57 protein-coding genes and 1 tRNA gene (1 of these 58 only partly in view) are annotated in these 55,728 nt (G+C 70.5%); 27 read left to right on the forward strand and 31 right to left on the reverse strand.

All coding sequences use genetic code 11. From position 1 onward, the window contains the following. On the reverse strand, positions 1-793 hold a 793-nt coding region (locus EDF24_RS00450), incomplete at its 3' end, for an epoxide hydrolase family protein (protein ID WP_260233319.1). A 44-nt stretch (positions 794-837) separates the two neighbouring features. On the opposite strand from EDF24_RS00450, the gene EDF24_RS00455 reads away from it, so the two are divergent. Continuing rightward, positions 838-1,242, forward strand: coding sequence for a heat-shock protein HtpX (locus EDF24_RS00455; protein WP_260233320.1), 405 nt, complete (start codon positions 838-840; stop codon positions 1,240-1,242). Here the strand turns inward: EDF24_RS00455 and EDF24_RS00460 are convergent. The 4 genes from EDF24_RS00460 to EDF24_RS00475 all read right to left on the reverse strand — a co-directional run bounded on the left by EDF24_RS00460 (position 1,232) and on the right by EDF24_RS00475 (position 4,787). After that, complete coding sequence (locus EDF24_RS00460; protein ID WP_123700784.1) at positions 1,232-1,705, reverse strand: DUF1648 domain-containing protein; 474 nt, start codon at positions 1,703-1,705, stop codon at positions 1,232-1,234. The genes EDF24_RS00455 and EDF24_RS00460 overlap by 11 nt on opposite strands. Positions 1,706-1,900: 195 nt before the next feature. Next, entirely contained in the window at positions 1,901-2,395 is a 495-nt protein-coding gene (locus tag EDF24_RS00465; protein ID WP_123656283.1) for an HNH endonuclease, read from the reverse strand. Positions 2,396-2,733: 338 nt separating this feature from the next. Continuing rightward, positions 2,734-3,807, reverse strand: a complete 1,074-nt coding sequence (locus EDF24_RS19600; RefSeq protein ID WP_148070765.1) for a C40 family peptidase — start codon at positions 3,805-3,807, stop codon at positions 2,734-2,736. A gap of 284 nt (positions 3,808-4,091) precedes the next feature. Continuing rightward, entirely contained in the window at positions 4,092-4,787 is a 696-nt protein-coding gene (locus EDF24_RS00475; protein ID WP_123656285.1) for a metal-dependent transcriptional regulator, read from the reverse strand. 123 nt (positions 4,788-4,910) lie between these two features. On the opposite strand from EDF24_RS00475, the gene serC reads away from it, so the two are divergent. Next, complete coding sequence (gene serC / locus EDF24_RS00480) at positions 4,911-6,029, forward strand: phosphoserine transaminase (RefSeq protein ID WP_123700786.1); 1,119 nt, start codon at positions 4,911-4,913, stop codon at positions 6,027-6,029. Between the two features lie 81 nt (positions 6,030-6,110). Here serC and EDF24_RS00485 read toward each other — a convergent pair whose 3' ends face one another. Both EDF24_RS00485 and EDF24_RS00490 read right to left on the reverse strand, forming a co-directional pair. Further along, positions 6,111-6,725, reverse strand: coding sequence for a DUF3027 domain-containing protein (locus EDF24_RS00485; protein ID WP_123700787.1), 615 nt, complete (start codon positions 6,723-6,725; stop codon positions 6,111-6,113). Next, complete coding sequence (locus EDF24_RS00490; protein ID WP_123656288.1) at positions 6,722-7,099, reverse strand: cold-shock protein; 378 nt, start codon at positions 7,097-7,099, stop codon at positions 6,722-6,724. The genes EDF24_RS00485 and EDF24_RS00490 overlap by 4 nt, the downstream gene beginning before the upstream one ends. Before the next feature lie 50 nt (positions 7,100-7,149). On the opposite strand from EDF24_RS00490, the gene EDF24_RS00495 reads away from it, so the two are divergent. The 6 genes from EDF24_RS00495 to EDF24_RS00525 all read left to right on the forward strand — a co-directional run bounded on the left by EDF24_RS00495 (position 7,150) and on the right by EDF24_RS00525 (position 14,671). Next, positions 7,150-7,452 carry a multidrug ABC transporter ATPase gene (locus tag EDF24_RS00495; RefSeq protein WP_123656289.1) on the forward strand — a complete coding sequence of 101 codons (303 nt, stop codon included), beginning with the start codon at positions 7,150-7,152 and terminating at the stop codon, positions 7,450-7,452. Between the two features lie 28 nt (positions 7,453-7,480). Then, on the forward strand, positions 7,481-9,250 hold the full coding sequence (locus tag EDF24_RS00500; protein WP_132047715.1) for a helicase-associated domain-containing protein: 1,770 nt from the start codon (positions 7,481-7,483) through the stop codon (positions 9,248-9,250). Positions 9,251-9,280: 30 nt separating this feature from the next. Further along, positions 9,281-10,978, forward strand: coding sequence for a DNA repair helicase XPB (locus tag EDF24_RS00505; RefSeq protein WP_123700789.1), 1,698 nt, complete (start codon positions 9,281-9,283; stop codon positions 10,976-10,978). A 62-nt stretch (positions 10,979-11,040) separates the two neighbouring features. Then, the gene (locus tag EDF24_RS00510; RefSeq protein ID WP_123656292.1) at positions 11,041-11,736 is read left to right on the forward strand and encodes a response regulator transcription factor; all 696 of its coding nucleotides are present in this window, start codon (positions 11,041-11,043) and stop codon (positions 11,734-11,736) included. Between the two features lie 97 nt (positions 11,737-11,833). Continuing rightward, on the forward strand, positions 11,834-13,531 hold the full coding sequence (locus EDF24_RS00515; RefSeq protein WP_123656293.1) for a cell wall metabolism sensor histidine kinase WalK: 1,698 nt from the start codon (positions 11,834-11,836) through the stop codon (positions 13,529-13,531). A 225-nt stretch (positions 13,532-13,756) separates the two neighbouring features. Next, the gene (locus tag EDF24_RS00525; RefSeq protein ID WP_132047713.1) at positions 13,757-14,671 is read left to right on the forward strand and encodes a hypothetical protein; all 915 of its coding nucleotides are present in this window, start codon (positions 13,757-13,759) and stop codon (positions 14,669-14,671) included. A gap of 163 nt (positions 14,672-14,834) precedes the next feature. Here EDF24_RS00525 and groL read toward each other — a convergent pair whose 3' ends face one another. The 6 genes from groL to EDF24_RS00555 all read right to left on the reverse strand — a co-directional run bounded on the left by groL (position 14,835) and on the right by EDF24_RS00555 (position 19,652). Beyond that, entirely contained in the window at positions 14,835-16,457 is a 1,623-nt protein-coding gene (gene groL / locus EDF24_RS00530) for a chaperonin GroEL (RefSeq protein WP_123656295.1), read from the reverse strand. A 247-nt stretch (positions 16,458-16,704) separates the two neighbouring features. Continuing rightward, positions 16,705-16,908, reverse strand: a complete 204-nt coding sequence (locus EDF24_RS00535) for a cold-shock protein (RefSeq protein WP_056120541.1) — start codon at positions 16,906-16,908, stop codon at positions 16,705-16,707. 285 nt (positions 16,909-17,193) lie between these two features. After that, a complete protein-coding gene (locus tag EDF24_RS00540; protein WP_123656296.1) occupies positions 17,194-17,778 on the reverse strand; it encodes a LytR C-terminal domain-containing protein in 585 nt (194 codons plus the stop codon). After that, on the reverse strand, positions 17,775-18,077 hold the full coding sequence (locus tag EDF24_RS00545; protein ID WP_243698209.1) for a DUF3263 domain-containing protein: 303 nt from the start codon (positions 18,075-18,077) through the stop codon (positions 17,775-17,777). Before EDF24_RS00545 ends, EDF24_RS00540 begins: the two co-directional genes overlap by 4 nt. 106 nt (positions 18,078-18,183) lie before the next feature. After that, positions 18,184-19,173, reverse strand: coding sequence for a DUF2332 family protein (locus tag EDF24_RS00550; protein WP_123700792.1), 990 nt, complete (start codon positions 19,171-19,173; stop codon positions 18,184-18,186). After that, positions 19,170-19,652, reverse strand: a complete 483-nt coding sequence (locus EDF24_RS00555) for a GNAT family N-acetyltransferase (protein ID WP_123656298.1) — start codon at positions 19,650-19,652, stop codon at positions 19,170-19,172. The genes EDF24_RS00550 and EDF24_RS00555 overlap by 4 nt, the downstream gene beginning before the upstream one ends. A 55-nt stretch (positions 19,653-19,707) precedes the next feature. Here EDF24_RS00555 and msrB point away from each other — a divergent pair, with 55 nt between their 5' ends. The 3 genes from msrB to EDF24_RS00570 all read left to right on the forward strand — a co-directional run bounded on the left by msrB (position 19,708) and on the right by EDF24_RS00570 (position 21,793). After that, positions 19,708-20,118 carry a peptide-methionine (R)-S-oxide reductase MsrB gene (msrB, locus tag EDF24_RS00560; RefSeq protein WP_123656299.1) on the forward strand — a complete coding sequence of 137 codons (411 nt, stop codon included), beginning with the start codon at positions 19,708-19,710 and terminating at the stop codon, positions 20,116-20,118. A gap of 42 nt (positions 20,119-20,160) precedes the next feature. Continuing rightward, positions 20,161-20,236: transfer RNA gene (locus tag EDF24_RS00565), tRNA-Thr, on the forward strand. 33 nt (positions 20,237-20,269) lie between these two features. Then, positions 20,270-21,793 (forward strand): glycosyltransferase family 39 protein, encoded by a 1,524-nt coding sequence (locus tag EDF24_RS00570; RefSeq protein ID WP_123700793.1) that lies wholly within the window; start codon positions 20,270-20,272, stop codon positions 21,791-21,793. Positions 21,794-21,988: 195 nt separating this feature from the next. Here the strand turns inward: EDF24_RS00570 and EDF24_RS00575 are convergent, their stop codons facing one another. Continuing rightward, a complete protein-coding gene (locus EDF24_RS00575) occupies positions 21,989-23,020 on the reverse strand; it encodes an aldo/keto reductase (protein WP_123700794.1) in 1,032 nt (343 codons plus the stop codon). Between the two features lie 198 nt (positions 23,021-23,218). Next, positions 23,219-24,007 (reverse strand): alpha/beta fold hydrolase, encoded by a 789-nt coding sequence (locus EDF24_RS00580; protein WP_123700795.1) that lies wholly within the window; start codon positions 24,005-24,007, stop codon positions 23,219-23,221. A 34-nt stretch (positions 24,008-24,041) separates the two neighbouring features. Here EDF24_RS00580 and EDF24_RS00585 point away from each other — a divergent pair, with 34 nt between their 5' ends. Next, positions 24,042-24,740: an NAD(P)H-hydrate epimerase gene (locus tag EDF24_RS00585; RefSeq protein WP_243698208.1), complete on the forward strand. Its 699-nt coding sequence runs from the start codon at positions 24,042-24,044 to the stop codon at positions 24,738-24,740. Between the two features lie 31 nt (positions 24,741-24,771). Here the strand turns inward: EDF24_RS00585 and EDF24_RS00590 are convergent, their stop codons facing one another. Then, the gene (locus EDF24_RS00590) at positions 24,772-25,713 is read right to left on the reverse strand and encodes a 2-deoxy-5-keto-D-gluconate 6-phosphate aldolase domain-containing protein (RefSeq protein ID WP_123700796.1); all 942 of its coding nucleotides are present in this window, start codon (positions 25,711-25,713) and stop codon (positions 24,772-24,774) included. A 24-nt stretch (positions 25,714-25,737) separates the two neighbouring features. Next, the gene (locus EDF24_RS00595; protein WP_123656305.1) at positions 25,738-26,883 is read right to left on the reverse strand and encodes a glycerol dehydrogenase; all 1,146 of its coding nucleotides are present in this window, start codon (positions 26,881-26,883) and stop codon (positions 25,738-25,740) included. Positions 26,884-27,015: 132 nt separating this feature from the next. Between EDF24_RS00595 and EDF24_RS00600 the strand changes: the two genes are divergently transcribed. Beyond that, positions 27,016-27,909, forward strand: coding sequence for a neutral zinc metallopeptidase (locus EDF24_RS00600; RefSeq protein ID WP_123700797.1), 894 nt, complete (start codon positions 27,016-27,018; stop codon positions 27,907-27,909). Positions 27,910-27,944: 35 nt separating this feature from the next. On the opposite strand, the gene EDF24_RS19605 is transcribed toward EDF24_RS00600, so the two are convergent. Then, positions 27,945-28,901, reverse strand: coding sequence for a thioredoxin domain-containing protein (locus tag EDF24_RS19605; protein WP_123700798.1), 957 nt, complete (start codon positions 28,899-28,901; stop codon positions 27,945-27,947). Between the two features lie 279 nt (positions 28,902-29,180). On the opposite strand from EDF24_RS19605, the gene EDF24_RS00610 reads away from it, so the two are divergent. Together EDF24_RS00610 and EDF24_RS00615 are read left to right on the forward strand one after the other, a co-directional pair. After that, the gene (locus tag EDF24_RS00610) at positions 29,181-30,281 is read left to right on the forward strand and encodes an ABC transporter ATP-binding protein (RefSeq protein WP_123656308.1); all 1,101 of its coding nucleotides are present in this window, start codon (positions 29,181-29,183) and stop codon (positions 30,279-30,281) included. 119 nt (positions 30,282-30,400) lie between these two features. Continuing rightward, complete coding sequence (locus EDF24_RS00615; protein ID WP_123700799.1) at positions 30,401-31,711, forward strand: DUF4032 domain-containing protein; 1,311 nt, start codon at positions 30,401-30,403, stop codon at positions 31,709-31,711. Positions 31,712-31,816: 105 nt separating this feature from the next. Here EDF24_RS00615 and rlmB read toward each other — a convergent pair whose 3' ends face one another. The 4 genes from rlmB to EDF24_RS00635 are packed head-to-tail and all read right to left on the reverse strand — an operon-like array spanning position 31,817 to position 36,033. After that, positions 31,817-32,827, reverse strand: a complete 1,011-nt coding sequence (gene rlmB, locus EDF24_RS00620) for a 23S rRNA (guanosine(2251)-2'-O)-methyltransferase RlmB (RefSeq protein WP_123656310.1) — start codon at positions 32,825-32,827, stop codon at positions 31,817-31,819. A 22-nt stretch (positions 32,828-32,849) separates the two neighbouring features. Then, positions 32,850-34,259 (reverse strand): cysteine--tRNA ligase, encoded by a 1,410-nt coding sequence (cysS, locus tag EDF24_RS00625; RefSeq protein WP_123700800.1) that lies wholly within the window; start codon positions 34,257-34,259, stop codon positions 32,850-32,852. A 33-nt stretch (positions 34,260-34,292) separates the two neighbouring features. Further along, positions 34,293-35,528, reverse strand: coding sequence for a 2-C-methyl-D-erythritol 4-phosphate cytidylyltransferase (gene ispD, locus EDF24_RS00630; RefSeq protein WP_123700801.1), 1,236 nt, complete (start codon positions 35,526-35,528; stop codon positions 34,293-34,295). A 22-nt stretch (positions 35,529-35,550) separates the two neighbouring features. Then, entirely contained in the window at positions 35,551-36,033 is a 483-nt protein-coding gene (locus tag EDF24_RS00635; RefSeq protein WP_017888066.1) for a CarD family transcriptional regulator, read from the reverse strand. 146 nt (positions 36,034-36,179) lie between these two features. Here EDF24_RS00635 and EDF24_RS18960 point away from each other — a divergent pair, with 146 nt between their 5' ends. Further along, positions 36,180-36,791, forward strand: a complete 612-nt coding sequence (locus EDF24_RS18960; RefSeq protein ID WP_185021528.1) for a hypothetical protein — start codon at positions 36,180-36,182, stop codon at positions 36,789-36,791. Positions 36,792-36,886: 95 nt separating this feature from the next. Here the strand turns inward: EDF24_RS18960 and EDF24_RS00640 are convergent, their stop codons facing one another. Beyond that, the gene (locus tag EDF24_RS00640) at positions 36,887-37,567 is read right to left on the reverse strand and encodes a response regulator transcription factor (RefSeq protein ID WP_123656313.1); all 681 of its coding nucleotides are present in this window, start codon (positions 37,565-37,567) and stop codon (positions 36,887-36,889) included. Beyond that, positions 37,564-38,730: a cell wall metabolism sensor histidine kinase WalK gene (locus EDF24_RS00645; protein ID WP_123700802.1), complete on the reverse strand. Its 1,167-nt coding sequence runs from the start codon at positions 38,728-38,730 to the stop codon at positions 37,564-37,566. Before EDF24_RS00645 ends, EDF24_RS00640 begins: the two co-directional genes overlap by 4 nt. 156 nt (positions 38,731-38,886) lie before the next feature. Between EDF24_RS00645 and phoU the strand changes: the two genes are divergently transcribed. Both phoU and EDF24_RS00655 read left to right on the forward strand, forming a co-directional pair. Then, on the forward strand, positions 38,887-39,546 hold the full coding sequence (gene phoU, locus EDF24_RS00650) for a phosphate signaling complex protein PhoU (RefSeq protein ID WP_123656315.1): 660 nt from the start codon (positions 38,887-38,889) through the stop codon (positions 39,544-39,546). 66 nt (positions 39,547-39,612) lie between these two features. Beyond that, entirely contained in the window at positions 39,613-40,152 is a 540-nt protein-coding gene (locus EDF24_RS00655) for an AAA family ATPase (protein WP_123700803.1), read from the forward strand. A gap of 64 nt (positions 40,153-40,216) precedes the next feature. Here the strand turns inward: EDF24_RS00655 and EDF24_RS00660 are convergent, their stop codons facing one another. After that, positions 40,217-40,963, reverse strand: coding sequence for a phosphoglyceromutase (locus tag EDF24_RS00660; RefSeq protein ID WP_123700804.1), 747 nt, complete (start codon positions 40,961-40,963; stop codon positions 40,217-40,219). 43 nt (positions 40,964-41,006) lie between these two features. Here EDF24_RS00660 and EDF24_RS00665 point away from each other — a divergent pair, with 43 nt between their 5' ends. Further along, entirely contained in the window at positions 41,007-41,780 is a 774-nt protein-coding gene (locus tag EDF24_RS00665) for a class I SAM-dependent methyltransferase (protein ID WP_123700805.1), read from the forward strand. A 17-nt stretch (positions 41,781-41,797) separates the two neighbouring features. Here the strand turns inward: EDF24_RS00665 and EDF24_RS00670 are convergent, their stop codons facing one another. From EDF24_RS00670 to EDF24_RS00680, 3 genes are all read right to left on the reverse strand, one after another. Beyond that, on the reverse strand, positions 41,798-42,862 hold the full coding sequence (locus tag EDF24_RS00670) for a folate-binding protein YgfZ (RefSeq protein WP_123700806.1): 1,065 nt from the start codon (positions 42,860-42,862) through the stop codon (positions 41,798-41,800). Beyond that, positions 42,862-43,470, reverse strand: a complete 609-nt coding sequence (locus tag EDF24_RS00675; protein WP_123656320.1) for an FABP family protein — start codon at positions 43,468-43,470, stop codon at positions 42,862-42,864. Before EDF24_RS00675 ends, EDF24_RS00670 begins: the two co-directional genes overlap by 1 nt. A gap of 137 nt (positions 43,471-43,607) precedes the next feature. Beyond that, entirely contained in the window at positions 43,608-43,889 is a 282-nt protein-coding gene (locus EDF24_RS00680) for a hypothetical protein (protein ID WP_123656321.1), read from the reverse strand. Positions 43,890-43,971: 82 nt separating this feature from the next. Between EDF24_RS00680 and EDF24_RS00685 the strand changes: the two genes are divergently transcribed. The 8 genes from EDF24_RS00685 to pstB all read left to right on the forward strand — a co-directional run bounded on the left by EDF24_RS00685 (position 43,972) and on the right by pstB (position 52,998). Then, positions 43,972-44,655: a response regulator transcription factor gene (locus EDF24_RS00685; RefSeq protein WP_123656322.1), complete on the forward strand. Its 684-nt coding sequence runs from the start codon at positions 43,972-43,974 to the stop codon at positions 44,653-44,655. Beyond that, on the forward strand, positions 44,656-45,465 hold the full coding sequence (gene mshD, locus EDF24_RS00690; RefSeq protein ID WP_123700807.1) for a mycothiol synthase: 810 nt from the start codon (positions 44,656-44,658) through the stop codon (positions 45,463-45,465). It begins immediately after the preceding gene. A gap of 68 nt (positions 45,466-45,533) precedes the next feature. Next, entirely contained in the window at positions 45,534-47,699 is a 2,166-nt protein-coding gene (locus EDF24_RS00695; RefSeq protein ID WP_123700808.1) for an RNA degradosome polyphosphate kinase, read from the forward strand. Next, positions 47,696-48,691 carry an NUDIX domain-containing protein gene (locus EDF24_RS00700; RefSeq protein WP_185021529.1) on the forward strand — a complete coding sequence of 332 codons (996 nt, stop codon included), beginning with the start codon at positions 47,696-47,698 and terminating at the stop codon, positions 48,689-48,691. Before EDF24_RS00695 ends, EDF24_RS00700 begins: the two co-directional genes overlap by 4 nt. Before the next feature lie 255 nt (positions 48,692-48,946). Then, positions 48,947-50,056: a phosphate ABC transporter substrate-binding protein PstS gene (locus tag EDF24_RS00705; RefSeq protein ID WP_123700810.1), complete on the forward strand. Its 1,110-nt coding sequence runs from the start codon at positions 48,947-48,949 to the stop codon at positions 50,054-50,056. Positions 50,057-50,142: 86 nt separating this feature from the next. Then, complete coding sequence (gene pstC, locus EDF24_RS00710; protein WP_123700811.1) at positions 50,143-51,093, forward strand: phosphate ABC transporter permease subunit PstC; 951 nt, start codon at positions 50,143-50,145, stop codon at positions 51,091-51,093. A 14-nt stretch (positions 51,094-51,107) separates the two neighbouring features. After that, positions 51,108-52,187 carry a phosphate ABC transporter permease PstA gene (gene pstA / locus EDF24_RS00715; RefSeq protein ID WP_123700812.1) on the forward strand — a complete coding sequence of 360 codons (1,080 nt, stop codon included), beginning with the start codon at positions 51,108-51,110 and terminating at the stop codon, positions 52,185-52,187. A gap of 31 nt (positions 52,188-52,218) precedes the next feature. Further along, complete coding sequence (gene pstB, locus EDF24_RS00720; protein ID WP_123700813.1) at positions 52,219-52,998, forward strand: phosphate ABC transporter ATP-binding protein PstB; 780 nt, start codon at positions 52,219-52,221, stop codon at positions 52,996-52,998. 201 nt (positions 52,999-53,199) lie between these two features. Here pstB and EDF24_RS00725 read toward each other — a convergent pair whose 3' ends face one another. The 3 genes from EDF24_RS00725 to EDF24_RS00735 all read right to left on the reverse strand — a co-directional run. After that, positions 53,200-54,093, reverse strand: a complete 894-nt coding sequence (locus EDF24_RS00725) for an anti-sigma factor domain-containing protein (protein ID WP_123700814.1) — start codon at positions 54,091-54,093, stop codon at positions 53,200-53,202. Next, a complete protein-coding gene (sigK, locus tag EDF24_RS00730; protein WP_123700815.1) occupies positions 54,090-54,689 on the reverse strand; it encodes an ECF RNA polymerase sigma factor SigK in 600 nt (199 codons plus the stop codon). Before sigK ends, EDF24_RS00725 begins: the two co-directional genes overlap by 4 nt. Positions 54,690-55,187: 498 nt before the next feature. Further along, positions 55,188-55,728 carry the 3' portion of a DNA-directed RNA polymerase subunit beta gene (locus EDF24_RS00735; RefSeq protein ID WP_123656332.1) on the reverse strand. 89 nt of this gene lie beyond the right edge of the window, so the window shows 541 of its 630 coding nt (coding positions 90-630); the start codon falls outside the window, past its right edge — the gene reads right to left on this strand; the stop codon is at positions 55,188-55,190.

A 55,728-nucleotide genomic window follows, 5' to 3' on the forward strand; every position in this document is an offset into this window, starting at 1 on the left:
ACACGGACCAGAGGTCCCCGTCGCAGTCGCTCCACGAGCGGAGCTTCTCGACGATCCACGCTGCGAGTCCCGAGGGCGAGTCGTTCAGCCCGACCGCGGCGGTCTGCGGCTTCGTCCGGTGCATCATCGCGTAGGCACCCTCTGCGTTCCGCCACGCGGTCGTCGCGGCCACGAACGCCTGCTCCGGGGCCGAGAGCGTGTCCACGTCGATCCCCGGCCACGGCAGTCCGCCGTCGATCCGGTGCACGGCGACGACCCGGTCGGGGTGGTCGAGCGCGAGGAACCGGGCGACGTGCGTGCCGATGTCACCGCCGGCGACGGCGAACCGCTCGTACCCGAGCTCGGTCATGAGCGGCGCCCAGAGCCCGGCGACCTGACGGGCGTCCAGGGGCGAGGGCGGGGCTTCGGAGAAGCCGTACCCGGGCATGTCCGGCACGACGACGTCGAACCCGGCGGCGGTCAGGAGCGGCAGCACCTTCCGGTAGCGCCAGTTGGAGTCCGGCCAGCCGTGCGCGAGCAGCAACGGGGATCCGTGTCCGCCGTCAGCCGGCGCGACGAGGACGTTGATCCCGAGACCGTCGACCTGGACGGTGCGGCTCGGCAGCGCGGCCAACGCGTTCCGGTGGGCGTCGAAGTCGAACCCGTCCGCCCAGTACGCGACGAGGTCGCGGAGCTCGTCCACGTCGACGCCGAGCGACCACCCGGTGCCGGCGGGCGCGTCCGGCCAGCGGGTGGCGCGGAGCCGCGCACGGAGGTCTTCGATGGTGTCGTCGTCGATCCACATCCCGGTCATGCCCCGACGCTACGCACCGCCACCGACACGCGATGATGGACACCGTGACCTCCTCGAAGCCCGCCGTCCTGTTCGTCTGCGTCCACAACGCCGGCCGCTCGCAGATGGCCGCAGGCTACCTACGGCACCTCGCGGGTGACCGCATCGACGTGTTCTCCGCCGGCTCCGAGCCCGCGGACCGGGTCAACGCCGTCGCGGTCGCAGCGATGGCCGAGGAGGGCATCGACCTCCTCGGTGCGCAGCCGGCGATCCTCACCACCGACGCCGTCCGGCGGGCCGACGTGGTGGTCACGATGGGGTGCGGCGACGCGTGCCCGGTCTTCCCGGGCAAGCGCTACGAGGACTGGGAGCTCACCGACCCCGCGGGACTGCCCCTGGAGGCGGTGCGCCCGATCCGCGACGACATCCGCCGCCGCGTCGAGGACCTCGTCGCCGAGCTCACGGCGTAGCGGACTGCGGGGCGAGCGACGCTGGTTCGCGGCGGAGCAGGCACACCGCCGCCACGAGCCCGCCCCACACGAGGGCACCGAACACCGGCAGCAGGGCTCCGGCGACCCCCTCCGCGCTCAGGACCATCGTGAACCACACCGTGGCGATCGCACCGGTCACCGCGGAGACGACGCCGATCGCGAGCGCTGCCCTGCCCCGTGTGGTGTCGGTCGCGAGCGTCACCGCCAGCACCGCACAGATCAGCGCCCCCACGACACCGGGCACGAGCAACGCCCAGAACACGGCGCCCGACGAGCCCCAGCCGTCCGCGACGCCGGCGCCACCCCAGTGCGTCGGCACCCGCGCCGGCACGTCGGTCCACCGGAGCCGGGCCACCACGAGGACGACGGGCGGCACCCACGACATCACCGCTCCGGCGACGAGCGCCGGGCTCAGGGCCCGCCGACCGACGATCACGTCCATGCTCGGACCCTACCCCCGACCGACACGCGTACTGGTCGCTACGAGACGCGCGTGTGCGCAGCGCCCTGGTCGCTACCGGACGCGGACGGGAGGCACGGATCGGCCCGGCACCGCGCCTCCCGTCCGGAACGGCGAACGGACACCGCACCACGCGACTCCGCGGTGCCGTGTCCGTTCCCCGGTGTGGTGACGCCGCTACGCGGCGACCAGGAACTCGTCCCAGTCCGGCTCCGTCCGCTCCATCCCGCGCACCACCCAGCTCGAGCCGTGCGGGGCCTTCGGACGGAACCGCAGGTTCCAGCCCATCTCCCGCGGGGTGCGGTCCCCCTTGGTGTTGTTGCAGGCGAGGCAGCACGCGACGAGGTTCTCCCACGAGTCCTCACCCCCGCGCGACTTCGGCTGGACGTGGTCGATCGTGGTCGCATGCCGATCGCAGTACGCGCACCGGTTGGCGTCCCGGCGGAGGACCCCGCGTCGGGACACCGGCACGAGCCTGGAGTGCGGGATGCGCACGTACCTGGTGAGGATGATGACGGACGGACGGTCGAAGCTCGACGTCGACCCGGTGACCGGGTGTTCGATGTCGGCGGCGACGATGGCGGCCTTCTGGTTCATGACCAGCACGAGGGCCCGACGGAACGAGATGACCGCGAGGGGCTCGTAACCGGCGTTGAGGACGAGAGTGCGCATGGGTTCCCTTCCGACGAGCCTGGACGGCTTCCAGGCGGTGCGGGGCACCGGACCGGACGACGACGAACGAGTGACCGCGAACCGGTCCCGGAACGAAGAAGAGCACCACCCCTGGGGGCAGTGCTCTCCGTCACGCTGGGGCGTGCAGGTGCACGCAGGTCGTGGTCGACCATATGTCGAAGTGCGCGCGCCGACCCATGGTGCGGGTCGTGCGTGACGATGACATGGGGTCTCCTGTTCGGGCCGTGTCGGGCCGATGCGCTCAGGCTAAACCAGAAACCGGCCCAGCACGAGGTGTGCTGGGCCGGTTCTCGGACTGTTCAGATGCCGGTCGGGCGTCAGCCCATCCGGACGATGTGGTAGTCGCTCGTCCAGATCGGGCGGATCGACACGGAGCCGCCGGGCTTCGGCGCGTCCATGATCATGCCGTTGCCCATGTAGAAGCCGTCGTGCGCTTCGTTGTTGAAGATGACGACGTCGCCGGGCTGGGCCTGGGACTCCGGGATCGTGGTGCCGGCCTGGTCCTGCAGCGGCACCGAGTGCGCGAGGTTGATGCCGTACTGCGCGTAGACGAACATCACGTAGCCCGAGCAGTCGAAGCCCGCGGGGGTGGCGCCGCCGAAGACGTACGGGGTGCCGATGTACTGCTTCGCGGTGGCGACCACGGCGGGCAGCGAGAACGGCGTCCCGGGGGCGACGGTGGTGGCCGTGCTGGCGGCGGTCGACGTCGTCGAGGAGGACGCGAGGTAGTCGGTGGCCGTCGGGCCGGAGTACGACGCGTACTGCTTGGCGGTCGCGGCGCGGGCCGCCTGGACCTCGGCGGCGTGCTTCTCGGACGCGAGCGTCGCGGTCGACGTCGCGGAGTAGCCGTCGCGGCTGGTGTCGGCGAGGGCGGCCGCGTCGGAGACGGACAGCTGCTGGCTCTGGGTGGTGCGGATCGCCTGCTGGGCGGTCGCGGTGTCGGAGGCACCGGTCGCCTGCGTGCTGGCGAAGGCTGCGGGGACGGCCATCGTGCCGAACATGCCGGCGGCGACCGTCAGGACGATCGGGGCCATGAACTTGCGCTTGCGCGAGCTCGACGTGGGCTTGTCCGACGCGGTGCGGGCGGTGGCGGCAGCGGGGCGCGCGGCGTGGGTGCCGGTGGCACGCATCGCACCGGCGACGTTCGCACCGCGGGGCGACTCCGCGCGGGCAGCGGTCGTGCTGCGGCGGGCCGGCGTCGTCGCGCTGCGGCGGCTCGACTTGGCTTCAGCGTCGCGGGCAGCCCGCCGGGTGAGCGGGGCGTCGGTGTGGCCGGTGTTCGGAAGGCCTGAGTTCGTCGGGTTCGCGGGCGTCGTGTCCGCGGCGGAACCGGTCTGCGTCAAGGGTGGGGTCTCCGGCGTCTCGTCATCACCCGCCCGGCAGATCGTCATGTGCTGATCGCCGTGCGTGCGCAACCCCATCCGTTCGTCATCGTTTCCGATCGAGGCAGGAGACGGGTTCGAGACGTCCTGCCACGGGTTCCCGGGTCGTTGTCAGCCCAGGGACTCGTCGAGTGTACGGGCGCGTCGTTACCTTGTCGAGACGAAAACGCCGCTTTGTAACAGAACGGTAAAGAAGCCCTGGTCAGAGCCGGAGTTTGATTTTGCGACAGGCGCCACGTCAAGCGGTCGACGTCGTCCCCCGGAGCTGTACCCCGACGGGGTCGGTGACGCTGTTACGCGGCGTCGATGTAGACGTGCTGGGCGACCTCGGTCGGGAGCTCGATGCCGGCGTCTTCGCCGTCGACACGCACCGCCACGTAGGCACCGGCGCGCTGGACGCTCGCGAGCCGGCCGGGCATCACGCCCGCCGATCGCAGCTGGTGCAGGAGCTCCGGCTCGAACTGGACGGGCTCACCCAGGCGGCGGATGACACCGGTCGCGACGGCGTCGGTTCCCTCGGTCGCGGACACGATGTTGCGGACGCCGTCGAGGAAGCCGCCGGCGTCGGGCCCACCGATCTCGGCGAGGCCGGGGATCGGGTTGCCGTACGGGGACTCCGTCGGGTTGCCGAGCATCTCGAGCAGGCGCACTTCCACCTGCTCGCTCATCACGTGCTCCCAGCGGCACGCTTCGTCGTGGACGAACGCCCAGTCGAGGCCGATGACGTCGGAGAGCAGTCGTTCGGCGAGGCGGTGCTTGCGCATCACGTGGGTCGCGCGGGAGCGGCCTTCGCCGGTGAGTTCGAGGTGGCGGTCCCCGGAGACGACGACGAGTCCGTCGCGTTCCATCCGGGCGATCGTCTGCGAGACGGTCGGACCCGAGTGCCCGAGGCGCTCGGAGATGCGCGCGCGCAGCGGGACGATCCCCTCTTCCTCGAGGTCGAGGATCGTCCGCAGGTACATCTCCGTGGTGTCGACGAGATCGGTCACGGTCCGCCTCTCCTGTCTGGGCCCAGCGCGACCCACCCTACTTGTTCGGGCCGACACGGAACGACCAACTCTTGCACGGCGCAAGGAATCGAGTGGGATACCAGCGATCGGTAGGATCGATCCATGGCAGACATCGTCATCCCGGCCGAATTCCTCCCCACCGACGGACGCTTCGGCTGCGGTCCGTCCAAGATCCGTGGCGCCCAGCTCGAGTCCCTGGTCACCCGCGGGGCGACGATCCTCGGGACCTCCCACCGGCAGAAGCCCGTGAAGGACCTCGTCGGCTCCGTGCGCTCCGGCCTCGCCGACCTCTTCCAGGTGCCGGACGGCTACGAGGTCGTCCTCGGCAACGGCGGCTCGACCGCGTTCTGGGACGCCGCAGCGTTCGGGCTCATCGAGCAGCGCGCCGAGAACCTCTCCTTCGGTGAGTTCGGGTCGAAGTTCGCGAAGGCCGCCGCCGCGCCGTGGCTCCAGGCCCCGCACGTGGTCGAGGCACCGGGCGGCTCGCGCTCCGAGCTCGAGATCGTCGACGGTGTCGACGTCTACGCCTACCCGCACAACGAGACCTCGACCGGCGTCATGGCGCCGGTCGTCCGCGCCGAGGGCGACCCCGGTGCGCTGACCGTCGTCGACGCCACGAGCGCTGCCGGCGGCGCCCTGTTCGACGTCAGCGCGACGGACGTCTACTACTTCGCACCGCAGAAGAACTTCGCCTCGGACGGCGGGCTGTGGCTCGCGCTGTTCTCCCCCGCCGCGATCGAGCGCGTGGAGCGCATCGCCGCGTCCGGCCGGTTCATCCCGGAGTTCCTGTCGCTGAAGAACGCGGTGGACAACTCGCGCCTGAACCAGACGCTGAACACCCCGGCGATCTCGACGCTGCTGCTCCTCGACGACCAGATCTCGTGGATCAACAACTCGGGCGGCCTGGCGTGGGCGGACACCCGCACGAAGACCTCGTCCTCGACGCTGTACGACTGGGCGGAGTCGGTCGACTGGGCCACGCCGTTCGTCACGGACCCGGAGCACCGCTCGCAGGTCGTCGCGACGATCGACCTCGACGACTCCATCGACGCGAAGGCGGTCGCCGCGACCCTCCGCGAGAACGGCATCGTCGACACCGAGCCGTACCGGAAGCTCGGCCGCAACCAGCTGCGCGTCGCGACGTTCACCGCGATCGACCCCGACGACGTGCAGAAGCTCGTCGGCGCGATCACCTACGTCGTGGGCGCGCTCAAGGGCTGAGACGCCGCACACAACGCGAAACGCCGCCGGATCCGGCGGCGTTTCGTCGTTCGTGCGGCGTCTCGGCAGGACGGCGGTGTGTCAGCGCTGGTCGTCGAGCTCGTCGACGTCGACGCCGTCGATCTCGTCGTCGTCCGACTCGGGGAGGTCGTCCTCGTCGTCGTCGAAGTCGTCGTCGTCCGACTCGTCGTCGTCGTCGTCCTCGTCGTCGTCCGCGTCGTCGTCGTCATCCGCGTCGTCGTCGTCATCCGACTCGTCGTCGTCATCCGACTCGTCGTCGTCGTCCTCGTCGTCGGACTCGTAGTCCTCGTCGTCCTCATCGGACTCGTCAGCGTCGTCGTCCGCGTCAGCGTCGTCGTCGGAGTCGCCGTCGCCGTGTTCCTCGCCCTCCTGCGCGGCGCGGTAGTCGGCCAGCCGCTCCGACCACGGCACCCAGTCCGGCGCGAGCAGCGACCCGTCACCGGGCATCAGCTCGACCTCGAGCACGGTCGGCTCCTCGCCCTCGACCTGGGCGATGCTGACGGTCCAGCGCCACCCCGGGTACCCGGGCATCCGGTTCGCGAACAGGACCGAGACGACCCCGTCGCCCTCGTCCGTGGTGCCGACGGAGGACCCGACGGTCGACTCCTCGGTGACCTCGAGCAGCGCCCTGCGGGCGAGTGCGGTCAGGTCGGTGTTGTCGGTCGTCATGGTCATGCGTCCAATTGGTCTGCGACGTGCCGCAGGATCGCGGCGATGCGTGTGCCGTTCTTCGGGTAGCGACCGTGGCGGAGGTCTCCGCTGATCCGGTCCAGTTCCTTCACGAGGTCCTCGACGATGACGGCCATGTCGTCCGCCGAGCGGCGGGACATCTTCGACAGCGACGGCTTCGGGTCGAGCAGGCGGACGGACAGCGCCTGCGATCCCTTGTTGCCCTGGACCACGCCGTACTCCAGGCGCGCACCGGCCTTCACGGTGGTCACGCCGTCGGGCAGCGAGGAGGCGTGCAGGAAGACCTGGTCGCCGTCGTCTCCGGTGATGAACCCGAAACCCTTCTGGTCGTCGTAGAACTTGACCTTGCCGGTGGGCATGCGTGGACTCCTCGATAGGTGTGCGGCCGTGGTGCGGATATCCTGGGGCGATGGCCAAGCCGACCCGATCCACCGAGGACACGCGGAACTCCGCGGAATCCCCGGCGACGTTCAATCGTACCGAACGCACCCTCGCGTTCATGATCGGCGGCATCGTGTTCTTCACGGTCCTCTGCTTCGCGGCGATGATCATCGGCTGGCTGACCCTCGGGACGATCCCGGGCACCGGCATCTGGCCCGTGGTCCTCGGCATCCTGTACTTCGGACCGCCCATCGCGCTGGTCCTGATCTTCGTGCTGCTGGCCGTCACCTGGACCCGCAAGGCACGCGCACACCGGAACGAGGCCCGCTGACGTCCGCTCCGGACGCATGCGGAGGACGATGACGACCACCGCCGACCTCGCCGCCCGACTGCGGGCGATGCCGGACGACGACCTCGAACGGCTCATCATCGCGCGCGGGCTCCCCGCGGCGGTGCTCGGTGAGACGGGCCCCCAGAGCATCACCGACTTCTTCGACCTGGCCGAGGCGTTCCGCGCCGACGCCGCGGTCGACGCCGCCGTCGAACGGCTCCCGCGCCGGGCGCTGGTCGCGCTCCGCGACGGCGAAGCCGGTGACGCACTCGCCCCGGCGGTCGCGCTCGGCCTGGCCGAAGCGGACGGCCGGGTCGACGACGCGGTCGCGCTGCGTGTGGCGGCGCACCCGGACCTCACTGCGCTGACGGGAGGCCCGGCACCGGTCCGCCAGGCCGCCCCCGACGCGGGGACGGGGACGTCCGGTGCCGCACGTGCGACGGGCGCGGAACACGCGTTCGCGACGATGACGGTGCTGGCCGAGCTCCTCCGTTCCGTGGACGACGGCGGCGTGCGCGAACTCGTCAAGGGCGGCATCGGCTCACCGCTCGCCCGTGCCCTCGCGGAACGCTCCGGCGCCGACCCCGAGGTGGTGCCCGGCCGCCTGGAGCTGCTCGAGCGGATCCGCTTCACCGGCACGGACGACGGCACGTGGTCCCTGACCGACGCCGGGCGCGCCTGGCTGACGACCGCGTGGCCGGACCGGTGGGCGGACCTCGTCGAGCGCTGGCACGACGAACTCGACGACGCCGTCCGTGAAGTCCTCGACGTGGCCGGCGACGACTGGCGCGACCTGCCGAGCCTCGGCCGTTGGGCGTACCCCGCCGGCGCGCGATGGCTCGACGCGACCCTGCTCGACGTCGCCGGCACGGCGAACGCGCTCGGCCTCACCGTCGACGGCATCGTCACCGAGACCGGTCGCACGCTCCTCGGCGCGGACCGCGACGCTGCGGAGCGCGCGGCGACCGCCGACCTCCCGCACACGGTCGAGGGCGTCTACCTCCAGCACGACCTCACCGTCATCGCACCGGGGCCCCTCGCGCCGGACGCCGACGCCGAACTCCGGAGCGTCGCCGACCTCGAGTCGCCGGGGCTCGCCGCCCGGTACCGCGTGTCCGAGGACTCGCTCCGCCGTGCCCTCCGCGCCGGGAGCACCCGCGACCAGGTCGTCGCACTGTTCGAGCGGATCGGGCTCGCCGGCGTCCCGCAGCCCCTCGCCTACCTGGTCGACCAGGTCGCCGCGCGGGACGGCAGCATCGTGGTCGACCGCGCCGAGGACGGCCTCGGATCGGTCGTGCGGGGCACCGCCGACCAGCTCGATCTCATCGGGGTCGACGCCGAACTCCGCCAGCTGGCGTGGGAGCGCCCCGACCTGACGACCCTGGTGACCCGCTACCCACCGCACGTGGTCCACGCGGCGCTGGAGGACCAGCGCTACCCGGCCGTCCTGCAACCCGGCGCCCGCCCCGAGACGCACCACGGGCCTCCAGGCCGTCGCCGTCTGCCGCAGCGCACCCCGGAAGCCGCAGCGCGCGCCGTCGTGGGTCGGCTCCGACTGACGACGGAACGCGGTGCTGCCGAACCGGAACAGGAGTGGCTCGGTCGACAGATCGACCTCGCCGTGCGCGGTCGCACGCCGATCCGGGTGACGGTCCGGATGCCGGACGGCTCGGAGCGGCCGTTCTCGATCGTGCCGACCTCGGTCGCCGCCGGACGCATCCGGGGGAAGGACACCGCCGCCGACGTGGAGCGCACACTGCCCCTGTCGTTGGTCGTGTCCGTCGACAGCGAAGCCTGACCCAGGCGGCGACGGCTAGGCTGGAAGGCCATGAACGGACCGCTGATCGTCCAGAGCGACCGCACCGTGCTGCTCGAGGTGGCGCATCCCGACGCCGAGGACGCACGCCACGAGCTCGCCGTGTTCGCCGAACTCGAACGCGCCCCGGAACACGTGCACACCTACCGGGTGACCCGCCTCGGCCTGTGGAACGCGCGCGCCGCGGGCCACGACGCCGAGAGCATGATCGACACCCTCGAGCGCTTCGCGAAGTTCCCGGTCCCGCAGAGCGTCACCGTCGACATCCGCGACACCGTCGCCCGGTACGGCCGGCTCGTGATCCGTCGTGAGGACCCGGCCGACGCGCCGGTCATCGCGAACTCCCCCACCGAGGAACTCGAGCGCCAGCCGACGCTGCTGCTCACCGCGACGGACCCGACGGTCCTCGCCGAGGTCGTCCGCTCCAAGCGCATCAAGCCGCTCCTCGGGAACAAGCGCTCCGACACCGCGATCGAGCTGCAGCAGTGGGCGCGCGGACAGATCAAGCAGGAGCTCGTGAAGATCGGCTGGCCGGCCGAGGACCTCGCCGGGTACACGCCGGGGCAGCCGCACGCGATCGACCTCGACAACAGCGAGTGGGACCTGCGGCCGTACCAGCAGGACGCCGTGCAGAGCTTCTTCGCACAGGGATCCGGCGTCGTCGTGCTGCCCTGTGGCGCCGGCAAGACGCTCGTCGGCGCCGGGGCGATGGCCACCGTGAAGGCGACCACGCTCATCCTCGTGACGAACACCGTGTCCGCGCGGCAGTGGCGGTCCGAGCTGCTCCGCCGGACCTCCCTGACCGAGGACGAGATCGGCGAGTACTCCGGCAGCGTCAAGGAGATCCGGCCGGTCACGATCGCCACCTACCAGATCCTCACCGCACGACGGAAGGGCGAGTACACGCACCTGTCGCTCCTCGATGCACTCGACTGGGGACTCGTGGTCTACGACGAGGTGCACCTGCTCCCCGCCCCGGTCTTCAAGCTGACCGCCGACCTGCAGGCCCGTCGACGCCTCGGCCTGACCGCGACCCTCGTGCGCGAGGACGGGCGCGAAGGCGACGTGTTCTCCCTCATCGGGCCGAAGCGGTACGACGCCCCGTGGAAGGAGATCGAGGCGCAGGGGTACATCTCCCCCGCGTCCTGCTTCGAGGTCCGCATCGACCTGCCCCACGAGGACCGTCTGGAGTACGCGGCGTCGAGCGACGACGAGCGCTACCGGCTCGCGGCGACGACCCCGGCCAAGACCCCGGTCGTCCGGGAACTCATCGAGAAGCACCGGGGCGAGCAGATCCTCGTGATCGGGCAGTACATCGACCAGCTCGACGACCTGGCCGACTCCCTGGGCGCGTCGAAGATCACCGGAGCGACGCCGATCGACGAACGGGAACGGCTGTACCAGGCGTTCCGCGACGGCGCGATCGACGTGCTCGTCGTGTCCAAGGTCGCGAACTTCTCGGTGGACCTGCCCGACGCCACCGTGGCGATCCAGGTCTCCGGGTCCTTCGGCTCCCGGCAGGAAGAGGCGCAGCGCCTCGGCCGGCTGCTCCGCCCGAACAAGGACGGCCTGCCCGCGTCGTTCTACACGCTCGTCACGCGGGACACCGTCGACCAGGACTTCGCACAGAACCGGCAGCGGTTCCTCGCCGAGCAGGGGTACTCGTACACGATCCTCGACGCCGATCAGGTCCAGGCCGCGGTGGGCTGACGCCCGTCCTGCTCTCGCGTCGCTCCCAGGTAACACTTAGGGAACGGCCAGAAGATAGGACCATGACCGATGGCCCCAAGATCCTGATCGTCGACGACGAGCCGAACATCCGCGATCTCCTCACGACCTCGCTCCGCTTCGCCGGGTTCGCCGTGCGCGCGGTCGGCAACGGGGCGCAGGCGATCTCGGCCGTGCTCGAGGAAGAGCCGGACCTCATCATCCTCGACGTGATGCTGCCCGACATGAACGGCTTCGGCGTGACCAAGCGCCTCCGATCCTCCGGCTACACCTCCCCGATCCTGTTCCTCACCGCGAAGGACGACACCGAGGACAAGATCACCGGCCTCACGGTCGGCGGCGACGACTACGTCACGAAGCCGTTCTCGCTCGACGAGATCGTCGCGCGCATCAAGGCGATCCTCCGCCGCACGATGAACGACGAAGAAGACGCGATCATCCGCGCCGGCGAGCTGACGATGGACCAGGACACGCACGAGGTCACCATCGGCGACGCGCAGATCGAGCTCTCCCCGACCGAGTTCAAGCTGCTCCGCTACCTCATGCTCAACCCGAACCGTGTGCTGTCGAAGGCGCAGATCCTCGACCACGTGTGGGAGTACGACTTCAACGGCGACGCCGGCATCGTGGAGTCCTACATCTCGTACCTGCGTCGGAAGCTCGACCAGTACTCGGCCGAGCCGATCATCCAGACCAAGCGCGGGTTCGGCTACATGCTGAAGGCGTCGAAGGCCTCCTAGGCTCCGTCGGGCCGGCCCTCGTGGTCGTTCGTCTGGCCCGTCTTTCTCGGCGGTCGTCCGGTTTCACCGGGCGGCCGCCGTCTACCGTTGAGGCAGCATGCACTCCAGAATGAACCGCTGGTGGGACGGCATCTCCCTGCGCACCAAGATCACCGGCATCACGGTGCTCCTGGTGGCGCTCGGCCTGCTCGTCGCGGGGCTCGGCACCATGACGGTGCTCTCCACCTACCTGGTGTCCCGCCTGGACAACCAGGTCACCACGACGACGTCGCAGCTCGAGGGGCAGAACGTCTCCGACGGTGAGCAGTACTGCAAGCTCTCCGTGGTGCTCGAGAAGAGTTCCTACGTCGCGGCGTACGACAGCGACGGCAAGCAGATCTGCGACACCCAGTCCACATCGCAGCCTGACATCTCGTCGGTCGACTTCGCCGCGGCCACGAAGACCAGCAACCCGTTCAGCCTCTACGACAAGCAGCACAACCACGAGTGGCGTGCCCAGGTCATCCCGGCGAACCTCCAGAACATCTCCACCGGCGCCACCGAGACCGGTTACGTGCTCGTCGCGGTGTCGAGTGCGGACACCGACCAGACCATCGCCCGGTTCACGGTGATCTTCCTCGGGTTCGGCATCTCCGTCATCCTGCTCGGCGCGATGCTCACCCGGTTGCTCGTCACCGCGACCTTCGACCCGCTCCGCGACGTCGAGGACACCGCCGCCCGGTTCGCCGCGGGTGACTTCAACCAGCGACTCGAGGACGACACCCCGAACACCGAGGTCGGGCGCCTGAACCGCTCCCTCAACGCCATGCTCGAGCGGATCGACAGCGCGTTCGAGGACCGGCAGCGCACCATCGACCAGATGCGCCGGTTCGTCGGCGACGCCTCACACGAACTCCGCACCCCGCTGGTCTCGCTCCGCGGGTACGCCGAGCTGTACCGGATGGGTGCTCTCCGCAAGGAAGAGGACGTCGCGCAGGCGATGGAGCGCATCGAGAAGGAAGCGCAGCGGATGGGGCTCCTCGTGCAGGACCTCCTCCAGCTCGCCCGCATCGACGAGTCGAAGCCGCTCGAGCTCGGCCCGGTCGACCTCGTCGCGATCGCCCGCGACTCCGCGCTCGACACGATGGCGTCGAACCCCGACCGCGAGATCCAGGTCCTCGTCGAGGACGTGCCGCAGGCCGTGCGTGCACCGTCGTCGTTCGGCCCCGCGGTCACCCCGTCGTCGTCGGAGAACCCGCCCGTGTCCCCGTCGGCGAACACCACCGGGCCGATCGCGTTCTCCCGGCAGACCCTGGCGCGGCTGCGCGCCCGGCGGAGCCGCGCCATGAACGTCGACGCGCCGGTCTCCGACGAGACGACGCCGCTGCCCACCGTCGTGATGCCGAAGCGTCCCCCGATCGTCCTCGCCGAGGAGAACAAGATCCGGCAGGTCGTGACGAACCTGATGGGCAACGCGATGCGGTTCACGCCGCACGACGACCCCATCGAGATCGGCATCGGCGTGGACGACGACCGGGGCATGGCGCACATCGACGTCATCGACCACGGCGAGGGCATCCCGCCGCAGCTCCGCGAGAAGATCTTCCAGCGCTTCTGGCGTGCCGACACCTCGCGCGCACGGGACACCGGCGGGTCGGGCCTCGGGCTCGCGATCGTGTCGGGCATCGTCGCGGCGCACCAGGGCTCCGTCGAGGTCATCGACACCGAGGGCGGCGGTGCCACCTTCCGCATCTGGCTCCCCCTCCTCCCCCGCGACTACACCCCGCAGCCCCCCGCGGGCTCCGCCGCCGCCTGACGCGGGCGCGCGCCCGCGCCCGCGCGCCCGCGCACCCGCGCGCCCGCGCACCCCCCGTCCCCGCCCCCACCCCCGGTGAGATCGCACTCCGTGTCACCTCCCCTCTGAGCCTTCCGACACAAAGCGCGATCTCGCGGCTCCTGCACAGCCGGTTCCGGGCGGGTCCTCCTCCACAGGAACGCGGGCGCGGCCCCCTGGCTGTCAGTGGCTCGGCACGCTGGCGTCATGCCAACGGACCCTCAGCCACTCCCGTCCAGGTTCCTGCGGACGCCGTTCCTCGTCGCCGACGCACTCGAACAGGGCGTCGGACGGGAACGCCTTCGGAGGAAGGACCTGGCCGCTCCGGCCCGCGGAGTTCGGGTCCCTGCCGACCGGCTCGCCTTCATCGACACGGCACTCGCCCACGGCCTCTTGCTCCGCCCCGATCAGCACTTCAGCCACACGACGGCCGCCAGGCTCTGGAGTGCCCCGCTCCCCCGTTTGTTCGCTGCTCCGAACAGCGAGCTCCACGTGTCGACCACCGGGTCGGGACCCGTGGAACGCCGGCAGGGCGTGATCGGGCATCGCGTCCGGCCCTCACGCGCCGATGTCACCACGGTGTTCGGCGTGCGGGTCAGCACACCGGCCGCGTTCTGGTACGAATGTCGGATCCTGCTCAGTCTCCGCGCACTGGTGATCCTCGGCGATCACCTCGTCGGCGTCGGGCGGCTGGCATCTCCAGCGCAACTCGCCGCGACCATCCACCCTGGGGATCGCGCTGTCGTGCTCGTCCGCGCCGCTCTCGATCTCGTCCGAGTCGGAGCTGAATCGCCGATGGAGACGATCGTGCGACTGATCGTCGTGGAGGCCGGATTCCCGGAGCCCGACCTGAACGCGGACGTCTTCGACGCATCGGGGCGCTTCATCGGGCGCGTCGACATGGCCTGGGTCGAACTCCGCATCGCCCTCGAGTACGACGGCGACCACCACCGGACGGACCGCGACACCTTCAGCCACGACCGCACGCGTGGCAACGCCTTCACTGTCGCGAGCTGGCTGACCATCCACGTCACCGCGAAGGACGCGCACCACCCATCCGACTTCCTGGAGCGTCTCCGCGAGGCGTTCGCATTGCGTCAGCGCAGCGGGGTACCGCGATGAGATCGCACTTCGCGTCGGTTGAGCGAAGATCAGCCGACACGAAGTGCGATCTCACCGGCGGAGGCGCGCCGGACGCGCACGCGCCGCGCGCGCAGCGCGCGCGCGGCGCACGCGGAAGGGCCCCCGCACGCGCAGCGTGCGAGGGCCCTTCCGGAACGACGGACTAGAAGTCCATGCCACCCGTCGGGTCGCCGGCCGGAGCGGCCGCGGCGCGCTCGGGCTTGTCGGCGACGACGACCTCGGTCGTGAGGAACAGACCGGCGATCGACGCAGCGTTCTGCAGCGCCGAGCGCGTGACCTTGGCGGGGTCGATGATGCCGGCAGCGATCAGGTCGACGTACTCACCGGTCGCGGCGTTGAGGCCCCAGCCCGCTTCGAGCTCGCGGACCTTGGCGGCCACGACACCCGGCTCGAGACCGGCGTTGAGCGCGATCTGCTTGAGCGGTGCGTCGATGGCGACGCGGACGATGTTCGCGCCGGTCGCCTCGTCGCCCTCGAGCGTGAGGGAGTCGAGCGCGACCTTGCCGGCCTGGATCAGGGCGACGCCACCGCCGGCGACGATGCCCTCTTCCACAGCGGCCTTGGCATTGCGGACGGCGTCCTCGATGCGGTGCTTGCGCTCCTTGAGCTCGACCTCCGTTGCAGCGCCCGCCTTGATGACGGCGACGCCACCGGCGAGCTTCGCGAGGCGCTCCTGGAGCTTCTCGCGGTCGTAGTCGGAGTCGGTCGCTTCGATCTCGGAGCGGATCTGACGGACGCGGCCCGCGATCTGCTCGGTGTCGCCGGCACCTTCGACGATGGTGGTCTCGTCCTTGGTGATGACGACCTTGCGTGCCTTGCCGAGCAGGTCGAGCGTGGCGTTCTCGAGCTTGAGGCCGACCTCTTCCGAGATGACCTGGCCGCCGGTGAGGATCGCGATGTCCTGCAGCATGGCCTTGCGACGGTCGCCGAAGCCCGGGGCCTTGACGGCGACGGACTTGAAGATGCCGCGGATCTTGTTCACGACGAGCGTGGCCAGGGCCTCACCGTCGACGTCCTCGGCGATGATCAGGAGCTGCTTGCCAGCCTGGATCACCTTGTCGACCACCGGCAGGAGGTCCTTGATGTTCGAGATCTTCGAGTTGACGATCAGGATGTAGGCGTCTTCGAAGACGGCTTCCTGGCGCTCGGGGTCGGTCACGAAGTACTGCGACAGGTAGCCCTTGTCGAAGCGCATGCCCTCGGTGAGCTCGAGCTCGGTGCCGAAGGTGTTCGACTCCTCGACGGTGACGACGCCTTCCTTGCCGACCTTGTCGATGGCCTCGGCGATGAGCGCGCCGATGGTCGGGTCCGCGGCCGAGATCGACGCGGTGGCGGCGATCTGGTCCTTGGTCTCGATCTCCTTGGCGTTCGCGAGCAGCTGGTCGGAGACGGCCGCGACGGCCTTCTCGATGCCGCGCTTCAGCGAGACGGGGTCGGCGCCGGCGGCCACGTTGCGGAGGCCTTCGCGGACGAGGGCCTGGGCGAGCACGGTCGCGGTGGTCGTACCGTCACCGGCGACGTCGTCGGTCTTCTTGGCGACCTCCTTGACGAGCTCGGCACCGATCTTCTCGTACGGGTCGTCGAGCTCGATCTCCTTGGCGATGGAGACACCGTCGTTCGTGATCGTGGGGGCGCCCCACTTCTTCTCGAGGACGACGTTGCGGCCGCGCGGGCCGAGCGTCACCTTCACGGCGTCGGCCAGCTGGTTCAGGCCGCGCTCGAGGCCACGGCGGGCCTCCTCGTCGAAAGCAATGATCTTAGCCATGTGAGTTTCTCGTCCCTCCCGGACGTCGTGGGGGTCTTCTGGCACTCAGCGTCAGCGAGTGCCAAGCCCGATTCTGGCACTCGACCCCTGAGAGTGCAACACACACCGGCACACCCACCAGCACACCCACCGGCACACCCGCCAGCCCACCCACCGGCACACCGACCGGCACACACACCAGCACACCGCCCGGACACGACGAACGCGCCGCCCCCGAGGGGACGGCGCGTCCGGAGTGGTTCGGCGACTAGGCCGGACGCACCGACTCGGCCTGCGGGCCCTTGGACCCCGTGCCGACGTCGAACGTCACTGCCTGGCCCTCTTCGAGGACCTTGTAGCCGTTCATGTCGATGGCCGAGTAGTGGACGAACACGTCCTGGCCCCCTCCATCGACGGTGATGAAGCCGAAGCCCTTTTCAGCGTTGAACCACTTGACGGTTCCGTTGGCCATGATCTGTTGCTCCCTGCGGTACTGCTGTTGCGAACGACGGGGCCGTCGGGTGACGCCGTCGGGTCCGAGCCCGGGTGTTCCGCATCGTGCGTACCGAGGTCCGACGACATTCCGATCACTCCGGTGACCACTTGTGACTCTAATCAGGAAGTGCGTTTCGGCAAGGGGTGTGACGGACATTTCACGCTGATTCCGCCGGAACTCAACGTGCCGGAAACACAGCCGTTACAAAGCGCTGCGCAGAACGACCGGGAAACGCACCCGGACGAGTCCGGGAAGCGTCGATCAGCCCGTGTAGTCGGACCCGAGCACGACGCTCACGTCGGCGTTCGGGAACGCTGCCGACTGCTGCACGGCGGTCACACCGAGGGCAGCGGCGACACCGCGTGCGATGGCCGCCTGGGAGTCCTGCTGGTAGTACACGATCGTCGACGTGGTCCCGGTGGTGCCCGCGTTGCCGCTCGACGTCACCGTCCACCCGGCGGTGGTCAGTGCCGAGGTGCCCTTCGCCGCGAGTCCGGCCGTGGTGGTCCCGTTGAGCACGACGACCGTGGTGTCGCCCTGCTCGGAGGGCTTCGCCGCGGTGGGCGCGGACGACGACGACGCCGACGGTGAGGACGACGACGAGGAGGACGCGGACGACGACGCGGACGCCGACGGCGACGACGTGGCGTCGTCGTCCCCGGAGAACGAGTAGCTGCCGTTGAGGAGCGCCAGGACGAGCACCCCGATCCCGACGAGCACGCCGGTGGCGAGCGCGGCCCACGCGAACGCGATCCAGCCGCGGCCACGACGGTGCATGCCGCGGTGCGCTCCGACGCGCGGACCGTCGGTCACGTCGTCGAAACGGTCATGGGGGAATCTCGTCATCGTTCCTCTTCGGTTCCGGTGGCGGAGGCGGCGGCGGGAGCGACGAAGCTCCGCGCCGCTCGTGCGCTCGTGCGCGCGTGCCGCAGGCGCTGCAGGCGACCGACCAGCTGCGGGTCGTACGCGAGTGCCGCGGGTGAGTCGATGACCCGGTTCAGCACCTGGTAGTACCGCGCCGGCGACATGTCGAACTCGACCCGGATCTCCGCCTCTTTCGTGCGGTCGTGCCGTGCCCGCTCGTGCTCGAAGGCGAGCACGTGCTTGGCGAGCTCGCTGAGCTCGTCCGCGGGGATGGTGGTCACGACGGTTCCGATCACATTCGGGTAACGGGTCTCGCACATCGTAGGGGTGCGGTCGATGGCGACCCTGGCATGGCGCTGGACTGTCGCGGATTCCACCCGGGAAGCGTCACAGCTCGCGGAACCACCGGATCGCGGTCCCGAAGGCGTCGCACACGGCCACGGCGACCCCGTCGACGGAGACGGTCGCGAAGGACGCCGGGTCGGCTACGTCGACGTCCGCCGGCAGCGTCGCGGCCACCCCGGTCAGGATCCCGGTGCGCTCGAGCGCGATCCAGTGCAGCCCGCGTTCGGCGATCCGGTCGACGAACCGCTGCCGCTCGGCTCCCGGCACGTAGATCAGGGTGCCGGCGGTCAGCACGACGGGTTCGAGGCGGTCCGGCAGGGCGTCGACCGCGCGGTCCAGGTCGTCCGGCACACGGCCGGTGATCCGGACGGGAGGCACGGTGAGCGTCGCGCGCGCGGCCGCCCGCATCAGGGCGGTCCGCTCCAGGGCCTCCGGCGGGACCGCCTCGACCAACCGGTCGAACGCACGGGGCGCTGCGAGGTCGATGGGGTTCGGGTCGAGCGCGACGCGCGCGCCGATCCGGATCGGCGCCGTGGCCGGCGCCGGCACCGTTCCCGAGGCGTCGGCGACCAACCGGATCGAGGGCTCGTCGGGCGCGGTGTGCATCCGCACGGTGCCGTCCGACGTCCGGTAGTCGAGCGTGACGCGGTCCGGGATCGAGCACAGCCCCGCGGCGGCACCCACGTCGACGAACCCGAGCGGCCGCGACGCCGACGCGGCGAGCGCCGCGAACAGCGGGACGAGCGGACCGAGCCGCCGCGGGTCGTTGGCCTGCACCGTGGCGGTGGCGAGGTCCGTGACCAGGGTGGGCCCGGCCTCCCGTCCGAGTGCGCGGAGCGCGGCTGGGTCCGACGGGTCCGCACCCAACCGGCGCGCGACCGCGAAGAGCAGCTCCGGCTGCCGCTTCGACTCCGGGACCTCGTCGAGCAGGGCGACCAGGTCGTCGTCGAGCGACCGGGCCCATGCGGCGTACGACGGCGAGACCGGAGCGATCCGGTCCGCGTAGGCGCGGTAGCGGGCCCGGGTGTTCACGCCCGGTGCATCCCGACGTGGGTGATGCCAGCCTCCACGTAGGGGGCTCCGAACCGCACGAAGCCGTGGCGTTCGTAGAGTGCTGCGACGTACTCCTGTGCGTGCAGGACGATCGGTTCGTGCCCGTGGGCCGCGAGGACCGCGGCGACGAGACGGCTCGCGATCCCCTGCCCGCGGTGGTCCGGGTGGGTGGCGACCCGGCCGATCACCCAGGCCGGCGGGGCGGAGCCGTCCGGGTGCACCTCCGCTGCCGCCGGGCGGATCAGGCGGAGGTACCCGAGCGCTGCCGACCCGTCCGTCGCGCCGTCCGTTCCGAACCACCAGTGCTCGGTGTCGGGCTCACGGTCGCGGCCGTCGAAGTCCTCGTCCGAGACGTGTTGTTCGAGGGCGAAGACCCGGTTCCGCAGACGGACGATGCCGTACAGTTCGTCCGTCGTCAGGCGGGCCCATCGAGTGCGGTGCACGGAATGCTCGGACATCCCGACGAGTTTACTGAAGTGGTCGACGAACCCCGACCGGAAGCAGGAGGAACCCATGGCATACAACGTCGAGAAGAGCGACGCCGAGTGGCGCGAGGAACTCTCCCCGGAGCAGTACGCCGTCCTCCGCCAGGCGGGGACGGAGCGCCCGTGGACCGGTGAGCTCCTGGACGAGGAGCGCGCCGGCATCTACACGTGTGCGGCGTGCGGCGCCGAGCTGTTCAAGAGCGGCACGAAGTTCGACTCCGGCTGCGGCTGGCCGTCGTTCTACGAGTCGGTGAACCCGGACGCGGTGAAGCTGATCGAGGACAACTCGCTCGGCATGGCCCGCACCGAGGTCCGCTGCGCGAACTGCGGCTCGCACCTCGGGCACGTGTTCCCGGACGGCTTCGGCACCCCCACCGGAGACCGCTACTGCATGAACTCGCTGTCGCTGAACTTCGCCGAGAAGACCACGGCCGAGTAGCACGCGAGTCCCGGCCCGCTCGTCGGTAAGATGGGCGGGTCAGCCAGCATGGCGCAATTGGTAGCGCACCGTACTTGTAATACGGGGGTTGCGGGTTCAAGTCCCGCTGCTGGCCCCAGATCTTCCCCGGACCCGCAATAAACTGGCCCGGATGTCCACGCAGACCGCGCCGGCGGCGCCAGCACACGCTCGTGCGCGTGGCCGCCGCCGCGAACCGTCCACCGGACGCTGGCTCCCGCTCGCGACCGCACCGTGGACGCGCTGGACGGCGTTCACCGTCGTCGCGCTGTGGGCCGTCTACCAGCAGTTCTGGCGGCTCGGCTCGGGCAACGTCGTCACCGACGAACCCGCGTACCAGCAGCCCGGCTACGACTACCTGCACGGTGACTTCAGCGACAACCGGCAGCACCCGCCGACCGCGAAGTACCTGATGGGCCTCGCCCAGCTGGTGTTCGGCGAGGGCGTCCCCTCCGCACGGATCGCCGTCGCGGTGCTCGGGCTGGTCACCGGCGTCGTGCTGTTCGTCTGGCTGCGCCGCGACGTCGGGTGGTGGACCGGGCTCCTGGCCGCCGGGCTGTGGTGGCTCCCACCGCACGGGATCCTCGACGACCCGAGCCGGATCGACCGCCTGGCGCTGCTCGACGGCCCGATGGTGGCGTTCGGCGTCATCGCGATGTGGTGCGGCTGGCGGTGGGTCCGCGGCGGGGCGTGGCCGTGGATCCTGGCGGCCGGGCTCGCCGCGGGGCTGTCGGTGACCTCGAAGGAGATCGGTGTCCTGCTGATCCCGGTGTTCCTCGTCCTCCCACTGCTGTACCGACGCTGGTGGGGGCTGCTCTGGGGCGGGCTCGTGTTCGCGGCCGGGTTCGCGGTCACCGTCGTCGTGCCGTACCTGCCGTTCGGCGTCGTGTCGACGATCAGCGAGATGATCGCGTTCCAGCGGCAGCACGCCGCAGACGGCCACCTGGTCGAGGTCGCCGGAATCATCACGCGGCACTCCCCCTGGTGGGCGAACCTCTGGTACCAGTGGCAGGGCACCGGCACGCTCGAGTGCGCGGTGCTGGCCGTCGGGGTGCTCGCGGCGTTCCTCATCCGACCGTCCCGCCTGGTGCTCTGGCTCGCCCTCGCCGCGGTGCCGTACTTCGTCTTCTTCCTCGGGGTCAGCGACGTCGCGCTCGGCGAGTACTACCTCGCCTGGATGCCGATGCTCGTCGCCCTGGCCGCGATCGGCATCGGCCGGATCGCGACCCTGCGTGGCCCGGGCTGGTTCCGCGCCGCGGCCTTCGCGGCGGCGCTCGCGATCGTCGCCGTCGCCGCGACCACCAGCGTGCGGCTGTCCGTCGCGACCGCCACGATGCACCCGACGGGGATCGGCCGGCTGCCGGAGGTGCTGGCCGAGACCCACCGCGAGGACGGCTTCGTCCTGGCGCAGCGGCAGTCCCCGTCCTCGGTCGCCGCGTTCGTCTTCAAGCGGCAGACGCGGGACCCGAACGCGGGGCCGTTCGACCTCGTCGTGATCGGGCAGGACGACCGGTACACGCTGGACCCGTCGATCCCGGCGTACGTCGCGGCGCACCCGGACGAGTTCCGGGTGTTCCACCTCGACGACGTCGAGGTCCTGGTGCCGGACGGCCGGCTCGTGAAGACCGCGGCCGGCTGGGACGTCGTCCCGCGCTGAACCACACCGCGCTCCGGACGAGCGAGAGCCCCGGGCGACGTGGTCGCTCGGGGCTCTCGGCGCAGGTGGAACACGGATCAGGGGGCGTTCCTGGCGCTCGGCGCGGTAACCAGCCGGCCGTACCGGGATGATGACACCTCATCGACCCGGTCGTCCAGGGGGCTGCGCCGACATCGCGGTATCCCGCAAGGAACCTCAGCGACCGCCGCGGATCTTGCGTTCCCGCTGTGCGACACCGGCGGTGCCGTACGGGTAGTCGTCGATGCGCGGTGCGCTGGCGTCCGTCAGCGCCTGCAGTTCGGCGTCGTCGAGCACGAGGTCGGCCGCGCCGAGGTTGTCCGACAGCTGTTCGACGGTGCGTGCGCCGAGGATGACGCTGGTCACGGCGGGCCGGGCGAGCAGCCACGCCAGGGCGACCTGGGACCGCAACGCGTCGTGCGCCTCGGCCACCCCGGACAGCACGTCGAGCACCTCCCACGTGCGCTCGTCGCTGTTCCGGGCCTCCCACGCCTCCATGCCGCGTTGCGGGTTCTCGCCGAGCCGCGTCGAGCCGGTCGGGGCCTCGTCGCGCTGGTACTTGCCGGACAGCCAGCCACCGGCGAGCGGCGACCACGGCAGCAGTCCGATGCCGGCGTCGAGGCAGGCGGGGACGATCTCGTGCTCGATGTCACGGACGAGCAGGTTGTACTGCGGCTGCAGGGTCACGGGCGGCGCGAAGTGGTGTGCCTTCGCTTCGTACACGGCCTTGGTGATCTGGTGGCCGAGGTAGTTCGAGAACCCGTAGGAGCCGATCTTCCCGGCGGAGACGGCGTCGTCGAGGAAGCGCAAGGTCTCCTCGATCGGGGTCAGGGCGTCCCACGCGTGCATCTGGTAGAGGTCGATGTGGTCGACGCCGAGCCGGTCGAGCGACGCGTCGAGCGCCACACGGAGGTGCCGGCGGGAGAGCCCGAGGTCGTTCGGGCCGTCGCCCTGCGGGAAGCGGCCCTTCGTCGCGAGGACGACCTGCTGGGCCTCGGTCGGGTGCGCTGCGAGCCACCGCCCGATGATGCGCTCGGACTCGTTGCCGGAGTACACGTCGGCCGTGTCGATGAGGGTGCCGCCGGCCTCGACGAACGTGTCGATGATGGTGTGCGAGGTGGGTTCGTCGGCTTCGCTGCCGAACGTCATGGTGCCGAGGGTGAGGGAGGACACCGCTGTCCCGCTGTTCCCGAGGAGTCTGTATTCCATGCCGCGGACGCTACGCCGGAGGCCCGGGGACCGAGAGGCCCCCGCAGTACCCGTCAGCGCGTCTCGGACAGGAACGCGATCGCCGCTTCCCGGAACGCCCGGCCCGTCGGTGCGCCGAACGGTGTCACTGCGTGGTTCCGCCCAGGAAGGCGATCGCCGCTTCCCGGAACGCCCGGCTCGTCGGCGCGCCGAACGGTGTCACCGCGTGGTTCCGCCCAGGAACGCGATCGCCGCTTCCCGGAACGCCCGCGACGTCGGTGCGTTGAAGTGGTTCCGGCCGGGGATCTCGAAGAACGAGGCATCGGGCGCCGCAGCGGCCAACCGCACCGCGCTGTCCCGGATGCCGTCCTCACTGCCCGCAGCCATCAGGATCGGCTGCGACGGCGCGTTCTCGGGCGTCGGCTCGATGCTGTTCCGCATGCCCTCGACCATCGCCACGAGCGCCGCCAGGTCGTTCCCCTCGACGTTCCCCGCCATCGTCAGGTAGCCGTTCGTCACGCGGTCCTCGATCGGCGTGCCGTCCGCGATGTACGCACGCGCCTGGTCGACGCGCACCCGGCGCATCGGGTCGGCGTCCGGGATCCCGCCGAAGACCGCGCGGGTGATCCGGTCCGGGATCCGCTCCGCCGTGTGCCACCCGACGCGGGCGCCGAGCGAGTACCCGAGGAACGCGACGTCGTCCAGCAGGTACGTGTCGATGACGGCGGTGACGTCGGCCACGAGCAGGTCCATCGAGTAGGCGCCCGGCTCGTGCGGCTTCGACGACGCCCCGTGCCCGCGCTGGTCGAGCGCGACGACACGGTACCCGGCACGGACGAGGTCGCGGGTCCAGCCCGACGCGTGCCAGTTCAGCACCGCTGCGGAGGCGAAACCGTGCACGGCCACCACCACGGGGGCGTCCGGGTCGCCGAAGTCGTACGTGGCGATGCGCTGCCCGTCGGGCGACATCACGGCGCGGGGCTGGGGTGCTGCGGGGACGAGTGACATGGCGTCCCCAGGGTATCGGGGCACTGTGGCCCGCATGGACGGCTACGGCGGCGATCAGATCCGGGCGGCGGAACGGCCGCACCTCGACGCGGGCGAGCCGCTGATGCAGCGTGCCGCTGCGGGGCTGGCGGAGATCGTCGGGCGACTGCTCGACGACCCGGCGGAGCGACCGGGTGACGGCCCGGGATCGGTCCTGCTGCTGGTCGGCAGCGGCGACAACGGCGGTGACGCCCTGTTCGCCGGTGCGCACCTCGCATCGGCCGGGAGGCACGTGGAGATCCTCCGTGTCGGCTCACGTGTCCACGAGGCGGGCCTCAGGGCCGCGCTGGATGCCGGTGCGAGCCTCCTGTCCGACCCGGCTGAACCGGCGGTGATCGCGACCGCTGCCGCGCTCCGCGCGGACCTGGTGCTCGACGCGATCCTCGGCATCGGGGTCTCCGGAGCATCAGCGCTCCGCTCCCCGGCGCGCGAGGTCGTGGGTGCGATCCGCGAGCTCGCCCGCGATCAGCGTGCGCCGTACGTCGTCGCGGTGGACGTGCCGAGCGGGATCGACGTGGACACCGGGGCCGTCGCGGACGACCACGTGCTGCAGGCCGACGTCACCGTCACGTTCGGCGGGGTGAAGGCGGGACTCCTGCGGGGGCCGGCCGCCACGCTCGCCGGACGGATCGAGCTCGTCGACGTCGGGATCGCCGGCGACCTCGCCGCGGTGGAGCCGCTGTTCCGGACCTGACCGCCACGGTTCGGCCCGACCGCCGCCGAGGTCAGATCGCGCCGGCGTCCACGCCGTGCTCGACGTCGCCCCTGGCCTCCAGCCACGTGTCGACGAAGTGCCGGTAGTTCGCAGCGATGAGCCCCTCGGCTGCCTCGGTGTCGAGGTGCTCACGGACGACGTCCTCGAGCGGTTCCTCCCAGTTGCTCCGGCCGATCGCGAACCCGACGAACCCGTCCACCGGTGCCGCCGTGCGGAGCCAGTGGTCGAGCTGCTCCTCGGGGGCGTCCCGGCCGAGGACGATGCACTGCACCGCGTCCCGGCCGTCCCGCCGAGCCGTGGCGACGACCCGTTCGGCGTCGCTCCGGGCGTCGAGCCCCTCGAGCTTCCAGACGTCCGCCTCGACCCCGTGGTCCTGCAGGTACTCGAGCACCTGCACGACGAGGTCGGGGCGGAGGTCACGGTCGTAGTCCTCGACGGACGCCTGCTGCTCGTCGGTCCCCGGTACCAGCAGCTCCACCAGGAACGGCCGTCCCGCGTCGTGCAGTGCCGACGCGACGGCGGCCAGATCGGACGCCTGCTGCGCGCGCCGATCGGCGTCGAACGACGGGTTGTCGCGGACGAGCACCTTCACCCAGTCCGGGTCGAACGCGTCGACGTGGGCCATCCAGTCGTCGCGGTACTCGAGCTCGAACCACTCGCGGCCGGACCGCTCGATCGGCATCGCGAGCTGCAGGCCGGCGTCCTTGGCGAGTCGTGCGACGTCCGCGCCGTACCGCTCGTCGACCAGGACGCCGGTGTGCTCCCGCGCGGCACCGGCGGCGAGCGCGGTCAGGACGCCGCGGTAGACGAGCTGCTTGCCGGCGCGGACGCGTTCGGCCTCGGCTTCGTCGATCGGTTCGCCGCCGGACTCGTCGTACGTGTGCTCGAGGAGTGACGAACGCTGGTCCATCGCGAACAGGAACAGGGGGTGGGCTGCATCGAGTACGGGCATGCTCCGTTGCTACTCCCTCAGCCCTCAGTGCTTCGCAACGTACCGGACGGGCTCCGGCAGGCCGTGCGCGGCGCGGATCGACCGGGACAGCCCCTCGATCGCGACGAGTGCGTCGACGACGAGCTCGGGCGTGACCGGGAACGGCATGTTGTGGATGGTCTCGGTCTCGACCGTGGCGGCTTCGGCGACCGCGCGGAGTTCCGTCGTGTCGTCGACGGAGAGCCCGATCTCGGTGAGGGTGTTCGGCAACCCGACCTTCGTGGTGAAGACGACGAAGTCCTCGATCTCCTCGGCCGGGGCACCCTCCATCACGAGCTGCGCGATGGTGCCGACGTTGACCTTCTGCCCGTGGGCCAGGCCGTGTGCCTGCGGGGCGGCGGTCAGCCCGTTGTGGATCGCGTGCGCGGCGGCGAGGCCGCCGGACTCGAAGCCGAGGCCGGAGAGCAGCGTGTTCGCCTCGACGACCTTCTCGAGCGCGGGGGTGACGACCTTCGCCTTGACCGCCTCGATGGCCTGCAGGGCGTTCTCGTGCAGCAGCGTCCACGACAGCTCGGCGAGTGCGACGCCGGTCTCGGTCTGCAGCCCACCGGCCATGGTGTCCGCGTGCGCGCGCTTGGCGGCTCGGGCCTCGACCCAGGTGGCCAGGGCATCGCCGATGCCCGCGATCAGGAACTGGACGGGCGCGTTCGCGACGAGCTGGGTGTCGATGAGCACCAGGTCGGGGTTGTGCGGGAAGAGGCGGTACTCGATGAACTCGCCCTCCTCGGAGTAGATCACCGCGAGCGCCGAGGTCGGGGCGTCCGTCGAGGCCGCCGTCGGGACGCTGACCCAGCGGATGCCGGCGAGGTGGCCCGATGCCTTCGCCGCGTCGATGGCCGAACCCCCGCCGAGCCCGACGACGACGTCGGAGCCGGTCTCCTGGATCTTCGCGACGAGCTCGTCCACCGCCGCCGGGGTGGCGAACCGGCCGAACCCGACACGCTCGACGGGCAGATCGGCCGCCGTGAAGCTCTCGGTGAGCTTCGCCTCGACGATCCCCCACACGACGTCGTCGGCGACGATGAGCGGCTTGGTGCCGATCGGGGCGATGAACTCGCCGACCCGGGTGATCGCATCACGACCCTGCACGTAGCGGGCGGGGCTCATCACGGTGTTGATGGGGGTGGGCATGGCTGCTTCCTTCCGTGTTGCGCGACAGGTGTCGGTTCGTGCCGTCCTCCGCGACGCTACGCGCCGCACCACAACGCGACATCCGTCCGAGGCGCCGCACCGCGACGTGCCATCCGTCCGTAGGTTCGGTGCATGACGTTCAACGACGACTCCCAGCTGCGGGGCGGCAAGGTCAAGCGGCGCGGGCGCACCACGGCGATCGCCGGCGGTGGTGTCGGCGTCGCGGCCGTCGTCGTGTTCCTGATCGCCCAGTTCACCGGCGTCGACCTCAGCGGACTCGTCGGTGACGGTGGCGGCGTGACCCAGATCCAGGACGCCGGCTCCGAGGCGTCACCGGTCGCCGAGTGCCGCACCGGGCGGGACGCGAACGCGAGCATCGACTGCCGGATGGAGGGCGCGGCGGAGTCGCTGGACACGTACTGGACGACCGAGAGCCGCCAGCTCGGGATCGGGTACACCTCCCCGGACTTCTTCCTGTTCGACGGGTCCACGGACACCGCGTGCGGGACGGCATCCGCGGCGACCGGCCCGTTCTACTGCCCGCCCGACAAGGCGATCTACCTCGACACCGCGTTCTACGACGACCTGCAGTCGCAGTACGGGTCCTCCGGCGGTCCCCTCGCGCAGATGTACGTCGTCGCGCACGAGTGGGGGCACCACGTGCAGCAGCTCCAGGGCACGTTCGCCGACACCGACCGGAGCGGGACCGGGGCGTCCTCCGGCAGCGTCCGCGTCGAGCTGCAGGCGGACTGCTACGCCGGCGCCTGGGTCGGGGACGCGGCCACGACGAAGTCCGCGAACGGCACGACGTTCTTCGAGCCGATCACCCGCGCGCAGATCGCCGATGCACTGTCCGCCGCGAGCGCGGTCGGCGACGACAGCATCCAGCAGCGCTCGAGCGGGCGCGTCGACCCGGACTCGTTCACGCACGGGTCGAGCGCGCAGCGGCAGCGGTGGTTCGAGCGCGGGTACGAGCAGGGCGCGACGTCCTGCGACACGCTCAGCGTCCCCGGCTCGTCCCTCTAGCCGCGCCGACGCCGGGCCGACCGGGCCGGGCCGGATCAGCTGGCGGAAGCGGAAGCCGACGGTGTCGACGTCGGCGTCGGCGTCGGCGTCGCCGAGCCCGACGGGGTCGGCGTCGGCGTCGGGGTCTCCTCACCGGAGCCGGCGGCCGTGATCACGAAGGTGCGGAACTCGTCGTTGGTGAACGGCTGCGAGTACTCGTACCGCTGCCCGTTCACGAGCACGAGCGGCGTGCCCGGGAACTCCGTCAGCGTCGAGCCGGGGATGTCGCCCCCGGTCACCGCACTGGTGCGTTCGTCGACCCACTTGCCGTAGTGCTGCTCGTCGATGCACTTCGCGATGGTCGACTTCGACCGGATGCCCGACACCCCGGTGACGAGCTTCGTCAGCTGCGCGTCGGTGAGCCCGGCCGTGCCCTCCTCCGGCTGCTTCGCGAAGAGCGCCTGGTTCACGGCCCAGAACTGGTCCGGCGACGACTCGGCCACGCACGCCGCGGCGTTGGCGGCACGCAGGGAGTACTTCGTGCCCTGCGAGCGGTTCGACAGGATCGCGATCGGGTGGATGTCCACCGTCGCGGCGCCCGAGTCGAGGAGCCCCTCGATGTAGTCGCTGTTCGTCTGCTCGAAGTCGCCGCAGATCGGGCAGAGGTAGTCGATGTACATCGTGATGCGCACCGGGTCGGCTCCGGCGGTGGCCGACGGCGTCGGCGTCGAGGACGAGGCCCCGGACACGGCCTTGAGGTCCTGGCCGATGGTGATGCCGCCCTGCGACATCGACGACGGGCCCGGACCGGCGGGCTTCGTCGAGTCGACGAGCACGAGCGTCACGACGGTCGCGGCGGCGAGGAGCACGACGCCGAGTCCGATCTGCAGGCCGAGGCGGAGACCACGCTGCCGGCGCTTGTGCTGGAGTCGGGCGCGCTGGGCGCGCTCGCGTGCTGCTGCTCGGCGCTGGTTCCGCTCGGCGCGGGCTTCACCCTCGGGGCGGTTCGTCATGGGATTCCGGGTCCTCCTGATCGGGGTCCGCACGCGCTCACCCCCGCACGGCGGACGGACCCGAACGATCGTAGTGGGGGGCTCTGGGAACCACCCAATCAGCGCTGGGAGTCCGCCGACCGCTTCCGTCCGTGGGGAAAGTGGCACTGGCGCACCCAGGAGAACTCGTGTTGTATGAACCTCGATGGTCGACGGCGACCATCCGGGGCCCCAACGGGCACACCGCTTCACTCGGATCGTCCGGCACGTACCTGCCGGTGGAGAAAGGACCGAACGCTCATGGCGTCCGTCACCTATGACAAGGCAACCCGTCTCTACCCCGGAGGCAACCGCCCCGCGGTGGACTCCCTCGACCTGGACGTCGCTGACGGCGAGTTCCTCGTCCTCGTCGGCCCGTCGGGCTGTGGCAAGTCGACCTCGCTGCGCATGCTCGCGGGTCTGGAAGAGGTCAACTCCGGCGCGATCCGCATCGGTGACCGCGACGTCACCGACGTCCCGCCGAAGGACCGCGACATCGCGATGGTCTTCCAGAACTACGCGCTGTACCCGCACATGACCGTCGCCGAGAACATGGGCTTCGCGCTCAAGATCGCCGGCATCGGCAAGGAAGAGCGCGCCACCCGCGTGCAGGAAGCCGCCAAGCTCCTCGACCTCGAGCAGTACCTCGGCCGCAAGCCGAAGGCGCTCTCCGGTGGTCAGCGTCAGCGCGTCGCGATGGGCCGCGCGATCGTCCGTCAGCCGCAGGTGTTCCTCATGGACGAGCCGCTGTCGAACCTCGACGCCAAGCTCCGCGTGCAGACCCGTACGCAGATCGCCTCGCTGCAGCGTCGTCTCGGCGTCACCACGGTCTACGTCACGCACGACCAGACCGAGGCACTGACCATGGGTGACCGCATCGCGGTCCTCAAGGACGGCATCCTCCAGCAGGTCGGCACCCCGCGCGACCTCTACGAGAAGCCGAACAACGTGTTCGTCGCCGGCTTCATCGGTTCGCCGGCGATGAACCTGCTCCCGGCCTCCGTGGTCGAGGGCGGCATCACCTTCGGCTCGCTCAACCACCCGGTCGACCGCGACACGCTCGGCAACGCGCGTTCCGGTTCGGTCACGGTCGGCGTCCGCCCCGAGGACATCATCGTCTCGAACTCGGGCGAAGGCCTCCCCGTCACCGTCGACGTCGTCGAAGAGCTCGGCGCCGACGGCTACCTGTACGGCCACGCCGATGTGAACGGTACGCGTACCGACATCGTCACCCGCGTCGACGGCCGCAACCACCCCTCGATCGGCGACACCATCGTCGTGAGCCCGAAGCAGGGCCACGTCCACGTGTTCGACTCCGAGTCCGGTGAGCGTCTCGACGACAAGGCCGTCGTCAGCGCCTAGGAAGCGCACCACCCGGGAGCCCGCGCCCGCCTCACAAGGGCGGGTGGCGGGCTCTCGTCGTTCCGCACCGGCGGCCTGGGCCCACGCCGCCGGTACCCGCACCGCCAGAAGGACCCACCGTGCCCGAATCGCTCTCCATCACCGCAGCCACCGTGGATCCCGGTCTGCTCGACCTGCCGTGGGACCTGCCCCTCGACGCGTGGCCCGAGGAGACGATCGTCGCGCTGCCGAAGGGCATCTCCCGGCACCTGGTCCGGTTCGTGCACCTCGGCGGGTACGTCGTCGCCGTGAAGGAGACCGGCGAGGAGATCGCCCGTTCCGAGTACGAGATGCTCCGCACCCTGCAGCGGATGGACGTGCCGTGCGTGGACCCGGTCGCCGTCATCACGAACCGGTTCAGCGCGGACGGCGAACCGCTGCACCCCGTACTCGTCACCCGGCACCTGCGCTTCTCGCTCCCCTACCGCGCGCTGTACTCGCAGACACTGCGCCCGGACACCGCCACCCGGCTCGTCGACGCGCTCGCCCTGCTCCTCGTGCGCCTGCACATCCTCGGCTTCTACTGGGGCGACGTCTCGCTGTCGAACACGCTGTTCCGCCGCGACGCCGGGTCCTTCGCCGCGTACCTGGTGGACGCCGAGACCGGCAAGCTCTACCCGGGCGGGCTGTCGAACGGGCAGCGCGAGAACGACCTCGAGGTGGCGCGGGTCAACATCGCCGGCGAGCTCCTCGACCTCGAAGCCGGTGGGCGCCTCGACGAGAACGCCGACGCGGTGGACGTCTCGAACCGCATCGTCGCGCAGTACCGCACGCTGTGGAAGGAACTGACCGGCACCGAGCAGTTCGACGCCAAGGAGCGCTGGCGCATCAACGACCGCGTGGAGCGGCTCAACGCCCTCGGGTTCGACATCGAGGAGCTGTCGATCAACGCGGCCCCCGGTGGTGGCGAGGTCCGGATCCAGCCGAAGGTCGTCGACGCCGGACACCACCAGCGTCGGCTGCTCCGGCTCACCGGACTCGACGCGGGTGAGAACCAGGCACGTCGCCTGCTCAACGACCTCGATGCCTACCGCGCCCGGAACGGCCGCGACGAGCTCGACGAGGAGATGGTCGCGCACGAGTGGGTCTCGAAGGTCTTCGAGCCCGTCGTCCGGGCGATCCCGCGGGATCTGCGCGGGCGGCTCGAGCCCGCCGAGGTCTTCCACGAGCTCCTCGAGCACCGCTGGTTCATGTCCCAGCAGGAGGAACGTGCGGTCTCACTCCCCGAGGCGACCACGGCCTACATCAACGACGTGCTCCGGCACCGTCGGGACGAGCGCCTGCTCATCAACCCGCCGACCTCGTCGATCACGATGCCGATCCCGATCGTGGACGCCGACGGGGACGTCGACGAGTCCGACGAGGCCGAGGACTGGCGCGCGAACGTCTGACCGCTCGTCGCCCCACGCCCGACCCCCCACACGTGAGATCGCACTCCGTGTCGCCTTCCCGAACGGGGTGACGACACGAAGTGCGATCTCGGCGGCGGGCTTGGGCTACTCGGCGCGACGGCGCCGGGCGACCTCCCACAGGGTGACGCTCGCGGCGATGCCCGCGTTCAGTGACTCCGTCGCCGAGGAGATCGGGATCGACACGATCGCGTCGCAGGTCTCGGTGACCAGGCGGGACAGGCCCTTGCCCTCCGAGCCGACGACGATCACGATCGGACGGTCGGCGAGCTCGAGCGCGTCGAGCTGCACGTCCCCGTCGCCGTCGAGGCCGAGCACGAAGAGGCCCATCGACTTCAGCGACTTCAGGGTCTGCGTCAGGTTCGGCGCCATCGCGACCGGGGTGCGGGCGGCAGCACCGGCGGAGGTCTTCCACGCCGACGCGGTCACACCGACCGAACGACGCTGCGGCACGATGACGCCGTGGCCGCCGAACGCCGCCGTGGACCGGATGATCGCACCGAGGTTGCGCGGGTCGGTGATGCCGTCGAGGGCCACGATGAGCGGCACCTGGTCGCGGGAGAACGCGCGCTCGACGAGGTCTTCGGCGACGGCGTACTCGTACGCGGGGACCTTGAGCGCGACGCCCTGGTGCACGCTGTCGTGCCCGGTGATGCGGTCGAGCTCCGGGCGCATGATCTCCATGATCGGCACGCCGCGGTGGTTGGCGAGCGTCAGGATCTCCTTGACGCGGTCGTCGACCTCGATCCGGGCGGCGACGTAGAGCGTCGTCGACGGGGTCTTCGTGCGCAGCGCTTCGAGCACCGAGTTGCGGCCGGTGACCAGCTCGGAGTCGTCGGTCTTGCGCTGCGGCGGGCGGCCCGTGCGGTTCTGCGGGCTGCTCGACGCGCCGTGGCGGCTGCGGGCGGCGTCGAAGCGCTCCTTCGCGGCCTTGCGCTTGCCGGCGGGGTGGTACGGGCGGTCCTCGGCCTTCGGCGTGGGCTTGCGCCCCTCGAGTGCCTGCGCACCCTGCCCGCCGGAGCCGACCTGCTTGTTGCCCTTGCGTCCGGAACGGACGGCGCCGGGACGGCCCTTCCGGTTCCCCGAGACGTTCTTCATGATGTACTCCTTCAGCGCCGCGCTACGCGATGCTCCAACGTGTTCCGGACGAGGTGTCCTCGATCGTGATGCCCGCTGCGGCGAGGTCGTCGCGCACGCGGTCGGCCGTGGTGAAGTCGCGCGAAGCCCTGGCGTCCGAACGCTCCTGCACGAGGCGTTCGACGAGGGCGGCGAGCGGTGCGGCAGAGGCGTCCTGACCGGCACCTGACCAGTGAGACGCTCGCGGGTCGATGCCGAGCACCTCCACCATCGCGGCCACCTGATGGTACGCGGTCCCGAGCGCTTCCGCATCGTCCGCGTCCAGGGCGGCGTTCCCGGCGCGCACGGTCTCGTGCAGCACCGCGAGCGCCTGGGGCACCGAGAGGTCGTCGTCCATCGCCGCGGCGAACGCGTCGGGGACGCCGGGAGCGTCCGCGAGGGACACCCCTTCGAGCCGCGAGACCGCCCGCGCCAGGAAGCCGGCGATCCGGTCGAGCGCCGCCTCGGCCTCACCGAGCGAGCCCTCGTGGTGGTCGATCGTCGAGCGGTAGTGCGCGGCACCGAGGAAGTAGCGGACGACGACCGGGGAGGCCGATCCGAGGAAGTCCGCCGCGAAGATCGAGTTGCCGAGCGACTTCGACATCTTCTGCCCGCCGACGGTCACGAGTCCGTTGTGCAGCCAGTACGTCGCGAAGGGGTCGCCGGCGGCGGTGGACTGGGCGAGCTCGTTCTCGTGGTGCGGGAACCGGAGGTCGAGGCCGCCGCCGTGGATGTCGAACGCCGGCCCGAGGTACCGCCGGGACATCGCGGAGCACTCGATGTGCCACCCCGGACGCCCGGCTCCCCAGGGGGAGTCCCACGACGCGGTCGACGGTTCGCCGGCCTTGGCGCCCTTCCACAGGGCGAAGTCGCGGGCGTCGCGCTTGCCGCGGGGGTCGGCATCGGCGGCCTCGACCATGTCCTCACGACGCTGCCGGGTCAGGTCGCCGTAGGACGCCCAGCTGCCGGTGTCGAAGTAGACGTCCCCGGAGTCGTCGGCTGCCGGGTAGGCGTGGCCGCGCTCGATGAGCCGGGCGATGATGTCCTGCATCTGCGGGATGCTCGCGGTGGCGCGGGGTTCGTACGTCGGCGGCAGGATGCCGAGCGCGGCGTACCCGGCGCTGAACTCGAGCTCGACGCGGTACGCCCGGGCCCACCAGGGCTCGTCGGTGCCCGCGGCGAGGTCGAGCACCTTGTCGTCGATGTCCGTCACGTTCCGGACGAGTGTGACGTGGTACCCACGGTAGGTCAGCCAGCGGCGCCAGATGTCGTACACCAGGGCGGAACGGAGGTGCCCGATGTGCGGCGAGGACTGCACCGTGGGACCGCACACGTACATGCTCACGTGTCCGTCGACCAGGGGGACGAGGTCGACGACGTCTGCGGCACGGGAGTCGTAGAGGCGAACGGTCACGCGCCCAAGCCTAGACGGGGACGTGCACGCGTTTCAGGAGGTGTGGACGAGTGCCGTCGCGATCGCCGCGAGCCCCTCGCCACGGCCGGTGAAGCCGAGCCCGTCGGTCGTCGTGCCGGACACCGCGACCGGGGCCCCGACGACGGCGGACAGCGCGTCCTGCATCTCGAGGCGACGGGCACCGATGCGCGGACGGTTCCCGATCACCTGGACGGTGACGGACGACGGTGTCAGTCCCGCGTCGGCGAGGGCTCGGACGGCGCCGCGGATGAAGACGTCCCCGGTCGCCCCGGCGTACGTCGGGTCGGCGGTGCCGAAGCGCCCGCCGATGTCGCCGAGCCCGCCGGCGGAGAGCAGGGCGTCGCAGACCGCGTGCGCGACCGCGTCACCGTCGCTGTGTCCGGCGAGACCGGGTTCCCCCGGGAAGTCGAGCAGCCCGACGCGGCACGGCGATGCGGCATCGAACGCGTGGACGTCGACGCCCAGCCCGACCCGCACCCCGGGCACCGCGGCACCAGCACCGGCACCGGCACCGGCACCGGCACCGGCACCGGTCCGCGATGCCACGATGGACGACGCCCGCTGCAGGTCCCATGCCGTCGTGATCTTGAACGCGTCGGCGTCCCCCGGGACGACCCGGACGGTGCCACCGGCAGCCTGGAACACCCCGGCGTCGTCGGTCTCGGACTGCGTCGACACCGCGTACGCATCCCGGAGCGCGGCGAGCGGGAAGCCCTGCGGCGTCTGCACCCCGACGAGCGCGGTCCGGTCGACGGTGCCGACGACCGCGTCGCCGGACACCTGCTTCACCGTGTCGGTGACCGGGAGCGCCGGGACGACACCGACGCCTGCGGACTCCACGGCGTCGAACACCGCGGCGAACTGCGACGCGGGCGTCAGGCACCGGGCGGCATCGTGGACGAGCACCGTCTCGACGGAGTCGGGCAGCGCCGCGAGACCGGCCAGCACCGAGGCGTGACGGTCGTCCCCGCCGGCGACGACCGCCGTGTACCCGACCGCGACCCCGGCGACGGCGCCGACGAGTTCTCGGCACGACGCGAGCAGCGCAGCCGGTGCCACCACGACGACGTACGTCGGCGACGCGAGCGTGAACAGCGGCGCCAGCGCGCGCGCGAGCATCACCTGCCCGGCGACGGGGACGAACGCCTTCGCCGTGCCCATCCCGAGCCGGGTGCCCGACCCCGCTGCAACGACGACGACCCCACGGACCGCTGGGGTCTGTGGGGTCGTCGTGTGGCTGGTGCTCACGCCCGGATCTGGCTGGGCACGATCAGGATGCGAGGACTTCGTCGAGGACGGTGGATGCCTTGTCCTCGTCGGTCTTCTCCGCGAGCGCCAGCTCGGAGATCAGGATCTGGCGGGCCTTCGCGAGCATCCGCTTCTCACCCGCCGAGAGACCGCGGTCCTGGTCGCGGCGCCACAGGTCGCGAACGACCTCCGACACCTTGATGACGTCTCCCGAAGCGAGCTTCTCGAGGTTCGCCTTGTAACGGCGAGACCAGTTCGTGGGCTCTTCGGTGAACGGTGCACGCAGCACTTCGAAGACCTTGTCGAGGCCTTCCTTGCCGATCACATCGCGGACGCCGACCAGGTCGACGTTGTCCGCCGGTACCTCGATCGTCAGGTCACCCTGCGTGACACGCAGCTTCAGGTAGACCTTTTCCTCGCCCTTGATGACTCGCGTCTTGACTTCAGAGATGGTTGCCGCCCCGTGATGGGGGTAGACGACGGTCTCGCCGACCTCGAATTGCATGTATCAAGCTCCGTTCCGCAACACTCAGTTTACCACAAGCGGAATTCGGGTAAGGGGACCCTGACCACGAGCCCTCCCAGGTGATCGCTAAGATGGGGGCGTGCTGGACCAGACGGCCGGCGCATCGTGATCTTCGGAGGATTCTCTTGCGAGCTCGGGTACTCGTGTCCGTCGCCGTTGCGGCAACCATCGCGCTCGGTGCAACCGGCTGCGAGTTCATCTCGCCGGCGCAGACCAAGGAGATCAAGCAGATCACCGACGGTGTGAACGTCACGACGGGCAAGATCGACGTCCGCAACGCGCTGATCATCTCGGACGGCAAGGACGACGACGCACGCTTCGTCGGCACGCTGATCAACAACAGCGGCATCGGCCGGACCGTGACGATCGAGGTCGGCGACGCCTCCGACACCGTGCGCGTCCCCGCGAACACCCACGTGGACCTCGGTGCGAACTCGCCGAGCGACTCGAGCAGCGCGGAGTCGAGCGTCCAGAGCGGCGCCGAGACCCAGGGCACCAGCGCCGGCACCTCCGACGAGGTCGTGTTCGCCGGGGCGGACATCGCACCGGGCTCGCTCGTCAAGGTCTACTTCTCCTACCCGGGCGCCGAGGGCGTCTCCGCGAGCGTGCCGGTCCTCACCAGCGCGCAGGAGGAGTACCAGACCCTCGCGCCGACCCCCACCCCGACGGTGACGCTCCCCGTCGAGACCCCGTCGGCCACGCCGACGGACAGCGCGACCGCCACCCCCGCCGGCTAGGCACGGCAGGCGCACCAGACGCAACCGACCGGAGGCCCGGTGCGAGTCCCACGGACTCGCACCGGGCCTCCGGTCGGTTCAGCCGTGGACGCGACTCATGCCTCGATCCGGTACCCGAGACCGCGCACCGTGACCAGGACCTCTGGCGCCGAGGGCACCCGCTCGATCTTCGAACGGATCCGCTTGATGTGCACGTCGAGCGTCTTCGTGTCGCCGAAGTAGTCCGACCCCCACACCCGGTCGATGAGCTGCCCGCGGGTGAGCACACGACCGGCGTTCCGGAGCAGCAGCTCGAGGAGCTCGAACTCCTTGAGCGGCATCGGCGTCTCGGACCCGTCGACGGACACCGTGTGGCGCTCGACGTCCATCTTGATCCCGCCGACCTGCAGCACGCCGCTGTCCGCCGGGTCGTCCTCGGTGCGACGCCGCAGCACCGCGCGCATCCGGGCGAGGAGCTCCCGGGTCGAGTACGGCTTCGTCACGTAGTCGTCCGCGCCGAGCTCGAGCCCGACCACGATGTCCACCTCGGAGTCCTTCGCCGTCAGCATGATGATCGGCGCGTTCGACCGCGTGCGGATCTGCCGGCAGACCTCGGTGCCGGAGAGCCCCGGCAGCATCAGGTCGAGGAGGACGAGGTCGGGGTTCTCGGCGTCGAACTTCGACAGTGCCGTGACGCCGTCGGCAGCGACGGCGGTCTCGTAGCCCTCCCGCTGCAGGAGGAACTCCAGGGGCTCACTCAGGGCCGGCTCGTCGTCGACGATGAGGATCTTGGTCACGATGGCTGCTCTTCCCGTTGCTCTTCGAGTGCTGTGGTCAGTTCGGTGTCCGCCTCGGGCAGGCGGATCGTGAAGGTCGAGCCCTTGCCGGGCTGCGACCAGACGCGCACGTCACCGCCGTGGTTCCCGACGACGTGCTTCACGATCGCGAGCCCGAGGCCGGTGCCGCCGGTGGCTCGCGACCGTGCGGGGTCGACGCGGTAGAACCGTTCGAACACCCGGTCGAGGTCCGCCTCCGGGATCCCGACGCCCTGGTCGGTCACCGCGATCTCGACGAACCCCTTGGCGCTCCGGACGCCGACACCGACACGGGTGTGGTCCGGGGAGTACTTGACGGCGTTCGCGATGAGGTTCGACACCGCGACCTGCAGGAGCCCGGGGTCGCCCATCACCCGGAGCTTCGACTTCTTCGCGCGGACGAGCTCGATGTCCCGGGCGCGTGCGACGACCTCGTTCGCGTCGGCGGCGGCCTGCACCACCTTGTCGATCGAGATCTCCTCGCTGGAGTCGAGCGTGTCCACGGACTGCAGCCGGGAGAGCTCGATGATGTCCTTCGTCAGGGCGCCGAGCCGCTCGGACTCGGTGATGAGCTGCCCGGCGAACTTCCGCACGTGGTCGGGGTCGTCCGCCGCGGCGACGAGGGTCTCCGAGAGCAGGCCGATGGCGCCGATCGGGGTCTTCAGCTCGTGGGAGATGTTGGCGACGAAGTCCCGGCGGACCTCGTCGATCCGCCGGGACTCGGTGAGGTCGTCGGCGGTCAGGAGCACGTACCGGTTCCCGAGCTGGGCGGCCCGGAAGCTGAGGTACCCGACGAGCTCCCCGCGACGTCCGCGCGGCAGCTCGAGGTCCTCCGCGCCCATCTCTCCGCTGGCACGCACCCGGTCGACCAGGTCGAGGAGCTCCTGGTGCACGAGTCGGCGCCGGATGACCAGCCCGACCGTGAGCGCCTGCGGTGACGCGGCGACGACGGTGTTCGAGGGGTCGACGACCACGGCGGGGTTGTGCATCGTGGCGATGACCGCCGCGACGCCGTCCGGCAGGGTGCGCTCGGCGACGTCAGCTGCCCGTGCCGTGCGCTCGGCCGTGATGATGAGCCCGACGACACCCGCGCCGAAGACCCCGCCGAGGAGCATCGACAGTGGCACGAGCCACGCGTTGTCCATGCCGTCAGTGTAGGAGTGGACACGCGGGGTTCCGGCACCGTTCACCCCGGTTCCCGAGCACTGCCGCAGACCATCGCGAAGCGTTCAGTCCCAGGTCACCGTTCGTTCACCTGGGCACTCGACACTCTCCCGGTACGCAGAGAGAGGCCATCCCCCATGCGCGAAGTGTTCCAGCAGGAACTCCAGGACGTCCAGGAGCGTCTGACCGAGATCGCCGGGCTCGTCGAGTCCGCGATCACCCGGGCGACCGAGGCGTTCACCGAGTCGGACGTCGCCCTCGCCGACGAGGTGATCGCCGACGACGCGAAGATCGACGAGGCCGCACAGAGCCTGGACGAGATCGCGATCGACATCCTCGCGCGGCAGGCACCGGTCGCCCGCGACCTCCGTGTCGTCGTGACCGCGCTCCGCGTGAGCTCGTCGCTCGAGCGGATGGGCGACATGGCCGAGCACATCGCGCAGCTCGCCCGCCAGCGGTTCCCGGAGAAGGTCGTCCCGAAGGGCCTCCGCGGCACCTTCAAGAAGATGGGTGAGCACGACGTCGCGATGGCGCAGAAGCTCACGCGCCTGCTCGCGACGGAGGACATCCAGCTCGCCGAGGAGATCCGGGACGAGGACGACGCCGTGGACGAGCTGCACGCCAGCGTCTTCGACTTCGTGCTCGGTGAGACGTGGAAGGGTGCCCCGGTCGACACCGTGGACGCCACGCTCGCGTCCCGGTACCACGAGCGGTTCGCGGACCACGCGGTGTCGATCGCGAAGAAGGTGCAGTACCTGGCGACGGGTGACTGGGCCGGCGCGAACGCCAGCGTCTGACACGTCCCGACAGCGGCCGGCCCCTCGGGGTCCGGCCGCTGTCGTCGTTTCTGCGAGGATCGGTGCATGGCCCAGGTCGCGATCATCGTCAACGGCATGCCCGGTTCCGGCAAGAGCACGGTCGGTGCCGCCCTCTCCGAGGTGCTCGGCTGCCCGTTCCTCTCGAAGGACCGCATCAAGGAACCGCTGGCGGACATCGCCGGCCCGATGATCGCCTCGCGTCCGCTCGGCGCCATCGCGATGACCACGATGTGGGCGATGGCCGGAGCGGTGGAGCACGGGGTCGTCCTCGACGCCGTCTGGCTGCCGTCCCGTGACCGCGCCTTCCTGGAGGCCGGGCTCGCCTCCGCCGGGTCGCCGCGCGCCGTCGAGGTGTGGTGCGACGTCGACCACGCCACCGCCGTGGAGCGGCTGACGGACCGGTACGACCCGGGTTCGCCCGTGCGTCACGAGGTGCACGGCGACCTGACGGACATCCTGGCGTTCTGGGACGAGCACGGCCCCACCGCGGGGCCGATCGGCCTGGGGCCCGTCGTCCGGGTGGACACGACGCGGTCCTACGACGTCGGCCAGCTCGTGCAGGAGATCGCGTCGCACTTCGTCTGAGCACCGCTGCGACACAGAACGCCCCGCCCGGTGACCCGGGCGGGGCGTTCGGACGTTCCAGCTGTTACTTCTTGGCGCCCTGCGCGGCGACGGCGGCGGCACCGGCAGCGGCGGCCTCGGGGTCGAGGTAGCGCGACGGGCCGGTCGGACGGAAGTCGTCGTCGAGCTCGTACACGAGCGGGATGCCCGTGGGGATGTTGAGCCCGGCGATGTCGTCGTCGGAGATCCCGTCGAGGTGCTTCACGAGCGCGCGGAGCGAGTTGCCGTGCGCCGTGACGAGCACGGTCTTGCCCGCGGCGAGGTCCTTCGTGATGTCGGACTCCCAGTAGGGCAGCAGGCGCTCGATCACGAGCTTGAGCGACTCGGTGCGGGGCAGTGCGTCGCCGAGGTCGGCGTAGCGGCGGTCACCGTGCTGCGACCACTCGGCGTCGTCCGCGATGGGGGGCGGCGGGACGTCGAACGAGCGACGCCACTCCATGAACTGCTCTTCGCCGTACTGCTCGAGCGTCTGGGCCTTGTCCTTGCCCTGCAGGTCGCCGTAGTGACGCTCGTTGAGGCGCCAGTCGCGCTTCACCGGCAGCCATGCGAGGTCGGCCTCGAGCAGGGCGATGTCGGCGGTCTGGATCGCACGGGTCAGGAGCGAGGTGTACAGGACGTCGGGGACGATGCCGGACTCGGCGATGAGCTCGCCGGCGCGCTTCGCCTCCTTCTCGCCCAGCTCGGAGAGCCGGACGTCGACCCAACCGGTGAACAGGTTCTTCTGGTTCCAGTCACTGTTGCCGTGACGGAGCAGGACGAGCGTGGAGGTCATGGTCGAAGTCTACCGAGCGTCGTGCGCCCTTTACCCTTGGGGGATGCCCATCGGGAACGTCACGCGCGGCACGACCGGGTACAACCGGCTCCGTCGTGTGGACCGGTGGATCGCATCGCTCCCGGCACTCCGCCGGACCGACGACCCGCTCGTCGCGGACGTCGGCTACGGCGCCAGCCCGACGACGACGCTCGAGCTCCGGGACCGGCTCGCCCGCGTCCGACCCGACGTCGAGGTCACCGGGATCGAGATCGAGCCCTCGCGCGTGGCCCTGGCGAACGCCGGCACCCGGGACGGCGTCACGTTCCGGCTCGGCGGCTTCGAGACCCCCACACCCGGTGGTCGTCGCCCCGCGGTGATCCGGGCGTTCAACGTGCTGCGCCAGTACGACGAGTCCCAGGTGGTCGGGTCCTGGCGGATCATGCAGGACCGTCTGCAGCCCGGCGGTGCGCTCGTCGAGGGCACGTGCAACGAGGTCGGACGTGTCGCCTCGTGGGTCACGCTCGACGACCGCGAACCCCACACGTTCACGGTGTCGCTGCGACTCGCCGGCCTCGACGTGCCGAGCATCGTGGCGGAGCGGCTGCCGAAGGCCCTCATCCACCGGAACGTCCCCGGCGAGCGCGTGCACGACTTCCTGCGCGACCTCGACCTGGCGTGGGCGATCGCGGCGCCGCTCGGCACGTACGGGCCCCGGCAGCGGTGGCTCGCGGCGGTCGCGGGCATGCGGGAGCGGGGTTGGCCGGTGCTGCACGGCACGACGCGGTGGCGCCTCGGCGAGCTCAGCGTCCCCTGGTCCGCTGTCGCCCCGGGCTGACGCCGCCGTGCGACCGCTCAGGAGCGCTTGACGGCTCCGAGGCGCGGGAGTCGGGGGACGTTGGCGGTCGCGCCGGCCTCCGGCGGGACGATGGTCTCCTGCGCCGCCGTCACGACGACGTCGTCCACCGCGAGGGTCAGCACGGCGGCGGGGTCGAGGGAGCGCTTCACGACCGCGAGCCCGATCGGGCCGAGCTCGTGGTGGATGGCCGACGCGGCGAGCCGCCCGACGTCCTTGCCGTCGAGCGTCACCGGAGTGCCGGGAGACGGCAGGACCGCGTCGGAGCCGTCGAGGTGCAGCATCACGACGCGGCGGGGCGGGTGCCCGAGGTTGTGGACCTTGGCGACGGTCTCCTGCCCGCGGTAGCACCCCTTGCTCAGGTGCACGGCGGAGCGGAGCCAGTCGAGCTCGTGCGGGATCGTCCGCTCGTCGATGTCGGTGAGGACCGGACGCCACGCGGCGATCCGCAGGGCGTCGAACGCGAGGAGCCCCGCTGCGGGCCGGTCGGACGCGGCCAGGGTGACCGCGGCAGTGGACTCGAGCACCGCGATCCGCAGGGTCCAGTCGGAGCCGGGATGTGCCTCCAGGCTGGCGTAGCCCCACCCACCGGGCGTGACGGACGACCACGGGTCGACCCACTCGACGACGGCGTCGTCGACACGAGCGTCCCCGAACGAGCCGATGGTCACGAACGCGGCCGAGCGGTCGTCGATCTCGACGCGGAGCATGAAGCGCATCGAGGAGAGCCACGCAGCGAGCGGGGCGGCGTCGGCCGGTTCCGTCAGCAGCCAGGTGGTGGTGCCGTCGTCGACGACCCGTGCGGCGTGCTCGACGCGGCCGGACTGGTCGAGGACGAGCGTCTCGGTGCTGACACCCGGCGCCAGTCCGAGGAGCAGCTGCGACGTGATCGAGTTGAGCCAGGACAGCCGGTCCGGACCGGTGACGGTCACGACGCCGAGGCCGAGCTCCACGACGGCACGGCCGTCCGCGAGTGCACGCTGCTCACCGAGCGGGTTGCCGAAGTGCGCCGCCGGACCGAGGTCCGACGCCACGAACCCGTCGCGCGCCGAGAACGCCGACATCAGTCGACCTTCGCGAGCTGCCCCGAGGCGTGGGAGGTGAGTTCCCGGCCGAGCGCGGCGATGTCCCACGCCCAGAAGAGCTTGCCCTCGACGAGGCCGTACAGCCGGGTCGCCGCGGAGTAGTCCTTCGCGTTGACGGAGCGCATCACGGCGTCGGTGGCGAGGTCGATGCGGCCCTTCCGGACCTGCCCGACGTAGAGCTCGTTGACGCCGGTCGGGTGGATGATCGCGGCTTCGACGTCGAAGCCGTCGTTCGTGTTGCGCAGCGCCTCGACGCTCTGGGTGGTGGTGAACGGCACGGTGCCCTCGCCGAGGAGCATCGCCGGCCCGCGGTCACCGGGCTCGGACGGCCGGTCCAGACGCCAGTAGCCCATCTCCGCGGCCAGCGGGGTGTGCGCTTCGTCGAGGAGCCACGTCGTCGAGGAGTAGTTGAGGTACGGCAGGCCGTCGTGGCTGAAGCTCACGCGCTGGCCGAACTCGTAGTTCCGGACGTCGGGTTCGTCACCTTCACCGACGGGGTACTCGACGACGCCGGTGCCTTCCCAGACGCCGACGAGCCAGGACAGGGGGACGAGTTCGGGGGCGAGGCCCTCCGGCAGTTCGATCAACGCTGACCCTTGAACAGCTTCACGACGACCGTCACCGAGACGAACGCGATCGCGAGCGAGGCCAGGCCGAGGAGACCGACGTAGAACAGCTCGAGCGCTAGCAGCGAATCCATGCCGCCGAGTCTACGCGGAGCGGCTCAACGCGCCAGGAGCACCACGGCGGTGACGAGCACGACGACGAAGGACCCTGACGAGGCGATGCTGATCCGTTCGACCAGGCCGTCCTTCGTCGCGGTGATGAGCTGCAGCACGAAGCTGACGAGCACGGACGCCACGAACACCAGGAGCAGCCACGCGAAGGAGTCCTTCTCGGTGAGGGTCAGGACGAGCACGGCGCCGAGGATCGAGAGCAGCCAGACGGGCAGCACCGACGTCAGCTTCAGGCGGCGCTGGTCTGCGGGCGGGACGGGCTCGGTCACCACCCCATCATTGCAGGCGCGTCGGGGACACTTGTCGGGCATCACTAGGATGTCTCCACGACGTCTTCCCACTGGAGGTCCTGTGGCACAGCTCCTGGTACTCACTTCGGCTGCGCCCGGCGACGTCCTGCCGAGCCTGGGCCTCCTGAGCCACCGGATCCGCCACGTGCCGGCCGAAGCCGCACAACTGGTGAACGCACCGCAGAGCGACCTGATGTTCGTGGACGCCCGCACCGACCTGGTCAGTGCGAAGGCCCTGTGCAAGATCCTCGCCACGTCCGGTTCGACGACACCCATCGTCCTCGTGGTCACCGAGGGCGGCCTGACCGCCGTCAACAGCGAGTGGAACATCGACGACGTGGTGCTCGAGAGCGCCGGCCCGGCCGAGGTCGACGCCCGCATCCGCCTCAGCGCAGGGCGCGCGGCCAAGAACCAGACCGGGTCGAAGATCCAGGCGTCCGGCGTCGTCATCGACGAGGCCAGCTACTCGGCGAAGGTCCGCGGCAAGCCGCTCGACCTCACCTTCAAGGAGTTCGAACTCCTCCGCTTCTTCGCCACGCACCCGTCGCGGGTGTTCACGCGCGAGCAGCTGCTGTCCGAGGTCTGGGGCTACGACTACTTCGGTGGCACCCGCACCGTGGACGTGCACGTCCGACGGCTCCGCGCCAAGCTCGGCGACCTCGAGTCGCTCATCGGCACGGTCCGGAACGTCGGCTACCGCTTCAACGTCTACGACGACGAGGCCGAACGACTCATGGGGCAGTAGGTGCCCGACCTCAGCCGCTTCGACGTCCCGGGAGAGGCTCCCCCCTTCTCCGACCAGACCCTGGTCGACGTGCGCGCGGGCCGCGCCCTCGTGCTGGAGGAACCGGACGGGGTCGCGGTGGTCCGGGAGGGCGAGCTGGAGCTCGTGGTCCGCCGGGAGGCCCGTGGTCAGGGCGTCGGGACCCGGCTCGTCGACCGGGCGCTCGCGCTGGACGGCGGGGCCGCGCCGCGGCTGGCCTGGGCACACGGGGACAGCCCGGCGGCGCGGGCGATCGCGACGCGCTACGGATGGGCTGCCACCAGGACGCTGCTGCAGCTGCGCGCTCCGGTGCCGACGTCGGTGCCCCACCCGAGCCTCCCGTCGGGGTCCGTGCTCACCGCGTTCACGAGCGGAACCGGTCCGGCCGCCGCGCCCGAGGCCGACTGGCTCGCACTCAACGCCGCGGCGTTCGCGTCGCACCCGGAGCAGGGGTCGATGACGCTCGACGACCTCCGCGCCAGGGAGACGGAGTCGTGGTTCGACGCCGACGACCTGCTGCTGCTCCGTGACGCCTCCGGGGCACTCGCCGGGTCCTGCTGGCTCAAGGTCGAGGACGGGATCGGCGAGTTCTACGCCGTCGCCGTGCGCCCGGACCTGCAGGGCCACGGCATCGGTGGCGTCCTGATGCGCGCCGGGTTCGCGCGCCTGCAGGAGCGGGGCGTCACGACCGCTGCGCTCTACGTCGAAGGCGACAACGAACCCGCGCTGGCGCTCTACCGCCGGTCCGGGTTCACCCAGCACGCGATCGACGTGCAGTACGCCGCCCCCTGACCTTCGACCGCTGTCCACCGTTGTCCACAGCCCCCGCGGCAGCAGCACCCGGGTGGCAGGATGAGCACATGGACACCGAACCGCAGCTCGACGGCGAATCCGTCTCGCACGACCTCGACGACTTCGACGAGGTCGTGGAGGTCGAGCACGAGTCGCTGCCGACGGACCGGTACTTCGACCGTGAGATCAGCTGGCTGCGGTTCAACCAGCGCGTGCTCGAGCTGGGCGAGGACCGGAGCGTCCCCCTGCTCGAACGCGCCAACTTCCTGGCGATCTTCGCGTCCAACCTCGACGAGTTCTTCATGGTCCGGGTCGCCGGGCTGAAGCGCCGCATCGACACCGGGATCGCGGTCCCCACGAACGTCGGTCGTGCGCCGAGCGACGTGCTCCGGGACATCGCGAAGAAGGCCCACGAGCTGCAGGACCGGCACGCGCAGGCGTTCATCGGGTCGCTCAAGCCCGACATGGATGCCGCTGGAATCCACATCGAGCACTGGTCCGACCTGGCCGAGGCCGACCGGCTCCGGATGCGTGAGTACTTCGCCGAGCAGATCTTCCCGGTGCTGATGCCCCTCGCGGTGGACCCGGCGCACCCGTTCCCGTACATCTCGGGGCTGTCGCTCAACCTCGCGGTGCGCGTGCGCAACCCGAAGTCGCAGCGGCAGGAGTTCGCGCGCCTCAAGGTGCCGCAGAACTTCTCCCGGCTGATCAAGCTGCCCGACGACAACTCCGGGCGGATGCGCTTCATCCCGCTCGAAGACCTCATCGCGAACCACCTCGACGACCTCTTCCCGGGGATGGAAGTGCTGGAGCACCACGTGTTCCGGGTCACCCGCAACGAAGACGTCGAGATCGAGGAAGACGAGGCCGAGAACCTCATCCAGGCCCTCGAGCGTGAGCTCCTGCGCCGTCGCTTCGGTCCGCCGATCCGGCTCGAGATCACCGAGGACATGGACCCGGTGACGCTCGACCTGCTCGTCCGCGAACTCGACATCACCGAGCAGGAGGTCTACCGGCTGCCGTCGCCGCTCGACCTCGGCTGCCTGTTCGAGATCTCCAAGATCAGCCGGCCGGACCTGCACTACCCCAAGCACGTGCCGACCACCCCGGTGCAGTTCCAGCCGGGCGAGCCGAACACCAAGCCCGACCTCTTCCGCGCGATCGCCGCGAAGGACGTCCTCGTGCACCACCCGTACGAGTCCTTCGCCACCAGCGTGCAGGCCTTCCTCGAGCAGGCCGCCGCCGACCCGCACGTGCTCGCGATCAAGCAGACGCTGTACCGCACCTCCGGCGACTCCCCCATCGTCGAAGCCCTGATCGACGCGGCCGCCGCGGGCAAGCAGGTCCTCGCGCTGGTCGAGATCAAGGCGCGCTTCGACGAGCAGAACAACATCACCTGGGCCCGCAAGCTCGAGAAGGCCGGCGTGCACGTGGTCTACGGCCTCGTCGGGCTGAAGACGCACTCCAAGCTCGTGCTCGTCATCCGGCAGGAAGGCGGCACGCTCAAGCACTACAGCCACATCGGCACGGGCAACTACAACCCGAAGACCTCGCGCATCTACGAGGACATGGGGCTGTTCACCGCGGACGACGTCGTCGGCAAGGACCTCACGCGCCTGTTCAACGAGCTCTCCGGGTACGCGATCGAGAAGAAGTTCAAGCGCCTGCTCGTCGCCCCGCTGCACCTGCGGAAGGGGCTGCTCAAGCGGATCCAGGTCGAGGCGGACAACGCCCGCGCCGGCAAGCCCTCCGGTATCCGGATCAAGGTGAACTCGATGGTCGACGAACAGATCATCGACGCGCTCTACCTCGCCAGCCAGGCCGGGGTGCCGATCGACATCTGGGTGCGTGGCATCTGCTCGCTGAAGCCGGGCATCGAAGGCGTCAGTGAGACGATCCGGGTGCGCAGCGTCGTCGGGCGCTACCTCGAGCACTCGCGGGCGTTCGCGTTCCACAACGACGGCGACCCGTTCATCTTCATCGGCAGCGCCGACATGATGCACCGCAACCTCGACCGTCGCGTCGAGGCCCTGGTCCGCCTGTCCGAACCGGCCCACATGAACGAGGTCACCGAGATGTTCGACCTCGCGATGGCCGAGTCGACCAGCTCGTGGCACCTCGAGTCCGACGGCGAATGGACGCGTCATTCGACCGACGACGACGGCCGACCCCTCGACGACGTGCAGAATGTCCTCATGCGGAACATCTCGTCCCGGAAGCGCTCCACTCGGTGAGCGGGGGACCAACGGGTCCCGTCCTCGCGGCGGGAGCGGTGGTCTGGCGTGAGCAGGACGGTGTCCCGCTCGTGCTCCTGATCCACCGCGAGCACCACAAGGACGTCTCCTTCCCGAAGGGCAAGGTCGACCCGGGCGAAGCCGTGCCGACCGCCGCGGTCCGGGAGATCGACGAGGAGACGGGCTACCGCGTCCACCTCGGCGCACCGCTCGGCACCGCGGAGTACGTGCTGCCGAACGGCCGCGACAAGGTCGTGCACTACTGGGCGGCACGGGTCAGCGCGAAGGAACACCAGCGCGCCGGGAAGTTCAAGCCCAACGCCGAGGTCGCCGCGATCGAGTGGGTCACCATCGACGACGCCCGCGCCCGACTGACCTACCTCCGGGACGTCGAGATCCTGGACCGCTTCGCCGACCGCGCCGCCCGGGGCGCACACGACACGTTCGCGCTCATCGCCCTGCGGCACGCCAAGACCACCCCCGGCTCGGACTGGCACGGCCCGGACGCCACCCGCCCGCTGCTGCCCGTCGGCCGGACCCAGGCGAAGGCCGTCGCGTCCCCGGTCGCCGCGTTCGGCCCGCGCAAGATCGTCAGCAGCACGGCGGCGCGGTGCCTGGCGACCGTCGAGCCGCTCTCCGACAAGACCAAGATCGGCGTTGCGAGCACACCGGACATCAGCCAGGACGCCCATGACCAGGGCTCGGCCGACGTCAAGGGCGTCGTGCGGAAGCGCCTCGCGAAGGGCAAGACTGCCGTGCTGTGCTCGCACGGCCCGGTGCTGCCGGAGATCATCGCCCGCATCGCCACCGAGACCGCCGGCGACACCGACCCCGGCACGAACGGCGCCGCGGACACCGACGCCGCCGGCGACGCCGCGCGCTTCGACCTCCGTCGTGCCGCGATGCTCTCGGTCGGGGACTTCGCCGTGCTGCACATCGCCGACGGCAAGCTCGTCGCGGTGGAGACGCACCGCAACCCGGTCTCCGCGTAGCGCGCACCGCAACCCGGTCTCCGCGGAGCGCGCACGGCCCCGGACCCCGCCACCTGGCGGGGTCCTTCGGCGTGCGCGCGGCGAGCCGCGCCTCCCGGCCGACCGCGCCGCTGCCGGGACAACCCCTCGTTCACCTGCCGTTCACCGGGGCGCGTGATCCCGGTCACTTCGCGTCCCTACAGTCGCTCGCGGGTCGGCACCGGCCCGCGGGACCACCAAGGGTCCCACCTGCACTCCACCCCCGAAGGGACCCCTGTGAACATCAAGCGAATCGGCACGGTCGCGGCAATCGCGATCGCCGGCGCGGTCGTGCTCTCCTCGTGCGCGGCGAACGAAGGCGGCGCGGGCAGCACCACGTCGGCCTCGGCCTCGGGTGTCGACTACTCGAAGCTCTCCGGCACGCTCACCGGTTCGGGCTCCTCCGCCCAGCAGACCGCCGAGGCCACGTGGGCCGCCGGCTTCCAGGACCAGGCCTCGAACGTCACGGTGAACTACTCGCCGGACGGCTCCGGCGCCGGCCGCAAGAACTTCATCTCGGGTGCCGCGGACTTCGCTGGCTCCGACGCCGCGCTGTCCGACGACGAGCTCTCCGGCTCCTTCGGCCTCTGCGCCGCGGACTCCAAGGCCATCGACATCCCGGTCTACATCTCCCCGATCGCGATCGCCTACAAGGTCGACGGCGTCAAGGACCTGACGCTCGACGCGAAGACCATCGCGGGCATCTTCTCCGGCAAGATCACCAGGTGGAACGACTCGCAGATCGCGGACCTCAACAAGGACGCCGACCTGCCGGACGCGAACATCACCGTCGTGCACCGCTCCGACGACTCGGGCACCACCCAGAACTTCTCCGAGTACGTCTCGGCGAACGCCGGCGACGTGTGGACCGAAGCGCCGAGCCAGACCTACCCGTACCAGGTCGGCGACAGCGCGAAGGGCACCTCGGGTGTGGCCTCGGCCATGCAGGGCGCCTCGAACGCCATCACCTACATCGACGACTCCGGCGCCGGTGACCTCGACAAGGCCAAGCTCATGGTCGGCGACACCGCCACCAAGATCTCCGCCGACGGTGCCGCGCAGGTCGTCGCCGACTCCGACGTCGCCGCCGGCCGCGAGGACAACGACCTCGCGATCGACATCGACCGCAAGGACACCGCCAAGGGCGCATGGCCCCTGGTCCTCGTCTCCTACGCCATCGCGTGCCAGGAGTACAAGGACTCGGACAAGGCCGACCTCGTCAAGTCGTACCTGACCTACGTGGTCTCGGACGACGCGCAGAAGGCCGCAGCGACGGAGGCCAAGTCGGCCGCCCTCTCGAGCGACCTCGCGAAGAAGGCCGCCACCGCGGTCGCGTCCATCAAGTAACACCTCCTGAGAGCCCGGATGCCGGTCAGTCACCCCCGACCGGCATCCGGGCACTTCCCCGTCTCCCGACAGGAGTCCCACCTCCCATGACGACCGCACCCCTCCAGCAAGGGTCATCGCTCACCCCGTCGAAGCCGAAGGCCGTCGTGCGCGTCGGCGACCGGGTCTTCTCCGCCGCCTCGGTCCTCTCCGGCGGCCTCATCCTGGTGGTGCTCGCCCTCGTCGCGGCGTTCCTCGTCTGGCAGAGCATCCCCGCCTTCACCGCTACGGCCGGCGAGCTCCCGAACCAGGCCGCCAACTTCTGGGACTACGTCGGGCCGCTCGTCTTCGGCACCGTCTGGTCCGCGTTCCTCGCGCTGGTCTTCGCCGTCCCGCTGTCCCTCGGGATCGCGCTGTTCATCTCGCACTTCGCACCGCGCCGCATCGCGCCGGTGCTCGGCTACGTGATCGACCTGCTCGCCGCGGTCCCCTCCGTCGTCTACGGGCTCTGGGGCATCGTCGTCCTGGCCCGCTTCGTGCAGCCGTTCTACGCGTTCCTCAACGAGTACTTCGGGTGGATCCCGCTGTTCTCCGGACAGATCTCCGGCACCGGCCGCACGATCCTCACCGCGGCGATCGTGCTCGCGGTGATGGCGATCCCGATCATGACCGCCGTGATGCGCGAGATCTTCCTGCAGGCGCCGACCCTCAACGAAGAGGCCGCACTCGCCCTCGGTGCCACGCGCTGGGAGATGATCCGGCTGTCGGTCCTGCCGTTCGCGAAGTCCGGCATCGTGTCCGCGATCATGCTCGGCCTCGGTCGTGCGCTCGGCGAGACGATGGCGATCGCCCTGGTCCTGTCGGTGTCCACGAAGGTCACCTTCAACTTGATCGGCTCGCTCAACCCCTCGACGATCGCCGCGAACATCGCGCTGCAGTTCGCCGAGGCGTCCGGTACGGCCCTGAACGCGCTCATCGCCTCGGGCCTGATCCTCTTCGTCATCACCCTGGTCATCAACATGCTCGCGCGGTACATCGTCCGCCGGCGCGTCAGCTGAGAGGTCGCACCCCGATGTCCCTCGCACTCCGGTCCTCCGGCGGCAACGTCTTCGCCAACGGCAAGCTGCACAAGTCCGTGCCGTGGCTGCTCCTCGGCGGCAGCTGGGTCGCCCTGGCCCTGGTCTTCGCCCTGCTCAACGCCGGCGGCTCGGTCAAGGACTTCAACGTCGTCGCCGCACTGTTCCTCGGCACGGTCCTCTTCGACGTCCTCATCGTGGTCGTCTCCCGGATCGTCGAGGGCGGACGCAAGGCCGTCGACCGCCTGGTCACCTCGCTCGTCGTCACCGCCTTCGTCATCGCGGTGCTGCCGCTGGTGTCGCTGCTCTACACGGTGCTCGCGGACGGGCTCGCCCGGTTCGACGCCGCGTTCTTCACGTACTCGATGCGCGGGGTCATCTCCGTCGGCGGCGGTGCGCTCCACGCCCTCATCGGCACGCTCGAGATCACGCTCTTCGCGGCGCTGATCAGCGTCCCGATCGGCCTGCTCACCTCGATCTACCTCGTCGAGTACGGCCGCGGGGTCCTGGCACGCGGGATCACCTTCTTCGTCGACGTGATGACGGGCATCCCCTCGATCGTCGCCGGGCTCTTCGCGTACTCGCTCTTCGCGCTGTTCCTCGGCCCGGGTGCCCGCTTCGGGCTGGTCGGCTCGGTCGCCCTCGCGGTGCTGATGATCCCGATCGTCGTGCGCTCCACCGAAGAGGTGCTGAAGATCGTCCCGATGGAGCTCCGTGAAGCGTCCTACGCGCTCGGGGTGCCGAAGTGGCTCACCATCATCAAGGTCGTCCTCCCCACGTCCCTGGCCGGCATCACGACGGGCGTCATGCTCGCCATCGCCCGCGTCATCGGCGAGACCGCTCCCCTGCTGGTCACCGCCGGGTTCACCACGAGCATGAACTACGACCTGTTCGGCAACCCGATGATGACCCTGCCCGTGTTCGCCTACACGCAGTACTCGCAGCAGGGCGCCAACCCGGTACCGTTCGTCGACCGGGCCTGGACCGCCGCACTCGTGCTCATCCTCATCGTGATGGTCTTGAACCTGCTCGCGCGGTTCATCACCCGTCTCTTCGCCCCCAAGCTGTCGCGCTAGCGCGCGTTCGTCCCCCAGGAAAAGGAACACCGTGTCCAAGCGCATCGAGGTCGACGGCCTCAACGTCTACTACTCGAAGTTCAAGGCGGTCGAGGGCGTCGACATGACGATCGAGCCCCGCACCGTGACCGCGTTCATCGGCCCGTCCGGCTGCGGCAAGTCGACCTTCCTCCGCACGCTGAACCGCATGCACGAGGTCATCCCCGGCGCCTACGTCGAGGGGTCGGTCAAGGTCGACGGCGACGACCTGTACGCGCCGGGCGTCGACCCGGTCATCGTCCGCCGTCAGGTCGGCATGGTCTTCCAGCGGCCGAACCCGTTCCCGACGATGTCCATCAAGGACAACGTGCTCGCGGGTGTGAAGCTCAACAACAAGCGCATCTCCCGCTCCGAGGCCGACGACATCGTCGAGCGTTCCCTGCAGGGTGCGAACCTCTGGAACGAGGTCAAGGACCGCCTCGACAAGCCCGGCATGGGGCTCTCCGGCGGGCAGCAGCAGCGGCTGTGCATCGCGCGTGCGATCGCAGTGCAGCCCGACGTGCTCCTCATGGACGAGCCCTGCTCGGCGCTCGACCCGATCTCGACCCTGGCGATCGAGGACCTCATCGAGGAGCTCAAGAAGGACTTCACGATCGTGATCGTGACGCACAACATGCAGCAGGCGTCCCGCGTCAGCGACAAGACGGCGTTCTTCAACATCGCCGGCACGGGGGCGCCCGGGAAGCTCATCGAGTTCGACGACACCGCGACGATGTTCTCGAACCCGTCCGTGCAGGCCACCGAGGACTACGTCTCGGGCCGCTTCGGCTGATCCTGGGGCGGGGGGCGGGTGCCCGCTGACCCAGAACGACAACGCCGATGTCGGACGACATCGGCGTTGTCGTCGTCTGCGGCGGCGCGGGGCCCGCGGACGCAAGGAACGACGAAGTCGCTGTCGTACGACAGCGACTTCGTCGTTCGGCGTCGAGCGACGGCGTCGAGCGCGCTGCGGGCAGCCCCGCGCGCGGCCGCGCTACGCGGAGGTGGGGACCGCGACGATGGGGGTCGTCGTCGGCTGCTTCGAGCCGCCGGCGGGCTCGACCGTGATGCCGATCGTCGCACCGCTCGACTTCGCGCCGCTCAGCACCGCCGAGCGCACACCGCCGTCCACGTCGTTCATGAGACCAGCGGACTCGATGGTGCCGCCGGACTCCTCGGAGCCGATGTACCAGAGCTCGTACGTCTTGTCCTTCGGCGCGGCCTTGACCCCGTCGAGGATGACCGCGGACTTGCCGAGCTGGTCCGACCAGACCACGGTGGCCGTTCCGCCACCGGTGACCGGCGACGTGGACCGCTTGAAGTCGGCGGACGCGTAGATCTGGTCGAGGCCGGACGCTGCCTGCGAGGTGCTGGGACCCGGGCCGGCGTCACCGCTGCCGATGACACCGCCGACGCCGAGACCGACGCCGAGGAACACCACGCCGACCGCGGCTGCTGCGCTGAGCATCGCCGCCGGACGCTGGAACCAGCGACGGCGAGCAGCGGCACTGGCCGCACCGCCACCGGAGGTGACCGACGTGACAGAGGCGCTGGGGGCCTCCGGTCCGGAGTCGGGGCCGGCTGCGTGCCGGGCCGAAGCAGGTGCGGACGACGGAGCCGGTGCTGCGACCGGTGCCGGGTCCGCGGCGACCTGCGGGGTCGTCTGGATGGCGGCCATCAGGGCCGCCTTCATCGACGCGGGGGGCTCGATCGGTTCGACCGCGTAGGCGAGTGCCCGTGCGGTCTCGGCGAGCGAGTCGGCCTCGGCGAGGAGTTCCGGGGAAGCAGCGAGTGCCGCTTCGACCTCGCGACGCTCGGCGTCGCTGAGGGCATCGAGTGCGTGGGACCCGGTCATGAGTGCAGGGTCGTCGTGCCGGTCGGTGGTCATGACGTCACCCCCATCTCGTCGCGGAGTCGGATCATCCCGTCACGGAGACGGGTCTTCACGGTGCCGATCGGCACCCCGAGTTGTTCGGCCATCTCGCTGTGCGAGTAACCGCCGTAGTAGGCCAGCTGCACTGCCTGGCGCTGGAACTCCGTCAGCCGCCCGAGGGCCCGGCTGACGCGTTCGTGTTCGATCCGGATCTCCACGGACTCGGAGACCTGGTCGAAGCCGGACTCGAAGTCGCGGATGCCGATCTTCGTGTCCCGGTCGCGGGAGGACTGCGCGGCGCGGACCCGGTCGACCGCACGGCGGTGGGCCATCGTCAGCACCCAGCTGGCGGCGCTGCCGCGAGCGGTGTCGAACTTGGCGGCCTGCTGCCAGACCTCGAGGAAGACCTCTTGCGCCACCTCTTCGGACTGGGCGCGGTCCTTCAGGAGCCGCGTGATGAGTCCGAGGACACGACCGGAGAGTTCGTCGTAGAGCTCCGAGAAGGCCTGCTGGTCGCCCTGGGCGACGCGGAGGAGGAGGGAATCCGGCGATGCGGCTGCTGGCTCAGCAGAGCTCCAGCCGTCCGTGTCGCGTTCCACGAGTGCAAGCATTGCAGACTTTCCTCCTTCCGGTTCTCGGGGGTCCGACATACGCGTCAGGCGCTGCCGGGAACTGGGACGGGGTCTCCCGCGCGACTCGCAGGGAATTACTCCGGCCGGGTGAGCCGGGTCGAGTCGCACGGGAGGACCTTCGCCGTGTGACGACCCATGGGATCTTCGTCACACGCTGATGATTCGGCACCCTCGCCCGGTCGGATTGCCCGGGCTCCCGGATTTCTCGTCGCGGGTCCTGCAGCGCCGTCTCGCCGCCGCGCCCGGCGGTCCGGTGTCCACCGAGAGTGAACAGGGGCGCGCGCACGGCTCGCGTCTCGTAGAATCGATCTCGCCGGGCCGCAGCAAGCCCCGGGCTCCAAAATTCGCCGCTTCGAGCGGCCTCGCGCCGAGAGGCGCTTCTGCGGCCCGGTTTTTCTCTGCCCTTTTCCGGCGTTCCGGCGTTCCGGCCGGGAGGCTCGGTTCGGCTTCGACGCGTCACCCGCGTCCGGCTCGAGATCAGTCCAGGGCGTCGCGTCGCCAGAGCGCAGCAGCTGCGGACAGGTCCTCGGCGAGCTCGGCCAGGCGGAACGCCCGGACCGTCAGCACGCTGGCCCGTTCCTCAGCGGTGAGGTCGGAGTCGTCCGCGACGCTCGTCGCCCCCGCCGCCGCGAGCCGACAGAACGCCGCACCGCGGTCGAGCGCCACGGCGAAGTCGCCCGTGTAGAGGCCGTGCAGGATGCTGTCCGCGAGCGTCAGGATCTCCGCAGGCCCGGTCGGCTGCTCGGCGCCGGCGACGGCCTGGTCGATCGTGCCGATGCGCTCCGTGCCGCGGGTGAAGAGGTACGCGATCTCGTCCGGGTTCTGCCGGATCACCGTGCGCATCAGGTAGATCCGCCACAGCGCACCCGGGAGCGTGTGCGCCCCGACGCGTGCCCACAGCTCCGCGACCGCTTCGATGCCGTGCACGTCCGTGTAGGTGACCAGTCGCTCGACGACCGCCGGGTCCGGGTCCTGCCGCACGCGGTGGAGCAGCGCGTTCGCGGTCTCGTGCGCGACA

It is taken from the genome of Curtobacterium sp. PhB130, assembly GCF_003755165.1.
GTDB lineage: Bacteria > Actinomycetota > Actinomycetes > Actinomycetales > Microbacteriaceae > Curtobacterium.

What these genes read in the sequence shown, in the direction of transcription:
- EDF24_RS00555 (WP_123656298.1), bottom strand. Translation starts at nt 19,652, where the DNA reads ATGTCCGAGCATTCCGTGCACCGCACTCGATGGGCCCGCCTGACGACG.
- EDF24_RS00500 (WP_132047715.1), top strand. Translation starts at nt 7,481, where the DNA reads ATGACGACCACCGCCGACCTCGCCGCCCGACTGCGGGCGATGCCGGAC.
- pstC (WP_123700811.1), top strand. Translation starts at nt 50,143, where the DNA reads ATGACGACCGCACCCCTCCAGCAAGGGTCATCGCTCACCCCGTCGAAG.
- EDF24_RS00695 (WP_123700808.1), top strand. Translation starts at nt 45,534, where the DNA reads ATGGACACCGAACCGCAGCTCGACGGCGAATCCGTCTCGCACGACCTC.
- EDF24_RS00585 (WP_243698208.1), top strand. Translation starts at nt 24,042, where the DNA reads ATGGACGGCTACGGCGGCGATCAGATCCGGGCGGCGGAACGGCCGCAC.
- groL (WP_123656295.1), bottom strand. Translation starts at nt 16,457, where the DNA reads ATGGCTAAGATCATTGCTTTCGACGAGGAGGCCCGCCGTGGCCTCGAG.
- EDF24_RS00495 (WP_123656289.1), top strand. Translation starts at nt 7,150, where the DNA reads ATGGCCAAGCCGACCCGATCCACCGAGGACACGCGGAACTCCGCGGAA.
- msrB (WP_123656299.1), top strand. Translation starts at nt 19,708, where the DNA reads ATGGCATACAACGTCGAGAAGAGCGACGCCGAGTGGCGCGAGGAACTC.
- EDF24_RS00645 (WP_123700802.1), bottom strand. Translation starts at nt 38,730, where the DNA reads ATGGACAACGCGTGGCTCGTGCCACTGTCGATGCTCCTCGGCGGGGTC.
- EDF24_RS00600 (WP_123700797.1), top strand. Translation starts at nt 27,016, where the DNA reads ATGACGTTCAACGACGACTCCCAGCTGCGGGGCGGCAAGGTCAAGCGG.
- EDF24_RS00460 (WP_123700784.1), bottom strand. Translation starts at nt 1,705, where the DNA reads ATGGACGTGATCGTCGGTCGGCGGGCCCTGAGCCCGGCGCTCGTCGCC.
- EDF24_RS00465 (WP_123656283.1), bottom strand. Translation starts at nt 2,395, where the DNA reads ATGCGCACTCTCGTCCTCAACGCCGGTTACGAGCCCCTCGCGGTCATC.
- EDF24_RS00580 (WP_123700795.1), bottom strand. Translation starts at nt 24,007, where the DNA reads ATGTCACTCGTCCCCGCAGCACCCCAGCCCCGCGCCGTGATGTCGCCC.
- EDF24_RS00510 (WP_123656292.1), top strand. Translation starts at nt 11,041, where the DNA reads ATGACCGATGGCCCCAAGATCCTGATCGTCGACGACGAGCCGAACATC.
- EDF24_RS00660 (WP_123700804.1), bottom strand. Translation starts at nt 40,963, where the DNA reads ATGACCTCCACGCTCGTCCTGCTCCGTCACGGCAACAGTGACTGGAAC.
- EDF24_RS00670 (WP_123700806.1), bottom strand. Translation starts at nt 42,862, where the DNA reads ATGTCGGCGTTCTCGGCGCGCGACGGGTTCGTGGCGTCGGACCTCGGT.
- EDF24_RS00590 (WP_123700796.1), bottom strand. Translation starts at nt 25,713, where the DNA reads ATGCCCGTACTCGATGCAGCCCACCCCCTGTTCCTGTTCGCGATGGAC.
- EDF24_RS00725 (WP_123700814.1), bottom strand. Translation starts at nt 54,093, where the DNA reads ATGACCACCGACCGGCACGACGACCCTGCACTCATGACCGGGTCCCAC.
- EDF24_RS00570 (WP_123700793.1), top strand. Translation starts at nt 20,270, where the DNA reads ATGTCCACGCAGACCGCGCCGGCGGCGCCAGCACACGCTCGTGCGCGT.
- pstA (WP_123700812.1), top strand. Translation starts at nt 51,108, where the DNA reads ATGTCCCTCGCACTCCGGTCCTCCGGCGGCAACGTCTTCGCCAACGGC.
- sigK (WP_123700815.1), bottom strand. Translation starts at nt 54,689, where the DNA reads ATGCTTGCACTCGTGGAACGCGACACGGACGGCTGGAGCTCTGCTGAG.
- rlmB (WP_123656310.1), bottom strand. Translation starts at nt 32,827, where the DNA reads ATGAAGAACGTCTCGGGGAACCGGAAGGGCCGTCCCGGCGCCGTCCGT.
- EDF24_RS00515 (WP_123656293.1), top strand. Translation starts at nt 11,834, where the DNA reads ATGCACTCCAGAATGAACCGCTGGTGGGACGGCATCTCCCTGCGCACC.
- EDF24_RS00635 (WP_017888066.1), bottom strand. Translation starts at nt 36,033, where the DNA reads ATGCAATTCGAGGTCGGCGAGACCGTCGTCTACCCCCATCACGGGGCG.
- phoU (WP_123656315.1), top strand. Translation starts at nt 38,887, where the DNA reads ATGCGCGAAGTGTTCCAGCAGGAACTCCAGGACGTCCAGGAGCGTCTG.
- EDF24_RS00540 (WP_123656296.1), bottom strand. Translation starts at nt 17,778, where the DNA reads ATGACGAGATTCCCCCATGACCGTTTCGACGACGTGACCGACGGTCCG.
- EDF24_RS00575 (WP_123700794.1), bottom strand. Translation starts at nt 23,020, where the DNA reads ATGGAATACAGACTCCTCGGGAACAGCGGGACAGCGGTGTCCTCCCTC.
- EDF24_RS19605 (WP_123700798.1), bottom strand. Translation starts at nt 28,901, where the DNA reads ATGACGAACCGCCCCGAGGGTGAAGCCCGCGCCGAGCGGAACCAGCGC.
- EDF24_RS00505 (WP_123700789.1), top strand. Translation starts at nt 9,281, where the DNA reads ATGAACGGACCGCTGATCGTCCAGAGCGACCGCACCGTGCTGCTCGAG.
- EDF24_RS00535 (WP_056120541.1), bottom strand. Translation starts at nt 16,908, where the DNA reads ATGGCCAACGGAACCGTCAAGTGGTTCAACGCTGAAAAGGGCTTCGGC.
- EDF24_RS00595 (WP_123656305.1), bottom strand. Translation starts at nt 26,883, where the DNA reads ATGCCCACCCCCATCAACACCGTGATGAGCCCCGCCCGCTACGTGCAG.
- EDF24_RS19600 (WP_148070765.1), bottom strand. Translation starts at nt 3,807, where the DNA reads ATGACGATCTGCCGGGCGGGTGATGACGAGACGCCGGAGACCCCACCC.
- EDF24_RS00485 (WP_123700787.1), bottom strand. Translation starts at nt 6,725, where the DNA reads ATGACCATGACGACCGACAACACCGACCTGACCGCACTCGCCCGCAGG.
- serC (WP_123700786.1), top strand. Translation starts at nt 4,911, where the DNA reads ATGGCAGACATCGTCATCCCGGCCGAATTCCTCCCCACCGACGGACGC.
- EDF24_RS00665 (WP_123700805.1), top strand. Translation starts at nt 41,007, where the DNA reads ATGCCCATCGGGAACGTCACGCGCGGCACGACCGGGTACAACCGGCTC.
- EDF24_RS00490 (WP_123656288.1), bottom strand. Translation starts at nt 7,099, where the DNA reads ATGCCCACCGGCAAGGTCAAGTTCTACGACGACCAGAAGGGTTTCGGG.
- EDF24_RS00655 (WP_123700803.1), top strand. Translation starts at nt 39,613, where the DNA reads ATGGCCCAGGTCGCGATCATCGTCAACGGCATGCCCGGTTCCGGCAAG.
- EDF24_RS00610 (WP_123656308.1), top strand. Translation starts at nt 29,181, where the DNA reads ATGGCGTCCGTCACCTATGACAAGGCAACCCGTCTCTACCCCGGAGGC.
- EDF24_RS00525 (WP_132047713.1), top strand. Translation starts at nt 13,757, where the DNA reads ATGCCAACGGACCCTCAGCCACTCCCGTCCAGGTTCCTGCGGACGCCG.